Raw genomic sequence first — 55329 nt, 5'->3', positions numbered from 1 at the left:
GGGCCGGACGCGCGGGTGCAACGCAGCAATGACGACGGCGAGCCCTCCGGCACCGCGGGCGCGCCCATGTTGGCCGCGCTGCGCGGCGGCGCCGGGCTGACCGACGTGGTGGCCGTGGTGACCCGTTGGTTCGGTGGCACGCTGCTCGGCACGGGCGGCCTGGCCCGGGCGTATGCCGGAGCGGTGGAGGCCGCGATCGAGGGGGTGACTCCCGTCATACGACGGCAGCGGACGCTGCTCGACGTGCCCCTGTCGCACGCGCAGGCCGGCAAGGTCGAGGCTGAGCTGCGAACGCGCGGCATCGAGGTGCTCGATACCGACTACACCGGCTCCGGAGTGACCCTGCACCTTGCGGTCGCCGAGCCGGCCGCGGCCGACGCGTTGCTCGCCGCGCTGACCGGCGGCGCGGCACGAGCCCACCGCGTCGGCACTGTATGGCGGGACACCCGTGAGACATCCGCTGACGCGCGGGCGGCCGAGGATTAGGGTCGGTACATGGAGCGGCGCATTTTCGGCATCGAGAACGAATACGGCGTGACCTGCACCTTCGACGGTCAGCGCCGGCTCACCCCCGACGAGGTCGCCCGCTACCTCTTCCGCAAGGTCGTCTCGTGGGGCCGGTCGTCGAATGTGTTCCTGGGCAACGGTTCCCGGCTCTACCTCGATGTCGGTAGCCACCCCGAGTACGCCACACCCGAGTGCGACGACGTGCGCGAGGCAGTCATCCACGACAAGGCGGGCGAACGCATCATCGAAGGTCTCGTCGAGGAGGCGCAAGGCCGGCTCGCCGAGGAGGGCGTCGAGGGCAAGATCTACGTCTTCAAGAACAACACCGACTCGGCCGGCAACTCCTACGGCTGCCACGAGAACTACCTGATCGGACGCGCGGGCGAGTTCCAGAAGGTCAGCGACATCCTCATCCCCTTCCTGGTGAGCCGGCAGATCACCTGCGGCGCCGGCAAGATTGCGCTGCTCGGGCACAAGCCGACCTACTGCGTGAGCCAACGAGCCGACCACATCTGGGAAGGCGTAAGCAGCGCGACCACCAGATCCCGCCCGATCATCAACACCCGCGACGAGCCGCACGCCGACGCCGAGCGCTACCGGCGGCTGCACGTGATCGTCGGCGACAGCAACATGAGCGAGACCACCACCCTGCTCAAACTCGGCTCGGCGCACCTGGTGCTGCGGATGATCGAGGACGGAGTGGTGATGCGAGACCTCAGCCTCGAGAACCCGATTCGCGCGATCCGCGAAATCAGCCATGACATCGCCGGCCGTGCCCCGGTCAAGCTCGCCAACGGTCGCGAACTGTCCGCGCTGCAGATCCAGGCCGAATACTTCGAGAAGGCACAGCAGTACGTCGACGAGCGCGGCCTGACCGACGACCTCACCAAGCGCATCATGGACCTGTGGGGTCGCACTCTCACCGCTGTCGAGACCGGCAATTTGGGCCTGGTCGACACCGAGATCGACTGGGTGATCAAGCACAAGCTGCTCGACCAGTACGCCGCCAAACACGATCTGGCCCTGGACGATCCGCGGATGCTGCAGCTCGACCTGACCTACCACGACATCAACCGCCGGCGGGGACTGTTCTACCTGCTGCAGCGGCGCGGGCAGGCGGCCCGGGTCAGTTCGGACGTCGAGGTCTTCGAGGGCAAGACGTTCCCGCCGCAGACCACCCGGGCCAAGCTGCGCGGCGACTTCATCCGTGCCGCCCAGGCCAAGCGACGCGACTTCACCGTCGACTGGGTGCACCTGAAGCTCAACGACCAGGCGCAGCGCACGGTGCTGGTGAAGGACCCGTTCAGCGCCTCCGACCCGCGGGTGCAGCGGCTCATCGACGGGATGTGACCGCACCGGCGAACCGACCGGCCACGCGCAGCTTTTGTATGACGGTGCCCGCCATACAAAAGCGCCGTCCATCAGGACGGGCACACCACGCGCACAGCGCGGATGGTTATGGTGGCGCCGCAAGTTTCTCCCACAGCGACCGCTAAGAGGTTTTTCGACGTGCGCCGTATTCCCCTCCGCCTGCTCGCCGCAGGCACCCTGCCCGTGCTCGTTCTCGCCGGATGCGGCAGCAGCAGTTCGACGGGCAAGGCGGGCAACTCGGCGTCGACCCCGGCGGCCTCCGCATCGGGCTCAGGCTCGGGCTCGGCGTCGGCCTCGAAGCCGCCGGCCACCGTGGCGGACAAGGACGTCACGCCGATGAGCGCGATCAAGGTCGACACCAAGGACCCGAAGAAGCCGGCCGTGTCGCTGTCCAAGAAGCCGTTCCAGGTCAACAAGACCACCGTGAACGTGCTGAAGGAGGGCACCGGCCCCGCCGTGAAGGACGACCAGATCGCGTCGGTCGACTACACGGTCATGGACGGCAAGACGGGCAAGGCGCTCGCCAACACCTTCAGCGACCAGCCGGTGACCCTGGCGCTGAAGGACCCCGCGCAGTTCCCGGGTCTGGTGTCCGCCATCAAGGGCAAGAAGGTCGGCACGACCGAGACCGTCGCCATACCGCCGAAGGACGCGTTCGGTGACCAGGGCAACCCGCAGCTCGGAGTCGGCGCCGGCGACACCCTGGTCTTCTACATGAAGATCAACTCGGCCGTGACGCCGCTCAAGGAGGCGACCGGCAAGGCAGTGGCGCCGAAGTCCGGCATGCCGACGGTGAAGTGGGACGGCGCCGCCAAACCGGCCACGATCACGATGCCGAACGCCGACGCGCCCAAGAAGCTGGAATCGGCCAACCTGATCAACGGTGACGGCGCCGAGGTGAAGAAGGGCCAGACGGTCTACGCGCTCTACACCGGCGTGGTCTGGACCAAGGGCAAGGCCGGCAAGGTCTTCGACTCGACCGGCACCCGCGGCGGCCAGCCGACCGGGTTCCCGATCGGGGTCGGCAAGGTCATCCCGGGTTGGGACAAGACGCTGGTCGGCAAGAAGGTCGGTGACCGTGTCCTGATCGTCGTGCCGCCCGCCGAGGGCTATGGCTCCGCAGGCAGCCAGGATGGCAGCATCAAGGGCACCGACACGATCGTCTTCGCGGTCGACATCGTGGCCGCGATCTGACGCCACCCGTTACGACATACATCGTCCCTGCGAGCGAAAACCGAGGTATCCCAATGCCGTTCGATCCCAACACCACCAAACCCGAGATCGACTTCCCCGGGGACGAGGCCCCCACCGAGCTCGTCATCGAGGACATCTGGGAGGGCGACGGCCGCCAGGCCGAGGCCGGTGACCAGATCTCCGCGCATTACGTCGGTGTCGCGCACTCCACGGGCGAGGAGTTCGACGCGTCCTGGAACCGCGGCGCGCCGCTGGACTTCCAGGTCGGCGTCGGCCAGGTCATCCCGGGCTGGGACAAGGGCATCGTCGGGATGAAGGTCGGCGGCCGCCGCAAGCTGATCATCCCCTCCGACCTGGCGTATGGCGAGAGCGGTGCCGGCGGCGCGATCGGTCCGAACGAGACGCTTATTTTCGTGGTCGACCTCGTCAACGCGAACAAGCCGGGCGCCGGGAGTGCGTTCGGCATCCGCTGACGCCAGGCACCACAACCTGCGAGGCGCCGCCTCGACTCTGCGACTGTCGTCGCGAGTCGGGGCGGCGTTCGCGCGTTCGCGGCCGAGCACTCGGATAGCGTCATTCCCTATGGACGACCGGCACGCCACCGACGAGTTCGACGTCGGCATCAAACAGACCGCGGGCGGCGGGGAGAGCACCCTCACCGTGCTGATCGCCCTGGGCGCCAACGTGCTCGTGGCGATCGCGAAGTCGGTGGCCGCGGTCATCACGGCGTCGGCGTCACTGGTGGCCGAGGCCGCGCACTCGTGGGCGGACGCCGGCAACGAGGTCTTCCTCTTCATCGCCGACAAGCGGTCCCGTCGGCCGCCGGACAAGGCGCACCCGCTCGGCTACGGGCGGGCCGCCTATGTGTGGTCGCTCTTCGCCGCGCTCGGCCTGTTCGTCGCCGGCGCCGCGGTCTCGATCTGGCACGGCATCCAGGAGCTGATTCACCCCGAGCCGGCCAGTGACTTCCTGATCGGCTACATCGTGCTGGCGATCTCGTTCGTGCTGGAGGGCATCTCGTTCCTGCAATCGGTCCGGCAGGCGCGGGCGGAGGCCTCGGCATACGACCGGGAATTGCTGGAACACGTGCTCGCCACCTCAGACCCGACGCTGCGCGCGGTGTTCGCCGAGGACGCCGCCGCGCTGACCGGCCTGGTGATCGCCGGCGGCGCCCTCGGTCTGCATCAACTCACCGGTTCGTCGACGCCGGACTCGATCGGCTCGATCCTGGTGGGGCTGGTGCTGGGGGTGGTCGCGGTGATCCTGATCCAGCGCAACGTCGGCTTCCTGGTCGGCGAGCAGGTCAGCCCGCAGGTCCGGGCGGCCGCGTTGCGTGCCCTGCAGAGCGAGCCGGACGTCGCGAGCGTGAGCTACCTGCGACTGGAGTACGTCGGGCCGCGGCAGGTCTACCTGGTCGCCGACGTCGATCTGACCGGCGACCATGCCGAGCACGAGGTGGCCGCCGAGCTCGAAAGGCTCGAGCGACGGATCACCGCCTCCCGCGGCGTCGCGGGCGCGATCCTCAGCCTGTCCGCGCCGGATCAGCAGCCGCTCGTGGACTGAGCGCGGATCGTCCCCGTCGGATCGGCCGCGTCGTACATGCGTCCGCACGGATGAGATACCGTCGGGGCATGGCCCAGCCGTCACCTGCCGCCAAGACCGAGCGGCTGCTCAATCTGGTGATCTGTCTGCTCTACACGCGGCAACCGTTGTCGAAGGCGCGGATCCGCGACGCCGTCCCGCAGTATGGCGAAACGGCCTCCGACGAGGCATTCGACCGGATGTTCGAGCGCGACAAGGACGAGCTGCGCGAGCTCGGGATTCCGTTGCGGATCGAGCCGATTGACAGCTTCTTCGACGACGAGACCGGCTACCGCATCGACCGCCGCGAGTACGCCTTGCCCGAGATCGCGTTCGAGCCGGACGAACTCGCCGTGCTCGGGCTGGCCAGCCGCACCTGGCAGCAGGCCAGCCTGGCCGGCCCGGCGGCCACCGCACTGCGCAAGCTCGAAGCGGCCGAGGTCGAGCGTGACACCGAGTCGCTAGTCGGTCTGGAGCCGCGGGTGCGCACCAGCGAGCCGGCGTTCAATCCGGTCAAGGACGCGGCGCTGCGCCGGCAGGCGGTCTCGTTCACCTACCGCAAGGCCGGGGGAGAGGCCACCACCCGGCAGCTGCAACCGTGGACCGTCACCAACTGGCACGGCCGTTGGTACGTCACCGGATTCGACCTCGACCGGCAGGCACCGCGGGTGTTCCGGCTCAGCCGCATCGACGGCGCGGTGAAACGTCTCGGCAAGCCCGGCGCGTATGACGTGCCCGCCGACCACGACCCACTGACGATGATCGACGGGACGGACAGTCGCGAGACGATGACCGCGACCGTGCTGGTGCGCAATGGCGCCGGCAACACCCTCCGACGCCGCGCCCGGCAGCACACCGACGAGGATGGTGAATTCACCCGGCTGACAGTCGATTTCGGCGACACCGAAGTGCTGGCAGACGAGATCGCCGGCTTCGGCCCAGCTGCCCGCGCGGTCGAGCCGCCGGAGCTGGTCGAGGCTGTCCTGCGCCGGTTGCGCGGGTCGATCGAGCGGAACGGAGCAGCCTGATGGCTGCCCCCGAGAGCGCCACCGCCCGGCTCGCGCGGTTGCTGACGATGGTGCCGTGGCTGGTCAATCGCCAGGGCATCGACATCGCTCGCGCCGCCGCCGAGCTCGGGGTCTCCACCGATCAGGTCGAGGCCGACCTGGCGTTGCTCTTCGTGTGCGGCACTCCCGGTCACCTGCCGGATGACCTGATCGAGGCCGACTGGGACGGTGGACGGGTTTTCCTGCGCAATGCCGACACGATCGCCCGCCCGTTGCGCCTCGGGCTGGACGAGGCGACCGCCCTCATCGTCGGTCTGCGGGCCCTGGCTGCGGTGCCCGGGCTGGACGAACGCGACGCCGTTGACCGGGCACTGGCCAAACTGGTCGACGCCGCAGGCGACGCCAGCGAGGTCAGCGACCGGGTCAAGGTCGCCCTCGCCGCGGCCGTGCCGTCCGACACCCTCAGCACGGCCCGTGCCGCCGTGGCGGCCCATCGCCGGCTGCACCTGAGCTACGTCGTCGCGTCGCGTGACGAGACGACCGAGCGCGACGTGGACCCGATGCGGGTGGTGTCGCTCGACGGCAACTGGTATCTCGAGGGCTGGTGTCACCGGGCGCAGGACGTGCGGCTGTTCCGGCTCGACCGGGTCGCCTCGATCGAGACGCTCGACGTCGACGGCACCCCACCCACCGGAGCCCGCCCGCGCGACCTCGACACCGATCTGTTCACCGCCGGCCCGGACGACCTGCGCGCGACGTTGCAACTGCAGCCGGAGGCCGCCTGGGTGGTCGACTATTACCCGGTCGAGTCGGTCGAGCGGGCCGCCGACGGCACGCTCACCGCGTCGATCCGAGCCGCCGACCTGACCTGGCTTCGTCAGCTCGTATGGCGGCTCGGTGGCGCCGCGCGGGTGCTCGAGCCCGCCGAGCTGCGCGACGAGGTCGCCGCCGGGGCCGCGGCCGCGCTGGCGTCATACGACGCCTGATGTCGCGACGCCTGATGACACCCGACGCCTGATGCAGTGGTGGCAGTGGGTGCTGCTGTGGGCTGCCCTGGCGCTGCTCGGCACGGCATACGTCGGCTGGCGCCTCTGGCGGCTGTGGCCACCGCTGAAGGCCCTCGGCCGGGAGGCCGCCGACGCCCAGGACCGGCTCACCGAGATCGAGGCGCGGGTACGCGAACTCGAGGACCAATTGCGCTCGGTGGACGACCTGGCCGTGCTGCGTTCGCCGGCGGAACTTCGCGAGGAGTACGAGACGTTGCGCAGCCGACGACGCGCCGAACGCGACGCTCGGCGCAAAGCCCGCCGACCGGCGTGGACCGATCACGTAGAGTGGTGAATCGGTGCGAAGATAGGACCGAACGGGCTGAATGTCGCAGGCCCTCGAATTTGGGAGAGCTGGATATGTTTCGTGGAGCACTCGAGCCGTGGCACCTGCTGATCCTGGTGCTGATCGTGGTGATCCTCTTCGGCTGGAAGAAGCTTCCGGACGCCGCGCGCAGCCTGGGCCGGTCGGCCCGCATCCTCAAGAGCGAGATCAGCGACAACGACGAGGGCAAGAGCCAGGCATCCGGCCAGACGGTGCCCGGGCAGACCAGCCCGCAGCAAGGTGGCGTGCCCGGTGAGGCGCAGGTCCCCGGCGCCCAGGGCTACCCGCAGCAGCAGGGCCAGCAGCCTGGCTACCAGCAGCCGGCTCAGCCCGGATACCAGCAGAACCAGCCCGGGTACCAGCCGCAGCCCGGCCAGCCCGGATACCAGCCGCAGGCGCCGCAGCCGGGTCAGCCCGGTTACCAGCCGCAGCAGGCGGGGCAGCAGGCACCGGCCGGTTACCCACAGCAGAACGGCTACCCGCAGCAGGGCCAGCCGCAGGCCCAGGGCTACCCGCAGGGCGGACAGTCCGGCTCCGGTCACTAGAAGGCTGACGACGGATCGCTCCGTCCTCGTCATCACTTGTTCATCACTGCTGAACCACTACCGGTAGGACGACACCACCGATATGGCCCTGTTGCGTCGTAAGGATAATCCCGAAGCGCGGATGTCCCTCGGCGAGCACTTTCGCGAGTTCCGCCGCCGTGCAGTCATCGCCGCGATTGCGATCGTCATCGGAGCGATCCTCGGCTGGATTGTCTACGACACCAACCTCACCGTCGGCGGCTACCGGTTCGGCACCCTCGTGGACTTCATCCAGAAACCGCTGCAGAAGGTGCACGAGAAGCATCCCAACGCCGGCGATCTCAACTACAGCGCCAATGGTGTCTCCGAGGCCTTCAGCCTGAAGTTGAAGGTGTCGATCTGGTTCGGCTTCATCATCAGCAGCCCGGTGTGGCTCTGGCAGTTGTGGGGTTTCCTCGCGCCGGGTCTGACCAAGCGGGAGAAGCGCATCGCCCGCGGCTTCCTCGCCGTGTCGGTGCCGTTGTTCCTGCTCGGCTGCTGGGTGTCGACGTTCGCGCTGCCGAACGCCATCGAGTTCCTCTTGGGCAGCACGCCGTCCACCGCGCAGAGCGCCAACCTCACCGATGCGCAGAAGTACTACACCTTCATCATCAAGTTCATCCTGGTCTTCGGGCTGGCCTTCCTGCTGCCGGTGTTCCTGACCGGCCTGAACATGCTGCGCATCCTGCCCGGCCGCATCATGGTCAAGGGCTGGCGCGTCGCGGTCATGGCGATCGCGGTGTTCTCGGCGATCATGAGCCCGTCGCCGGACGCCTGGTCGATGCTGGCGCTGATGGTGCCGATGATCGTCCTCTACTTCGCGGCGATCCTGATCGCGATGTTTCTCGATCGCCGGCGCGCCGGGCGCGAGGAGAAGAACCGCGCGGACTGGCTGGACATCCCGGACGACCAGAAGTCCGCGCTCTGAGCAGCTTCGCCGATTAGCCTGCGCCCATGTCTGATTCAGCGCCCAGGACGGACGCCTCCGCCCGCACGGGCTTCGACTCCTCGCACGCGACCCGGTTCGCCGAGGAGTTCGACTTCCCGTTTGATGAGTTCCAGGTGCGCGGCATCGACGCCGTCCAGGCCGGCCGCAGTGTGCTGGTCGCCGCGCCGACCGGCGCCGGCAAGACGATCGTGGGGGAGTTCGCGGCATACCTGGCGCTGCAGACCGGGCGCAAAACCTTCTACACCACGCCGATCAAGGCGTTGTCCAACCAGAAATACAACGACCTGGTCGCCCGGCATGGCGCCGACAACGTCGGGCTGCTGACCGGCGACTCGTCGATCAACGGCGAAGCGCCGATCGTGGTGATGACCACCGAAGTGCTGCGCAACATGATCTACGCCGGCTCGGCGACCCTGGACCGGCTCGGTTTCGTGGTGATGGACGAGGTGCACTACCTCGCCGACCGGTTCCGTGGCGCTGTCTGGGAAGAGGTCATCGTCCAGCTCCCGCCGTCGGTGCAACTGGTGTCGCTGTCGGCGACGGTGAGCAACGCCGAGGAGTTCGGCGACTGGCTGCGCGAGGTGCGCGGCGACACCGACGTCATCGTCGAGGAGCACCGCCCGGTGCCGCTCTGGCAGCAGATGATGGTCGGCCCCCAGCTGTTCGACCTGTTCGTCGACGATGGCCGCGAGTCCGACCGTTTGCGGATCAATCCGCATCTGTTGCAACGGATTTCGCAGGTGGAGTCGTCGCGTCGCAACGACCGGCACGGCCGCCGCGAGGACGCCGGTGCCCCACGCGGTCGTCGTGGCCGCATCCGGGGTGGCGGCGACCGCGGACCGGTGCGGGCCGGGCGCCCGGGGCGTGGACCCAGCCGGCCGGAGGTCATCGAAGCCCTCGGCCGGGACGGACTGCTGCCGGCGATCAGCTTCATCTTCAGCCGGGCCGGCTGCGAGGCAGCCGTCTCCCAGCTGCTCGCCTGGGGCACCACGCTGATCAGCGACAAGGCCGGACGCCGCATCCGGCGGATGGTCGAGGAGCGGGTCGCCGACCTGCCCGAGGAGGACCTGGCGATCCTCGGTTACTACGACTTCGTCGAGGGCTTGTCCCGGGGCTTCGCGGCACACCACGCCGGGATGTTGCCGACCTTCCGGGAGATCGTCGAGGAACTGTTCACCGACGGGCAGATCAAGGCGGTCTTCGCCACCGAAACGCTCGCTCTCGGCATCAACATGCCCGCACGCAGCGTGGTCCTGGAACGCCTGGTGAAGTACAACGGCGAGACGCACGCCGACATCACCCCCGCCGAATTCACCCAGCTCACCGGGCGCGCCGGCCGGCGCGGCATCGACTTCGAAGGTCACGCGGTGGTGCTGTGGGCTCCCGGCGTCGACCCCGACGCGGTCGCGGGCCTGGCATCGACCCGGACGTACCCGCTGCGGTCGTCGTTCGTGCCGTCCTCGAACATGGCGGTCAACCTGGTTGCACAGGTCGGTCGCTGGCGGGCCCGGCAGATCCTGGAGCAGTCGTTCGCCCAGTTCCAGGCTGACCGGTCGGTCGTCGGCATCACCCGCTCCATCCGGCGCAACGACGAAGCGCTCGAGGGGTATGCCGAGGCAATGCGTTGCCACCTGGGCGATTTCGCCGAGTACGCCGCTCTGCGCCGGCAACTGTCGACGCTGGAGAAGTCGGCAGCGAAACGGCGCTCGGCCAGCAGGCGCGCCGCGGCGGCGGTGTCGCTCGGCGAACTCACACCGGGCGACGTCATCCAGGTGCCGGACGGCCGCCGCGCGGGATACGCCGTCGTCATACCCGGCCAGCGGGGACGTAGCAGTGGGGGTGACCCGACGATTCTCACGCTCGACGCGCAGGTGCGCAGGCTCGGCGAGACCGATGTCCGCGACGTGGTGGAGCCGGTCGGCAAGTTGTCGATCCCGAAGACGTTCAGCAGCCGCAGCCCACGTTCCCGGCGGGACCTGGCCTCCAGCCTGCGCAACAAGCTGCGGGCCGAGCCGCCGCCGAAGCCGGGCAAACTCGCCGACGAGGACGGCACCGACGAGTCGCTGCAGGCCGAGGTGGAGCAGTTGCGCGCCGCACTGCAACGCCATCCCTGCCACGACTGTCCCTACCGCGAACAGCACTCTCGCTGGGCCGAGCGCTGGTGGAAGCTGCGCCAAGAGACCGACGGTCTGCAGCGGCAGGTCGACAAGCGCACGCACACGGTCGCGCGCACCTTCGACCGCATCTGTGACCTGCTGGCCGAGCTCGGTTACCTGTCCGAGGACGGCAGCGAGGTGACCGAGCAGGGCAAGGTGTTGCAACGGATCTATGCCGAGAAGGACCTGCTGGCAGCCGAGTGCCTCCAGCACGACGTATGGCGCCGCCTCGACGCCCCGTCGCTGGCTGCGGTCGTGAGCTCGCTGATCTATGAGCCGCGTCGCGACAGTGGATCCGAGGCCCCGAAACTGCCGAACGACCAGGTGCGCGACGCGCTCACCGAGATGGGCCGGATCACCCACGACCTGCGCGAGTCGCAGAGCCGCCTCGGGCTGACACCGATGGGGGAGCCGGACCCGGGCATCGCCTGGACGATGCACCGGTGGGCCGCCGGCGGGCGGCTGGAGACGGTGCTGCGGGACAGCGACCTGTCCGCCGGTGACTTCGTCAGGCGGTGCAAGCAGGTCGTCGACCTGCTCGACCAGATCGCGGCCGCGGCCCAGCACGACAACCTGCGCAAGACCGCACGCACCGCGATCGACGGGGTACTGCGCGGCGTGGTCGCCGCCGACCGGCTCGACTGAGGCTGCGACGGATGGGCCGGCCCCGATCGGCTCGTCGCGGAATGTCCGCCTGTCGATGAAAACCGCCGCTGCGTGGCAGGATGCGGCCATGGCGTTTTCGGCGAAGCATCTGGCCCGGGGCGAGCAGATCGACATGGAGTTGCGCACGCACATCAAGGCGATCCTGCTGCCGTTGCTGTTGGGTTTGCTGATCATCGTCGCCGCCTTCGCGGCGTCGTTCTGGATCAGTAGCCAGGGCTGGTCGGACTGGGCCACGCTCGCGGTCTGGATCGTCGCACTGCTCCTACTGCTGGCCTTTGTGGTGGTGCCGATCCTGCGCTGGCGCACCACGATCTACGTGCTCACCAACCGTCGGCTGATCACCCGTCGCGGCATCCTCAGCAAGTCCGGCCGCGACATCCCGCTCTACCGGATCAACGACGTGTCCTACGAGAAGGGCCTGCTGGACCGCATCCTTGGCTGCGGCACGCTGATCATCAGTGACGCCAGCGAGCAGGCCGGGGTGCGGCTGCACGATGTGCCGAGGGTGGAGCAGGTCCAGGTGCGCGTCAACGAGTTGCTCTACCACCAGGATGACGGTGGTGACGACGACGGCACCTTCCCGCCGGGCGACCCGCGCTCCCAGCACGGCCCGCGCGGCTTCTGAGCTCTGAAGTTCCTTACAGCGCAGGCAGATTGAGCGCCTGGAGCAGGCGGGCCACGGGAGTGGTCAGGTCGTGCTCCGCAGTGAGCGCCTGCAGCGCCGCGACCTCCGCGACTGTGGTGGGCAAAGCCGTGTTGAGCGTCGGCGGGACCGGCGCGTTCTTCACCACCTCGACCACCGCGGGTGCGGCGTCCAGATAGTCGGCCGCCGCCTCCAGCCGGGTGCGTTGCGCGCCCTTGAGCGCCGGGTCTCCTGACTCGATTGCCGCACGCAACGCGACCAGGTCGCCATACCGGTTGATGAGCGTGGCCGCGGTCTTCTCGCCGATCCCGGCCACACCGGGCAGTCCGTCGCTGCTGTCCCCGCGCAGCACCGCCATGTCGGCGTAGGCGCCGCCCGTCGCGACGTTGTACTTGCGGTGCAGGAACGCCTGATCGACCACGTCCGGCTCGCGCACGCCGCCGCGGGCGGTGTAGAGGATCCGCACGCCTCGCTCGTCGTCGACCAGCTGGAACAGGTCGCGGTCACCGGTGACCACGTCGACCTGCGCGGAGCCGTGCGCCGCGACCGCGAGGGTGCCGATCACGTCGTCGGCTTCGTAGCCGTCGATGCCGAGTCGTGAAATCCCTACTGCGGCTAGGACATCCACGATCACCGGCACCTGCGGTGTCAGGTCGTCCGGTGACTCCTCGACGCCGTCGCTGCCATCCACCATCCGGTGGGTCTTGTATGACGGGATCGCATCCACCCGGAATTGCGGTCGCCAGTCGTTGTCCCAGCACGCGACGAGATCGGTCGGCCGATGGTCGTTCACCAGTGTCGCGATCATGTCGATGAACCCGCGAATCGCGTTGTTGGGCATGGCATCCGGCGTCTTCCGCCGATCGGGCACACCGTAGAACGCCCGGAAGTAGAGACTGGCCGAGTCCAGGAGCATGAGTCGCCGTTGCATGGGCCCATGGTGCTCCATCCGCGTGCACCCCAACCACTACAGTCACCGATATGGAGGAACTCGACCACCGGATAGTGCAGCTGTTGGCGCAGGACGGCCGACTGAGCTACACCGACCTGGGCAAGGCCACCGGCTTGTCGACTTCCGCTGTGCACCAACGAGTCCGGCGCCTGGAAGAGCGCGGGGTGCTGCGCGGCTACCGGGCCATCGTCGATCACGAGGCAGCCGGGATGCCGCTCACGGCGCTCATCTCGGTGACGCCGGTGGACCCGGCGGCCCCGGACGACATACCCGATCGGTTGCGTCACCTCACCGAGATCGACTCCTGCTTCTCGGTTGCGGGGGAGGAGAGCTACGTCCTCGAGGTCCGGGTGGGCACGCCGGGCGACCTCGAGCTGTTGCTGGCCCGGGTCCGGGCCGCAGCGAACGTGACGACTCGCACGACAGTCGTTCTCAGCACGCCGTGGGAGGACCGGTCGCCGCTCGCCGCGGGTGAATCCACCGCCTAGGCGAAGTCCTTCGCGATCGGGCCGATCACCGCATTGGTCAGGGCGACCAGGTCGGTCGGTGCGAGTTCGACGTCCAGGCCGCGCCGTCCGCCACTGACCAGGACGGTGTCCTGCCGTAGGGCGCTCACGTCAACGACGGTGCGCAGGCTGCGCTTCTGCCCGATGGGGCTGATCCCTCCCACGAGATAACCGGTGACCCTTGCCGCCACCTCAGGATCGGCGAGAACAGCTGTCTTACAACCGATTTCGCGGGCGAGCGCCTTGAGGTCGAGCTGTCCTGACACCGGCACGACAGCGACGATCAACCCCTTGTCCGCTGGGAGGTCGGTCTGCACCACGAGCGTCTTGAGGACGCGAGCCGGGTCCACCCCCAGCTCGGCCGCCGCCTCGGCGCCGAAGGACCGGGCCGCGGGGTCGTGCTCGTAGTGCCTTGGCTCGAAATGCACGCCCGCCGCGACCAGCGCGGCGACCGCCGGCGTGCCGGATGTCCCGGTCCGCGGTCGTTTGGCTGCCATGCACCCGCCCTACCGGCTCGCCCCGGCGTGTTGCCCGCGACACGCCGTGACATCCCGAATTCGTCGTGTCCGGGCACGCCCCGCTGACCTGCGGCGACGCGGATTTACGCAGGTCAGGCCGCTGTTGACAGTTATCGACATCTCGGTAAGTTCAGTTTTCAACGTCGCGACCGGAAGCGTCGCGGCGGCAGGCATACGGATGGGCCCCCTCGTCTAGTAGAAAACGTGCGCGGCAGGGGAGACCCACGTGTATTGGCCCCAACGACCAGGCGGGCCCATCTGTATGCCGCGGCTCACTCGGTCGCCACTCCCGTCACATCACGGTCACTTACTCTTGGTCCGTGATCCGACGACTGGCACTCGCCGTCGCCGCGGGCCTTTGCCTGTGGCTCTCGTTCCCCGGGCCCGCACTCTGGCCGCTCGCCATCGTGGGCGTGGCGTTGTTCGCGCTGGCCACCAAGGGCGCGCGGATGCGCACCGGTTTTCTGGTTGGCCTGGTCGGCGGCTTTGCCTGCTTCGGCCCGACCCTGCACTGGGCCGGCACCTATGTTGGTTCCTTCCCGTGGCTGGCGCTGGCGATCACCGAGTCGATCTACATCGCCCTCATGGCCGCCGCGTGCGCGCTCGTGCAGTCTGCCCGCCGCTGGCAGCGCTTGCCCAAGTGGTTGTCGCCGCCCGACGGGCCGCATATCCGTCCGTTCGCCATCGCGCTGTTGTGGGTGCTCCAGGAGGCCGTGCGCGGGTCGATGCCGTTCGGCGGCTTCCCGTGGGCACGACTGGCCTGGTCGCAGGCCAACTCGCCGCTGTCCCACCTGGCGTCCATCTTCGGTGCGCCCGGCCTTACTTTCGTGGTCGCGCTGCTTGGTGGGCTGCTCGCGCTGAGCGTCGACCGGGTCCGGCGCGGGGTGCCGGTAGCCGCCACCGTGCGCCGGCTGTGGCCGGTCGTCGCCGTGCTCGCGGTCATCGGGATCGCGGCGGCATACCCCACCCCGGGCGGCGGCCGGAAGGTGCGGGTGCTGGCGGTCCAGGGCAACGTGCCCACGGCGGGACTTGACTTCAATGCACAACGCCGCGCGGTGCTCGACAACCACGTGCGGGTCACCGACCAGGCCGCGGCCCAGATCAAGGCCGGCACGATGCCGGAACCGGCGCTGGTGATCTGGCCGGAGAATTCCTCCGACATCGACCCGACCCGCAACGCCGACGCCGGCACCGAGATCGTCCAGACCGTCAACCGCATCGGGCTGCCGGTGATCGTGGGCGCGGTGCTGCAGGAGCCGGCGCCGAAGACCAGCAACACCTCGTTGCTCTACCTGCCCGGCAAGGGCATCGTCGACCGCTACGTCAAACAACACCCGGTGCCCTTCGCGGAGTACATGCCCTACCGGTCGTTCTTCCGCACATTCACCAAGACCGTCGACCTGGCCGGCAATTTCACCGCCGGGACGAAAACCGGACTGTTCCGGGTGCCGACCAAGGCCGACGGCGTCGTCGGGGTCGCGCCGATCATCTGCTTCGAGGTCGCCTACGACTCGCTCACCCGCAACCCGGTCAAGGAGGGCGCGCAGATCCTGGCGGTGCAGACCAACAACGCGACGTTCGGGCGGACCGCGGAGTCCGAGCAGCAGCTGGCGATCTCGCGGATCCGGGCCATCGAGCTCGGCCGGTCGATCGTGCACGTCTCGACGGTCGGGGTGAGCGGGCTAATCACGCCGGACGGACAGGTGCACAACAAGACCGGCCAGTTCACACCCGCCGCGATGAACGGCGAACTCCCGCTGCGCACCGGGCAGACCCTCGCGACACGCGTCGGTGCGGTGCCCGAATGGCTCGCGAGCGCCGCGGCGTTGTTACTGTGCGGTGTTGCCATCGCCGGCAACCGATCAGCGCGCCGCCGCACCGTCTCGAGCCAGGAAGTCCACGAGGTTGTCTGAAGCCACCTCCCGCCCGCCGTTGGACAAGGTCCTGGTGCTCGTCCCGACATACAACGAACGCGAGAACCTGCCGCTCATCATCCGTCGCCTGCGCACGAACGTGCCGGATGCCGACCTCCTGGTGCTGGACGACAACTCGCCGGACGGCACCGGCCAGGTGGCCGACGAGCTCGCCGCCGCCGATGACCGGGTCAACGTGCTGCACCGCGCCGGCAAGGAAGGTCTCGGCAAGGCATATCTCGCCGGTTTCCGTTGGGGGCTGGACCGCGGTTACGACGCCCTGGTGGAGATCGACGCCGACGGGTCGCATCCGCCCGAGAGCCTGCCCGTGATGCTCGCAGCGGCCGCGGACGCCGACGTCGTCATCGGGTCGCGGTGGGTGCCCGGCGGGAAAATCGTCAACTGGCCGCTGCACCGCAAGGCGCTCAGTGTCGGTGGCAACCTCTACATCAAGACCCTGCTCGGGATGCCGATCAACGACGCCACCGCCGGCTACCGGGTCTACCGCGCCGATGCCCTCCGGGCGATGAGCCTGGACAATGTCGACTCCTACGGCTACTGCTTCCAGGCCGACCTCACCTGGCGCGCGGTACGCCGCGACATGCGTATCGTGGAACTTCCCATCACGTTCGTCGAACGGGAGATCGGACAGTCCAAGATGAACCCGGATATTGCCCGTGAGTCGCTGCGCAACATCACCCGGTGGGGAGTGCGTTACCGGCTCGGTCAGCTGCGGTCGCTCGCGGAACGTCCCGGGCGCGCCCGGCGTTCTTGACAGAACAATGACAACTCCTGTGCGCCGCCGCCCGTTCTGGGCGCGCCTGTTGATGGTCCTCGCCCTGCTGCTGCCGATTCTCGAGATCGTGGTGATCGTGCTCGTCTGGCACGTCATCGGCTGGTGGACGCTGCTGGCCTTGTTCGCCTGCTTCTGCGCCGGGGTGGTGGTGATCAAGCGAGCCTCCGCGGGAGCCGTCCGGGAAGTCCGCCAGGCGATGGCCACCGGCCGGCCGCCGGCCCGGGAAGTCGCCGACACGCCGCAGCTGGTGGTCGGCGGGGTGCTGCTGTTGATCCCCGGCTTCATCACCTCACTGATCGGGCTGATCCTGATCCTGCCCGGCATGCGATCGGTGTCCCGGCGGCTGCTGCAGCTGATGATCGGTCGTCGGCTGGTCGCCGGAGTTGGTATGCCGGGAGGCATCCCCGGCATGGGTGGCGCGGCTGGCATGGGCGGTTACGCCCCGCCGTCGGCCCGAACCCGCCAGGACGACCTGGACATCATCGACGGCGAGATCGTCGAGGACGACGACTCGCCGCGTCAGGTGCTGGAGGGCCGGATCATCGACGACGGCGACGAGCGCCGGCGGCGCGGTCGCTGACCTCACCGGCTGCTGGCCTCGCCGGTCGCTGATCTCACCGGCTGCTGGCCTCGCGTGGCGGCCCAGCGCAGCGCGGCCCCCGTCATACGGAGAGCAAAAGGCCGGTCGACCCTGCAGGGTCGACCGGCCTTTGGTTGGGCTACGAGGGAGATCAGGCGCTGCGCTTGCGGCGCGGCTTCTCGCCGCGCGACGCGCGCAGCAGGGTCAGCCGCTCCTCGAGCAACTCTTCGAGCTCAGGGATCGAGCGGCGTTCGAGCAGCATGTCCCAGTGGGTGCGCTGCGGCTTCACCGGCTTGCGCTGCGGCTCGGGACCGTCCTGCAGCTTCGCCTCGGCGCCGCACCGGCACTCCCAGAGGCCGGGGACCTCGGCCTCGACGGAGAACGGCAGCTCGCTCACGTGGCCCTCGGGGCACACGTAACGCACGATCTGTCGCTCGCTGAAGGCGATCCCGTCCTCAGTCTCCAGCGACAACGTGCTGAGGTTGGTTCCTCGCAACGAACGCTCTGCCATGGCCCATCACTTCTTCCTCGTCGGCTGCCGAGTGCGCTACGGAAATTGGGTCTTGCATCTCGGCGATCTGTGTGCTTCAACGGTCCATCGGGTCATCGTGTTCCCGCACCCGGAAGTGACTTCCGTCGGCCGGCACCACCGGCGATGCGCCGTCACCATGAATGACGTCCGAGCACCTCGGATGGTTGCCGTTCGTGCCTGTCAGTTTGCTGACAACGCACGAGCGCGGGTCGCGAGCCTGGCTCAGACCACCCGTGGCGGGGTGTTGCCGGCTGCGACGATGCCTTCGCGCACCCGTACGCCGCGCAATGCGATCGCACCGACACCGAAGAAGATGACCAACGCCACGATCGACAGACGGTAGTCGCGGAACCACTGATAGACCAAACCGAAGACGAGCGTGCCGAGCCAGCTGGTGCCGCGTTCCATCGCCTGGTAGAGGCTGAAGAACTCCGATTCGCGACCGGCCGGGATGAGTCCGCTGTAGAGCGAACGGGACAGGGACTGGCTGCCGCCGAGCACCAGCCCGATGGCGACCGCGACCAGCAGCCAGAGCACGAATTGCTTCTCGGGCAGGAAGCACGCGATGCAGACGACCGCGGTCCAGAGGAACAGGCTGGAGTAGATCATCCGCTGCGCACCGTGCCGGTAGGCGAGGCGGCCGAACGCGAGCGCGCCGAAGAACGCCACGAACTGCACGAGCAGGATCGTCACCACGAGCTGGCTCTCGCTGAAACCGAGTTGCTTACTGCCGTACAGACTGGCCACGGCGATCACGGTCTGCATGCCGTCGTTGTAGAACAGGTAGGCGAACAGGAACCGTTTGGTCTGCGGGTAGCTGCCCAGTGACGCGAACGTGGCGCGCAACTGGCGCACACTGCCCCGTATGACCGAGGACGTCGCCTCGACCCGGACTCCTTTCAGGTGGGCCAGCCCGCGCAGCGGGATGATCGCGAAGAATGCCCACCAGAGCCCGGCGACCAGGAAGCTGACCCGGACCGCGCCCTCCTTGTCGAGGCCGATCTTGTCGTAGAAGAGCAGTAGCACCAGCGTCGCGGCGAGAAGGGAACCACCACCGAGGTAGCCGTACGCCCAGCCCCGCGACGACACGTGGTCACGGTCGTCCGGGGGAGTGATCCGCACCATGATCGCGGAGTAGACGATCAGGGCGGCGCCGAGCGAGAGGTTGGCGGCGATCGCGAGGATCACGCCGAGTCCCCAGTTCGTGCCGCCGATGAAGACCATCGCGGATGCAGCAGTCGCGCCGGTGTAGGTGAACACGCCGAGCAGCCGGATCGGGTGCGCCGACCGGTCGGCGATAGCGCCGACGAAGATCAGGACGATCGCCGACAGCACGGTCGACAGGGTGAGGGTGTACGGCACCAACGAACCCGGCGCGATGCCCAGCCCGAGCACGTCGAGGTTGGCGTTGCAGGTGTCGCCGCTCGGCTGCCCCGGGCACGCCTTCTTGTTGGCAATCGAGGTCAGGTAGGGCGACAGCAACACCGCGGCCGTCACCGTGACGTATGACGCGGCGGCCCAGTCGTACCAGTACCAGCTCTTTTGCAGTCGCTGCTGCTCCGGGGTGGAGACTGGCGCGAAGTCGGGGCTGAGCGAGGTCACGCTGCACTTTCGCATACCGGCACCGGATTCGTCGGACGAGTACCTCAACTTCAATCACAGGGTGAGGCCGCCGTGCACCCTCCTGTCCGGGTCGTAGGCGGCGCGAACCCTGGCGAGCTTCGGCAGGTTCGCCGCGTAGTACCGCGACGGCGGTTGACCGTTCTCGAGGTAGTTCACGTAACCGCCGGCGGACCAGCGACCGACCGCGCGGTGCGCGGCACCGAGCCAGCTGTCCGCCGAGGCGTATCCGCCCGGGCCGCCGACCCCGACATACCACTGCAGCGACGCGAGGTGATCGCGCCAGGGGAACGCGGTCGCATCGGCGGCGGGATCACCGACGGCACCGGTGAGCGGGTCGAGCAGTGCGCTGCCGGTGCCGCCGGCGCGCGACCGGTCGGTCACGGCGCGCACGATGGCGCCCGCGGCGTCCGCCGTCAGGTCGGCGAAGACGTCCGAGCCTCCGACGAATCCCTGCCGGGCCGACGTCGTGCCACCGCCCAGGTAGACGGCGCTGTCGAGGTAGCTCAACTGTCGGTAGTTCTGCGCGACGGGCGCCACTCGCACTGCCGCACGGACCGCGCTTGCGGCGACGCGTTCGGCGCCGGCCTCGGTGACCCCGAGGATGCTGACGTGCAGGCGACCGTTGCCAAGGGCATCGATGTGCACGCCGGCCCACTGCGACCTCGGCGCGGAGGACACCCAGCGGGACCAGCCGGTGATCACCTTGGCCGCCGCGCCACCGCCGAAGGTGAGCGTGAAAATCCCCTTGCTGGTCGCCGCGTGCGTCGCGAAGCGCAGTGCGGTCACCACCCCGAGGTTTCCGCCACCGCCGCCGCGCAGCGCCCAGAATGCGGCCGGGAAGTGGGCGCGGTCCGCGGTCACCGACCGGCCGTCGGGCAGGGTCAGTGTCGCCGCGACCAGTCGGTCACTGGTGAGTCCGCGCGCCCGGGATTCCACCCCGAGGCCGCCACCCAGGGTGAGTCCACTCACACCGACCGTCGGGCAGGTGCCGGTCGGCAGCGCGCGGCCGTGCGCCGCCAGTTGCCGCTTGACGTCAAAGAGCCCCGCACCGGCACCCACCAGCACCGTGCCGCTCGAGGCGTCGTAGCGGACGCCGCGCAGCGGACGCAGGTCCAGCACCAGGGTGCTGGCCGCTGCGGATGCCCCGACATACGAATGGCCACCACTGCGGGCCGAGACCTGCATGCCGAATCGGGTGGTGAATGCCATCGCCTTGGCGATGTCGGCCGGTCGCTCCACGACCATCACCGCCGCCGGCGACGAGTCGTCGAATCGCCGGTCGAACAGCCGCTTTCCGCTGGTGTATGACGCGGTGCCCGGTAGGTACACCGGCCCGGTGACGGTGCGCGCGAACGCGATCCAGTCCTGCCTGGTCGGTGGCCCGCTGCTGCTGGTGGCCGACGCCGCGGCCGCGGACTTGTCGAAGGTTGCGGCAAGGCCGCTGGTTACGGTTGCGGTGGCTGCCATCAACGCGCCCCGTCGCGTGATCGTCTGCATACTGTGAAGACGTGTCGGCCAGGCAGGGGGTTGGCGCCGGGAGGGGACGAAATGAGCCAAGACGATAACGAATCAGCCTCGGACGGACGCACTTTCGGGCCGTATCGGCTCGGGGAGGTGCTGGGCCGTGGCGGCATGGGCGTCGTGTACTCCGCATACGACACCGTCCGCGAACGCACCGTCGCGCTGAAGTTGCTCCCGACCGACCTGGCGTCCGACGCGGCCTACCGCGAGCGATTTCGTCGGGAGGCGCGGCTGGCTGCCCGGCTCGGCGAGCCGCACATCATCCCGATCCACGACTTTGGCGAGATCGACGGTGTGCTCTTCATCGACATGCGACTGGTGCGTGGCCAAGAACTGCGCGAGGTGCTGAGCCGCGAAGGCCGGCTGACGCCGACGCGCGCGCTGGCATTGCTCGGGCAGGTCGCTGCCGCACTGGACGCGGCGCACGCCGACGGCCTTGTGCACCGGGACGTCAAGCCCGAAAACATCATCGTCACCGATGGAGATTTTGCCTATCTGGCGGACTTCGGGATCGCCGCGCGTCCCGACGAGACCCGGGTGACCGGCGACGGCAGCGCGTTGGGTTCGGTGCGTTACATGGCGCCGGAGCGCTTCGACGAGACGCCGGTGACCGCAAGCTCCGACGTCTACGCGCTGGGCTGCGTCCTCTACGAATGTCTTTCCGGCACAGCGCCGTTCGCGCATCGTGACTTGAGCAAACTGATCAGAGCGCACTTGTATGACGCCCCGCCGCGCCTGCCCGCTCGGCTACCCGACACCGACACGGCGGCGCTCGACAGCGTGCTGCGGCAGGCGCTTGCGAAGAACCCAGCGGATCGTCCGGCCACCGCCGGGGCCTTGGTGCGCGATGCCGCCGAGGCGCTGTCGGGAAGCGCTCGGTCCCACGTCCATCGAGAACTCTCTCGGCCGATGCCGACCGCGCACCGGGGGAGCCCGCCGGCGGTGCGTTCGCAGGCGCTGCCGGCCGTGCACTCACCGCCCGGAAATCGATCGCGCCCCGCAGCGCACCCGGTCCACCCCCCGCACACCGCGGCCGATGGCACTGCCCGGCAACGACGCCGGCCGAGTCGCCGGAGCGGCAGCGGGCGGTGGCTGTGGGGGACCGCGGCGATCGTGGTCGGTGCGACCGCCGTCGCCGGCACTCTGCTCTTCCACCCCTTCGATGGCGGCAGCGATCCGTCGTCGTCCGGGTCAGACCCGGTCGCCATCGCCGGTCAGCGGTCGGCGGACAGTCCTGCAGCAGCCAGCAAGGCCGTCAAACCCCTTCCGGTCAACGCCAATTGGGATCGGCAGGGGTTCACCGATCAACCCAGTGCGCGTTGCGAAGGCAGGGATCAGGCGCTGGCCGTTGGCAGCACGGCATACCCGAGCAGGACCGATCCGTCGGTGACCCATCATGCGAAATTCGCGATCTGCGACACGGGCGGAGACACTCAGCCCGACTATTACAAGGGCTGGGACGACAGCGCCGGCTCGACGGTGCTCCATGAAGTCAGTCGGGTCGGCGACGGCTGGTTGATGACCAAGAATCAGTCGGTCTACAGCATCACGCCGCAGATTTTCACGGTCACCACCGATGACGGCACGGTCTTCACCGAGCAGATCGTCACCTACTGGACGCCCGAGGTCTGATCGAGCAAACCTGCTGGGTTCATTTGGTTTCGGCCACCTGGTCCACCGGGTCGCAGCCGTCCGGACCGCAGACCGCGCCCTCGGCCGCCGGCATGACCAGCGGATGCGCGTCGGCCCACGCCTGGTTGAGTGCGTCGGTGAAGACTTCCGCGGGCTGGGCTCCGGAGACGCCGAACTTCTCGTCGATCACGTAGAACGGCACGCCCTGGATCCCGTAGGCGCGTGCCTGGGCGAAGTCGGCCTCGACCTCGGCGGCCAGCGTCTCGTCATCGAGTGCGGCGCGCACCTCGTCCGCGGCCAACCCGGCAGCCGTGCCGATCTCGGTCAGGCGGTCCGGATCGCCGATGTCGACGCCGCGCTCGAAGTGGGCCGAGAGGAGCGCTTCCTTGACCGCGTCGGCCACGCCGTGGCGGGCGGCCAGATGCAGCAGCCGGTGGGCTCGCAGGCTGTTGGCGACCACGAGCTTGTCGAAGTCGTAGTGCAGTCCGACCTCGGCGGCCTGTGCCTTGACGTGCGCGGTCATCTGCTCGACGCCGGCGCGCGGCATACCTTTGCGCTCCACGAGGTAGTCGACCTCGCTGCCGTCGAAATGCTCGGGCAAGGATGGGTCCAATTGGAAGCTGTGCCAGGCGATTTCGACGTCGTCAGCGTGGGCGAAGCTTTTCAGGCCCGCTTCGAAGCGACGCTTGCCGATGTAGCACCAGGGGCAGGCAATGTCAGACCAGATGTCCACCTTCATGGTGGTGAAACACCGGGCCAAACCTGGGCATTCCTCCGGCTCCGCCAGGCATCGGATGTTGTTAGGTTGATTTGGGCGGTTGTCAGATCGTCCGCAGGTTCCCCGATCGAGAGGTTCCACCAATGGCCGACAAGCCGGCAGTCGTACTCGTCCACGGTTTCTGGGGCGGCGCCGCCCACTGGGCCGGGGTCATCACCGAACTCAACAAGCGCGGCTACACCGACCTGCGCGCGGTCGAGAACCCGCTCACCTCCCTGGCCGACGACGCCGAACGCACCCGCAAGATGGTCGCCCAGATCGACGGACCGGTGCTGCTCGTGGGCCACTCCTACGGCGGTGCGGTGATCACCGAGGCCGGCAACCAGCCGAATGTCGTCGGCCTGGTGTATGTCGCTGCCTTCGCACCCGACGCGGGCGAGAGCCCGGGCGGGATCAGCGAGGAGCACCCGCCGGCGGCGATCGCAAACCTCGCGCCGGACTCGGACGGTTACCTCTGGGTCAAGCAGGACAAGTTCGGCGAGAGCTTCTGCCAGGACCTGCCGGCGGACCAGGCGCTCGTCATGGCAGTCACCCAGAAGGCACCGCTCGCGTCGACCTTCGGCGACAACGTCACCGAGCCGGCATGGAAGGCCAAGCCGACCTGGTATCAGGTGTCGACGCAGGACCGGATGATCGACCCGGACAACGAACGCCGGATGGCTCAGCGGATGAACCCGAAGAAGACCATCGAGCTCGACGCCAGCCACGCGTCGCTGGCGTCGCAGCCGGCCGCGATCGCCGACCTGATCGACGAGGCGGTTGCCGCGACCGCCGGCTGACCAAGGTTCCGCTTGTCGCACCTGCGGCATACGGTCGTGCGTATGCCGCAGGTGCATCACCTCAGCAAGGCCGACGCGCGCCGCATCGCGGTGCGCGCACAGCTGCTGAGCGCGCCGCGGCCGACCGACCTGCGGGCAGTCCTGGGCCACCTTTATGCGGTGCAGGTCGACCTGGTCAACGCGGTCGCGCCCAGCCCCGAGTTGGTCTGCTGGTCGCGGCTGGGCCCGGCATACCGGCCCGGGGAGCTGCACGACCTGGTCGCGTCCGGGGAGCTGATCGAGTTCGGCACCTTTGTGCGCCCGGCGGCGGACATCCGCCTGTTTCGTGCCGAGATGGCGCTTTGGCCGGGGCGAACGCCGTTGCGGGACTGGGAGATTGCCCACTCCGAGTGGTTCGAGGCCAACTTCCTGTGTCGTGACGACATCCTGGCGCAGCTTCGTGCCGACGGTCCGCATCCGGCCGCCGCGTTCGAGGACACCTGCGAGGTGCCGTGGCGCTCGACCGGCTGGACCAACAACCAGAACGTCGTGCGGATGCTCGACTTCATGGCGGCGCGCGGAGAGGTCGCGGTTGCCGGGCGTGATCGCAGCGGTGCGCGCGTCTGGGACCTCGCCGAACGCGTCTATCCCGAGACCGATGTCGTGCCCGACGCCGAAGCGGTGGCCGAGCGTGACCGGCGCCGGCTGACATCGCTCGGTATCGCCCGGGGCCGCGCCGCCGAGCTGCCGTCGGGTGAGCGCAATGACGCCGGCCGTGCGGGGGAGGAGGCCGTGGTCGAGGGGGTGCGCGGGCGATGGCGGGTCGACCCGGAGCAGCTGGGGCAGCCGTTCCGCGGACGAGCGGCGCTCCTCTCGCCGTTGGACCGGTTGATCTTCGACCGCAAGCGGATGACCGAGCTGTTCGACTTCGACTACCAGCTCGAGATGTACAAGCCGAAGGCCAAGCGCCGCTGGGGTTACTACGCGCTCCCCGTGCTGTATGGCGATCGGTTCGTCGGCAAGCTGGATGCGAAGGCCGATCTGGACCACGGGGTGCTGCGGATCAACGCACTGCACCGCGACGTCGACTTCACTGCCGCGATGACCTCGGCGGTCGATCGGGAGATCGCGTCGCTGGCCCGCTGGCTCGCACTCGACCTACATTGGGAGTCGCCATGACCCTCCCGATCCTGATGCACACCGCGATCGATGCCACCGACTGTCGTGGCCTCGCGGAGTTCTACCGCGAGTTCCTCGGTCTGCACTACCGACCGGGGGACGAGGCGCCCGCAACCGGCGACGACGACGCCGACTGGCTGGTGCTGCTCGACGCCGACGGCGGGCGGGTGTTCGCGATCCAGCAGGTGCCGCACCTCAACCGGCCGACCTGGCCGTCGCATGTGGTGCCGAAGCAGATGCACCACGACTTCCGGGTGTCGTCCCGGGAGGAGTTGGAGCGGCAGCGCGCGCGGGCCGAGGCTCTTGGTGCCACCCTGCGTTTCGACCGCAGCGACGACCCGGACGAGCCGCTTTACGTGCTGGTCGACCCGGCCGGGCACCCGTTCTGTCTGCTGGTGTCGGCGGGCTGAGACCGCTCGCTCAGCCGAGCACCGGCACTTGCGCAACGTATGACGGCAGCCCCTCCGGCACCGGCACGCGCCCGGTGCCGACCAAGACCGCCTGCTCGTCGGTCCACTCCGTCGGGAACGGGGTCGACAACAACGCATCCACGGTGCGCCGGCCGACCTCCAGCGCCGAGGCAGGCAGCGGGGCGTCGGTGGCGAGGTCGAGTTGGTGCACGACGTTTTCGACCGCCCAGACGGCGAGGTAGTCGCCGCCGGCGAATATCTCACTGTCCCAGCGGTATTGACCCGCCGGCAGGGCAGCAATCCCGCGCAGTAGGGGAGCGGCGAGATCGCGCAGCTGCCGGCGCGCGGAGTCCGGGCGTCCGTAGGCATCCGCGCGCCGGCGTTGCGCTATCAGCACCGCGATCGGGTCGTCGTCGCCATACCGAGCCCGGAAGGTGGGCCAGTAGCTCGCGGCGTCGACGGTCGGCGGGTCGTCGACCCGGTCGACCAGCCCGGTCAGCATCTCCTGACATCCGCCGACGACGTGGGTGAGCACATCGAGGCGGGACCAGCCGCGGCACCGCGACGCATCGAGCAGGTCCAGCTCGGGGATGGCAGCCGTGGCCGCCAGGAAAGACTCGATCGAGTCCACGCAGGCCGTGCGCGCCTCCTCCAGAGGGATCGTGAGGGGATCAGTGCTCACGGGCGCTCACCGGCCGAGGTGTCCGCGCGGGTGATCGCGTCGAGGTCCCGCTCGGCGTAGCGCAGGTGCTCCCACTCCTCGTCGAGGATGGTGTGCAGGCAGCTGAGCGTCGTCTCGGGATATTGCGGCGCCCAGGGGTTGGCGCGTTGGATGCGCAGCTCCTCCGGCGTGACCTGCGCGAGGTAGTCGGTGACCATCCCCACGCGGTCTGCCCGGGCGGCGAGCACCTCGTCATACGTTGGCTTTTCGGTGGTGAAGTAGGACGTGTCGTTGCCGTCCTCCGCGTAGCCGTCGTAGGGCAGGCCGATCGGGTGATAGCCGGGGTCGCGCCCCAGGATCGACCGGCCCAGCCACACGTCGGTCGCCATCACCAGATGACGCAGGGTCTGCGCGAAGGACCACTCCTCGTCGACCGAGACGTCAACCGTGCCGGGCGGCATTGCCGCCACCCGCTCGGCGGTGGCCGCCCAGGCGCGCTGGAGCACCGCCCAGGCGTCGCGCAGACCGTCGGGCGTGTCGGCATGCCGCTGCCCGCGCCCCGGGAACCGCTTGTCCAGCTCGGCACCGACATAGGGCAGCACGTCGATGCCGTTGACGAGGAACGGCTCGTCGCCGTCGAAGAGCCACGGCGAGTCGACCTCCATGCCGGCGACGATGACTCCGCGCATCGACGCCTCCGACAACTCGCAACTGCGGAAACGCGCACCGCGCAGGTTGGCGTCGCGGAAGCTCTTGACGGCAGGTGGGTCTTCCGGTGTCGAGGTCATGACGACAGCCTCCCACCGCGGTGTGACAACCCACAGTCTTTCCCGCTCGGCGAGCGAGTGCGACAGCGGGCGGTTAGCGTGCTGTCAACCGCACCGAGGGGAGACACGCATGGGTCTGCAGGCTCGCCCACTCTTCAGCTTTCCGGCCAACATCCAGGTCGGGCAGGACGCCGCGCGTACCGAGCTGGTGCGCACCGCGGAGGCCTCCGGCTTCGACCTGTTCTCGCTGCAGGACCATCCCTACAACGCCGGCCTGATCGAGGCGTATGCCGGCACCGCCTTCCTGCTCGGCGCCACGACGACGATCGGCGGCTACGTCGGCGTCACCAATCTGCCGCTGCGCCCGGCACCGATGCTGGCCCGCACGGCCGCCGCGCTGACCGCGCAGTCGGACGGCCGCTTCGCGCTCGGCCTGGGGTCGGGCGGGTTCTGGCAGCACATCCCGCGGATGGGCGTGCAGCAGCTGACACCGAAGCAGGCGGTCGACGCCTTCGAGGAGGCGATCGAGGTCGTCCGCGGCCTGACCGGCGGCCCCGCCGCCGCCATGGATTTCACCGGAAAGCATTACCGGGTAGGGCATCTCGCGCCGGCGACGGTGCCGACGCCGCCGATCTGGACCGGGGCGGGCGGGCCACGGACGCTCGCGATCACCGGCCGCCTGACCGATGGCTGGATCCCGCAGCAGGGCGCTGACTGGCTGACGTCGGCCTACCGTGACGGCAGGGCGCACATCGACGACGCGGCACGGGCCGCGGGACGCGACCCGGCCGACATCATCACCATCTTCAACTTCGGCGGCGCGCTCACCGATCGTGACCTGCCGAGCACCCGCTCGGACGACGGTCGCTGGGTCGGCGGATCGGCGCGTCAGTGGGTCGAAGCGCTGACCTCGGCGGTGCTGGAGCATGGGGCCGGCGGCTTCAATACCGGCATCACCGACGCCTCGGGCGCGCTCGGCACCGACCTGATCCGGCGCTTCGGCGCCGAAGTCATCGCACCGGTGCGTGTCGCCGTCGCATGAGCCAATTGCGCATCGGCTCCTACCTGCCGGGCCAGACCACCTCGCCGGAGAACACCGCGATCCGCGCCGCCCGTGCGGACGAGCGCGGATACTTCGACATCCAGGCGGTGCACGACGATCCGCACGGACCGGACCCGTGGGTTGCCGCGATGCAGATGCTGGCGGTCACGGCAAACAGTGCCGTGCTGGTCGACGACGTGGTGCTGACCGACCCCGAGTCGGCGCAGGTGCGTGGGTGGGTGCGTGCCGCCGCGACCGCCGCCGCGTATGGCGCAGGCCGTCTCCAGGTCGGTCTCCGGCCGGCGCCCGGCACGGCTCCGGACGACGCCGCACGCTGGGCACTCGACGTGCGCGATGCGGTGCACGCGCACTGGATCCGGGAGCCCGCCACGGGCTTCCTGGAGCGGGCGGTGCCGGCCGCGGTCGATGTCGACTTCAGTGCCGTCGGCGACGACGAGGCAGGACTGGCGGCGGGAGTGGCGCTGGGCGCGTGGGGCACCTCGACCCGCGACCGGGATGCGGCGTCGATCGCGTCGTCCGTCGCCGGTCTGGTCCAGCGAGCTCGCGCCGTCGGCGTGGATCCTGCGACGGTGCGTCGTCGCCTCGGTGTAGTGGGCGTCTTCTCCAGCCGGAGCGAGGGTTTCCTGCACGGGCCGCCTCGGCAGTGGGTGGCCGAATTGCTATCGCTGGTGCGGGAGTTCGACTTCGACACGGTGGTGGTCGATCCGGCCGCGTCGGATCGCTACAGCGCGATGCCCTTCATCGCCCAGGTCGCGCCCGCGCTCCGGGCAGCGACCGGGTGGTCGCGCCGTGCTGCGGTTGCGCCACCGGTGATCGAGCGCGTCGGCTCGTGGGGAGACGCGGGTGGGCTGCCGGTCGCCGAGCGGCCCGGCGCTCCGGCGATCGCGCCGCAGCGCTTCGTGCCGATGGGCGAGCAGAACGCGCGGTGGTTGCGCAGCCTGCACGAGCACCTGCGGGAGGCACTTGCCGACATCCGGGCCGCCGTCGCCGCGGTGATCGCGGGTTCCGCGGCTCCGGAGAGCGCCCGGGCGTCGGTCAACGATGCCGCGCGTGTCGTGGGCCGGGGTGACCTGGCGCACGAATGTGTCTTGTTCTCAAGGGAACTCGAGGGTCATCACGGCAGCGAGGACACCCACATGTTCCCGATGCTCCGTGCCGTCGAGCCGGCGGTCGCGCCGGTGACGGAGCGTCTGGCCGCGGAGCACCACGTCATCGCGGAGGCACTCGAGCACCTCGACCGGCTGCTGGTGCGGTTGATGCACGACGAGAGTGACGATGCTGTGCTTGGCGAAATCGCTGAGTTCGCAGCGGTTTTCGAGCAGCAACTCAACTCCCACCTCGCCTACGAGGAGGATCAGTTGAGCGACGCGATGCGGCTGGTGGAGCAGGTGCTCTAGGGCTCATGCAGCTGACCTGAGCGCCGACTTGCGCATTGACTGCCAGTTGACACCATGGGCGCATGCAGACTCCGGTGCCCGATTACCTCCAGCAGATCCTCGCCGAGTGTGGCTCGCCCAACACCGGCGCCACCGCCGACTACATCCCCGAGCTCGCCGACGCGGACCCGGAGATCCTCGGCGTCTGTCTCGCGACGACCGACGGAGTGCGGTATGACGCGGGTGACGCCGACGTGCCGGTGTCGATCCAGTCGATCTCCAAGCCCTTCGTCTATGCGCTCGCCATTGCCGAGTCGGGCCTGGACGCGGTCCTCAAGCGGGTCGGCGTGGAGCCGAGCGGTGAGGCGTTCAACGAGCTGTCGCTGGAGGCGAAGTCGGGCCGGCCACGCAATCCGATGATCAACGCCGGGGCCTTGACGACGCACGCGTTGATCGGCGGAGGCACCGCGTCGGTGGAGGAGCGGGTCGAGCTGGTGCGGCGCGGGCTGTCCGGCTTCGCCGGGCGCGACCTCAGCGTCGACGAGCAGGTCTACGCCTCGGAGCTCGACACGGCATACCGCAATCGCGCCATCGCCAACATGCTGCGCAACTACGACCTCATCGACATCGAACCCGAGGACGTGGTGCGCGGATACACCCGGCAGTGCGCGATCTCGGTGACCACCCGCGATCTCGCCGCGATGGCCGCGACGCTTGCGAACGGCGGTGTGCAGCCGATGACCGGGCAGCGGGTCGTCGAGCCGGCCGTCGTGCGTCAGGTGCTCAGCGTGATGATGAGCTGCGGGATGTATGACGCAGCCGGCGACTGGATGACGACCATCGGATTTCCAGCAAAGAGTGGCGTTTCCGGTGGGATCCTGGGCGTGCTGCCCGGTCAGATCGGGATCGCCACGCTGTCGCCGCGGCTCGACTCGCACGGCACCAGCGTGCGCGGAGTGCGGTTGTGCGGCCGGATGTCGAAGGACATGGGCATGCACATCATGGAGCCGCCGCAGCCCGCGCGCTCGGTGGTGCGGCGCGACCGGGTGCTGCGTGCGCCGAGCGGTCACCACGTGCGGGTGCTCAGCCTGCAGGGCACCATTCAGTTCAGCGCAGCAGAGCTCGTGCTGCGGATCGTGCAGGGCAAGCTCGACGGCATCCAGCGCCTGGTGCTGGACCTACGCCGAGTCGACTCGCTCAACGACGTCGCCGAGCGCATGATCGCCGAGCTCGTCCGCCGCGTCCAGCTCGACGGCATCGCGGTGACCGTGCTCGATCCGGAGGACCGACTGCCGAAGCCGGACGCCGGTCAGCCCGTGCCGGACTATTCGCCCGACCTGGCGCCGTTCGCCGACCACAAGCGGTTGCGCCGTCGTACCGCCGTCGAGCGGCAGAAGCGCTGATCGCATCGCCCGCTCGATCGGCGACCGACTGATCGCAAACTGGCTCATCGCGTACGTCGTGCCGCAGTGCGAATCGCACTGGAAACACGAAGAATACGTGCCTCTAGAGGGTTGTCCCGCGGTTCGTACACCTGTATGATAGAAGCATGTCCACGCACCCGCTGCTCCGGTCCCGCCGGGTGGCGCATGCGACCTCGGCGGAGCTGCTGGCGGCGGCGCACGAGCTTGTCGCGGCTGCATTCGACCGCGCCCGCGAGGGCACCGAGTCGTTGCGGACGGCGGCGCACGAGACCGGCTCGTGGCCGCTCTCGGAGACATTGACGGCAGAGATCGAGGTCGCGCAGCGAGTGCAGAACACCGCCTGGGCGGCGCAGTCGGCCCGCGTCGCCCAGCTGGCCGCCGTGGAGGCGGTCGTCGAAATGGGCACCGGCAGGGAGCGCGAGATCACCCATCCGATCGGCGGCTACCAGTCGGAGTGGCTGCCGGTCGACCTCGGCGTTCGTCTCGGCTGGTCCGACCACCAAGTGCAGGACCGCATCAACGACTCCGTCGCAGCCATCACCTGCACACCGCGGTTGTTCGCGCAGACCGCTGAAGGGATGCTCGACAGCCGAAAGCTCACGGCCGTCACCGATGTCGTGTCCGCGGCGCCGGAGCAGGCGATCGCCACGGTCGAGGACGCCCTCGTCATCCAGGACTCACCGACACTGACGTCCACCAAACTCGCCCGCAGGGCACGCCGGCTCCTGACCGACGCAGATCCGGTCGAGGCAGATCGCGTGGCCGCGGCGCGGCGGGCACGACGCATCGACGTGACGTGCGAAGAGCATTGGGAGCCGGGGCTTTCCACCATCCGTGCTGTCCTGCCGACACAGACTGCGGCGACTGTGATGGCCGCAGTGACCGAGCTCGCCCGACAGTGGCACCAGGACACCACAACCGACAAGGGCATGCACCAGTGCCGGGCCGACGCGTTCAGCGATCTGCTGCTGAGCAACGCGCAGGTGTCGACCCGGTTGACGTTCCAGGTCCCGGTCGCGGCCGACGGGGCCGCGCGGCCCGACCCGGCGGCCACCCGCATGACCGTCGTCGACGGCCCGAGTGTGGCCGAGCCGGAGAAGGCGTGGGGTGCGCCGACCGCCGACGAGACGCGCCTGCTCTTCGACCTGGCGTCGTCGAGCCCGACCGGAGTGTTGCCGCCCGGTGCACTGGCCGGTGGAGATGCCCGATGGGGCGTGCGGGAGATCCCCGGCAGCTATCCCGACGACGTGCCGGTCTGGGAGCTCGACCTCGACATACCGCCGCCCGACGACCCGGTGGAGTTCCCCGCCGTGCTCATTCACGCACCAGCCGAATCACGCGGTGGCCCACCAGGTTTCGCGCTGTGCACCGATCGCCGCGCGGCGTCGTCAAGCGCTGTACCGTCGAGCAGTGTGCCGTCGACCGGTGCGCGCCGGACCGGTCCGATCCGCGATGTGCTGGTGCCGGGCGTCGGCGTCATACCTGCCGGAGTGGTGTGCGGGCTGACCGGCGCATTGGGGACGACGGTGTCACGGGTGCTGGTCGACGCGCGTACCGGCACCACGGCCGAGACCAGCACGTCCGCCTATCGGCCGCACGCCGGGCTGGCCCGCTTCGTGCGCACCCGCGATCAGCATTGCCGGTTTCCGGGGTGCACACGGCCCGCCTGGTTGTGCGAGCTGGACCATGTCGTCCCGTGGCCGGCGGGGCCGACAAGCGCCGACAATCTCCAAGCTCTCTGCAAACACCACCATCGCGCAAAGCACGAAACCGCCTGGCGGGTAACGATGACGGCGGATGGCGGGTGCACCTGGGTCAGCCCGTCCGGCCGCCGCTACCTCACTCATCCCGGCGATTGACCGCGTTTCAGGGCCTGGGCCAGCTGACCGAGTCGGCGCGACTCGCGGCTGCGGCGTCGCGCACCGCGTCCGGAGCTGCCGCCCCGAAAGCCGTCATCGTGAGGATCTCCCAGTGCGTCGGCACGTCGAGCTCCGCGGTCAACGCGTCCTTGTCGAAGGCCCGGAACTGCCGACCGGCCAGGCCCATCGAATGCGCCTGGATCGTCATGTGCGCGACCGCCTGACCGAGGTCGTATGACGCGAACTCGCTGTATTGCCAGTCGGTTCCCTCGACATACACCTGGCAGAGATTGACCACGAGAAGGCTGGCCTGGGTGGCCCAGGGGAGGCAGCTTCCGGCCAGGTGTGGGATAACCGCCTCCCATCGCGCGGAGGTGCGCAGCATCGGGTGGAACGCCCAGGGCTGGGAGTTGCCCGCCGACGGCGCCCAGCGCGCGGCTTCCAGCAGCGCATCGGTCTCGTCGGTCGACAGGACACGGTCCGGGTCGAACTCGCGCGGGCTCCACCGCCGGCGCAGCACCGGCATCAACAGGTCCATGGCGTGACCCTATGGCGTGGGCGTGGGCCGTGCCCGGCCCGCTCGGTGGTGTCACTGCCGGTTACGTCGGCAGCGGCTCGGGCTCCGGCGGCGTCGGGAACGGCCCGGGCTCAAGCGGAGGCTGTGGCGGGTCCGGCGGTTGCGGCTCCTGCGGGGTCGGGGGCGCCGGCGGGGGATCGGGGGTCGGGAGAGTGGTCATCTCTTCACCGTGCGACGTCCGGCCCCGGACGTGAAGGGGAGCGGCGCATGAATGCGGCCCGTCTCACTATATGGTCATCGCATTCGTCTGGCGGTCGACGAATATTCGGGTGCGCCGGATTCGCGGCGCGAGTTGAATCGGGCGCATGGCGATCACGTTGGAGACCGCGACGGTCGACACGCTGGAGGAGACGGTCGACGCGCTGGCTTCGTGGCAGCGCGAGGGCAACCCGGTGCAGATCCACCCGGGGGACCTCGGCTGGAACCTCAGCCTCGGCACGGCGCAGATCCTCGACGGCCTGCGCCTGTGGCGGCGAGCCGGGCATCTCGTCGCAATCGGTATGGACGACGAGGACGTCATCCGGATGGGCCTTGCCCTGGACGTGGACGACGACCCGGATGTCGCCGAGCAGTTGGTCGCGGACCTGTCGGACCCGACGAGCGGCGTGCTCGCCGCGACTGGGGGAGCGGTCGAAGCACGGTTTGGGACGGCATTGCGCGGGCTGCTCACTGCGCGTGGCTGGCAGGCCGACGAACCGTGGACTCCGTTGTGCCGAAAGCTTTCCGGGCCGGTCGAGGATCACGGCCTGCACCTGCGGACGCTGGACGCCGAGCACGCGCCCGAGGATCTCGTGCGGGCCCGGGTCGAGGTGCACCGCGCGTCGTTCCCGAACGCCGGGTTGACCGTCGAGCGATGGCACCAGATGGCGTCCGCACCGCCCTACCGCAATGCGCGATGTCTCATCGGGTATGACGAGGGCGGCGTCGCGGTCGCCGCCACCACCGTTTGGTCGGCGGGCGAAGGCCGGCCGGGCCTGATCGAGCCACTCGGCGCGCACCGCGACTACCGGGGCCATGGTCACGGGCGGGCGATCGTCCTGGCGGCCGCCGCCACGCTGCAGGAGATGGGTGCGTCGAGCGTGCTGGTGTGCACGCCGAGCAAGAACACCGGCGGAGTCGCGGCATACGTCTCGGCCGGATTTGTGCAGCAGCCGGACGTGCCGGACTTCCGTCGTCCGAGCTGATCCGGTGGACGCCTGGGTCCTGGAGCAGCTGCGTCCCGACGAGTGGGTGGCGCACAGTGAGGTGCTGCACGGCGGCATCAGCACTGCCGTGCGGAAACTGAATATTGTTTCAGCCGAAGGAAGTTCGCGCGCGTTGGTGTTGCGGTTGTATGACGACCGGGTGTCCCGACCTCGAGCCGAGCGACTGCTGAGCGACGAGGCCAACACGCTTCGCCTTCTCGGCGGGACGGACATACCAGCCCCTGAGCTCGTCGCGGTTGACGCCACCGGTGCGCGCAGCGGACGGCCGGCGCTCCTGATGACCTGTCTGCCCGGGCGAACACGACTGGAAGACAACGGGATCGAGCTACGAGTCGTGCAACTCGCCCGACAGCTCGTGGACATTCACCGGCTGGATCCGGGGGAGTCGCTGCCGTTCTTCGAGACGCTGAGCACCCCGGAGAGCGCGGTCCTACCCACGGGTGCCGAGACGCGGTTGTGGTCGGCTGCGATCGACCTCATCCGTGCGCCGGCCCCGTCATACGAGGGGAGGATGCTGCATCGCGACTTCCAGCCCGGGAACGTGCTCTTCGACGATGCGCAGCGTCTCACCGGGGTCGTCGACTGGGCCGCCGCATGCTGGGGTCCGGCCGATCTCGAGGTTGCGCACTGCGCAACCAACCTCGCGCTGCTGCATGGGCCCGCGTGGGGATTGCGGTTTGTCGACGCGTACGAGCGAGCAGGCGGCGCCCTCGCCGCCGAGCCGGGTGCGCGGCGCTATTGGCTCGTGCGTGACGTGCTGGCCGCATCCGAGGAGTTGCGCGAGATCTCGACGCCCTGGCGGGAGCTGGGTCGCCCGGAGCTCACGCCATACGTGCTGGGGGAGCGACTGAGCGCATACCTTCGCTCGGTCGTGGTGCTTGAATGACACCATGGACCACGTCGTCACTGCCCGCCGGGAGATCCGGGCGACACCTGCAGACATCTTCGAGTTCATCGCCGACCCCGCACTCCAGCCGCGCTGGGACGGCAACGACAACCTCGCCGAAGCGCCCAGCGGACAACGGGTTTCGGCCGTCGGGGACGTCTTCGAGATGACGACCACCAAGGGGCAGGTGCGGGAGAATCACGTGGTGGAGTTCGACGAGGGGCGGCTCATCGCGTGGACCCCGGCCGAGCCCGGGCAGCAGCCGCCCGGGCATCTGTGGCGGTGGGAGCTGGAGCCGACGGCGTCGGGCACCACGGTGACACACACCTACGACTGGACCCGGCTGACCGACGAGAAGCGAATTGCCCGCGCCGAGTGGACGACGCCGGACAGGCTGCAGGCGTCGATCGACCGGCTCGCGGCTCTGGCCGAAGGTGACAACTAGGCCTCAGAGTTCTGCCCGCATCGCTGGGAAGTGAGTCTGGGTGAATCCGGCCGACTCGTAAATTCTTCGACCACCCTCCGTGGCCATGAGTTCGGCCCTGCCGACACCTGTCGTCCGCGCCCACGCGAGTGCGGCGTGAAAGGCCCGCTGCCCGTGGCCCTGCCCGCGATATTGCGGAAACGTGCACACATTGCTGATCAGCACATCGCGGCCGTCCGGGACGCTTGGCGAAGGGGCCGCATCACGGATCGCAGCCACCGCGCAGGCAACCACCGCCGATCCGATATCGACGACGAAAATGCCGTAGTCGTTGCTGCCGACCCGGTCGCCGAACCAGGCTCTGGCCCTCGACCTCCAATGCTCACCGCTGGAGTCCGCGCCCATCGCCTGGAACATCTCCGACCGCAATCTGACCAACGCATCGATATCGCGCGCGCTTGCTCTTCGGACGATCACACGTTCCTCAGTCACACGGAGCAATCTACGGTTGCCCGACCCACAAGGTCGCCGATCCCGCGCGGGTAACATCGGCCAGTGGCCGTCGTCGTTGTCCCGTATTCACCAGCTTGGCCCGGTGAGTTTGCCCGCGTCGCACAGGTCCTGCGGCAAACGCTGGACAGGGTGCCCACGGTGCGCATCGAGCACGTCGGCTCGACCTCGGTGCCGGGCCTCGCCGCGAAGCCGATCCTGGACATCGACATCATCGTCGACGGTGCGCACCTCAGCGCGGCAATCGATGCGCTGCAGGGGATTGGTTACGCCCACCGAGGTGATCTCGGCATCAGCGAACGCGAGGCCTTCCACTCGCCTGATGACGACCCGCGACGCAACGTATACGTATGTCGCACAGGGTCGTTGAGCGTGCGCAATCATCTCGCCGTCCGTGCGGTGCTCCGCGCACGGCCGGACCTGCGGGAGGAGTATGCGGCGGTGAAGCTGTCTCTCGCCGCGAATCCCGACATGGACATCGACACCTACATCGCACGCAAGTCAGCGGTACTGCAGAAAGTGCTTGAAATCTCGGATCTGACCGAGCGCGAGCGGCGGCAAATCCTGCTGGTCAACGACCCGTGACCTTCGGACGGAGTCCAGGCGGCGGTCGGAGAAGGGCCTGGCGAGAGATCGACTACGCCGAGTCGCTCGGCAATCCAGTTCGCTAAGGATCACGCCGGCGAGGGCGCGCCGTCTGCCACTTCCACCTTCACGCCGGGACGTTTCTGCAGGTCGCGCACCGTGTCCGAGAACTGCGCATCTCGTACTGTCACCAGGACGACGCTCTGCTTCGGATCTATCCCCACCGTGAAGATCGACCGATCCCTGGCCATCAGCTTTGAAACGTCATCGCGTATCACGCCAAGGTCCGTCATGCCGTACCTCACCAGTTTCGGCCGCAGCCCGTGGGCCCGGATCTTGGGCTCGGAACTCTTCACGGTCGTCAGGACCACGATCTCGTTGCCCTCGACATAGAAGCCATCGACGCCCGGAAGATCCTTCACTTCAGCGTAACGCGCCGGCGGATCATCGACGGGCGCAACATCTCCAGGCGAGCTGACCGTCATACCCTGCGATTGCCCTGCGGGCATTGAGGATTCACTCGGCGTGCCCTGCTGAGCTAAGCCACATCCGACGAGCGCAAACGCGGCCGATGCGCCGATGAAGACGCTCGAAACCCGATACGCGCACAACTGAGATCACCCGCCCCTTCTGAGTTCCAGCTTACGGCGGAGTTCGAGTCAAGCACCGGTCATCGCGAACACTGCGCGACATGATGGGGGATTCACCTCTCCATCTCAGCTCAGCGGCAGGAGTGACTTGGCTGCCTCGAGCCCGACGATGCTGATGTCGTCACGACGCCGTCCCTGCCAGACTTCGCGGGTCAGCCTCCAGCGCTGCAGTTGGGCCGGCTCACCCTGTCGGGTCGCCCAGTCGGTGCCGTTGGGCTCGTAGCCGAGCGAGCGCGACACCGCGTTGGAGGCGTCGTTGTCCAGGAACGCGTCGCTGGCGGCCTCTCTCGCGTCGAGTCCCTCGAAGGCGAGATGGAGGATGGCCTCCCGCATCTCGCGACCCAGGCCTTGCCCGCGTACGTCGGTCGACAACCACGAGAAGGTCGTGACGGTGCCGATGCTCTTGAAGTGCAACGCAGTGAGCGTCTGCTCTCCGACCGGTTGACCGTCGAGCACCACGATGAAGTAGAGGCGCCAGAAGTCGTCATCGACCTGCGCACGCCGCTGCCAGATGTTCCGCAGCCAACGGGTGACCCTGACGTCTGGATCGGTTTCATAGAAGGACATCGGATCGTCATACGGTGCGGGCCGCGCGTGAGTCTTGCCAGCGCGCACCACATCGGCGAGTTCATCGAGCAGATTGTCGGTCGCGCTGCGCAGCTGCAGTTTCGGTGTGTCGAGACCAAGATCCAGCAGGCGGTAGTTGCGCATGGCGGCGTCCTCCTTCTCGATGGCGTTGTTCTGCCGAGCAAAGCGAAACCATGCCTGGTCCGCATCCGATTTTCGCTGCCGTGCCGAATCGCCATGTGGAAAGCTGCGGCGTGTGGCGACTCGACTTCCGTTGGAGCGATCGCGCGATGAGCAGGCCGACGAAGATGCGTTCCTTGCGCTCTATGGGGAGTGGGCGCCACTGTCGCCGGCCGAACTCGCGGGCGAGGTGCGTGGCTTCACTCGGCCGTGGTGGGTCGTCGGGGGATGGGCGATCGAAGCCGCCACCGGTTTCCAGCGGGAGCACGAGGACACCGATATGTCGATCCTGGCGTGCGACGTGCCGGCGTTCGTCGAGTTCATGGCGGGGCGTTGGCACGTGTGGAACAACGTCGGTGGTGTGCTGCATCCGCTGGGGGAGCGCTGGCCGGACGTCGACGAACCGCGAAGTCAACTGTGGCTCCGGAAAAGCGCGAAAACCCCTTGGGTGCTTGATATTCCACTCACTCCGGACGAGAACGGCTTGTGGACCAACAAGTATCTATCCGGCCACACCACGGAGGTGGACCAACAAGTATCTATCCGGCCACACCACGGAGGTAGACGAGGTGACGTGGGTTGCCGAGGACGGGATCAGATACCTGCTGCCGGAGATCGTGCTGGTCTACAAGGCCCGGCTGCGTCGGCCGAAGGACGAACCGGACTTCGCTGCCACGCTGCCGACCCTGACCGAAGATCGTCGCGGCTGGATGCGGGACGCTCTGACGGCGGTAGTCCCCGGCCACCCCTGGATCGAGCAGCTGTGACCTCACGCCGGGAGGTGAGTCGGATGTCGCTGAAGCTGCGCCTCGCCCGCGGGTTGATCGCTGATGTTGTGCTCGTGGTCATCATCACGACAGTTGCGTGCGTGAAGGCTGGATCGACGGGCCGGGACCTAATGCAGGATTTCCTCGCGTATGCCGCGACGGCCTTCGCGGCCTGGCTCGGATATTGCGTCCTGGCAACGGTGTTCGCGCGCATGCTGCGGATCCCACCGGAGCTGCCCGCGGTCTACTGGTTGCTCTGGGTGGTCTCCTGGGTTCTGTTGTTGCTGCTCCTCATGGCTAGTTTCTCCACGTCGCTGGGCAGCGACGACCTCAGGACCTTGGCATTGGGGGCAATGCTCCTGGCGCTCTATGCGTCGACAATCGCCGGCATCTTCCACGCGATCGATGCCGCGCGGAACGTTCAGTAGCGACGTCCTCCGCCACGCACCAAGCGCTGGATGTCATCGGCGACTTTCGCGGCGGTCTCGTACACGAACCCGGCGCTTCGGCGCGTTGGCGGTGGTGTCGATGCGCAGAGCCGCCGCCATCGCGAGATCGAGCATGTTGTCACGCACGTCGTGGCGCGTCCTCCAACTGCGGTGATCCCAGGTCTCGCCGCTGAGATCGTCTCCCGCGTAGAGCAATTGGGCCAATGGCACACCTCGGAACTGAGCAACAGCCGCGATGGAAGCCGCCTCCATCTCCACCGTCATGCACCCTTCATCGCGACGAGCGGCAATCTTGCCCGGAGTCTCCCGGAAGACACCGTCCGTCGTCCAGGTGCGCCCCTCTACATACGTGACCCCATGCTCGTCCAGGACACCCCGGAGCAACGCCACCGCACCTGGATCCGCGTCCACGGCTCGACCCGGTGGCAGGTAGTGGTGGGACAAACCCTCGTCCCGCAACGCCGAGGTGACCAGGACGAGGTGCCCGACGGTGAGGTCCCGGCGCAGACTGCCCGCGCCGCCGCATGCGACGAAGGATCGACAGCCGAATGCGATCAGTTCCTCGAGCAGAGCACCGGCTGCGGTGCCGGACACCGGCATGGGCACCATGCCGAGACGCTGGCCGGCCACGTCGACCTCGAACAACGGATGAGGGCCGTCCTCCCAGCGGTTCTCGACGACTTGATGCCCGTCGAGCCGCGTGATGAGACGCCCGATCGCATCATGGAACCAGGACAGGACGCAGGCATGCGGCACATCGGTCGCGGATCGAAGCGCGCTCGGCTCGATAAAAGCCGCCCTGTTCTCGTCGAACTCCAGCAGCGGGCTTTCTGGTTGCCGGTCCTGATCCATGGCGTCACCCAAGCAGCATCGGATGTGAATGGCGACCCCGTATTCGGGGGAGTGCAGCACGAGGGCGAGGCTTGTGGTGAACAGCGGAGAAAACCCTACGGGTAGCCGCGGAACAGGTTTCAGTTAGCCGCCGAATGACGAGCCGGCTCGGCTGAGCGCCTGAGTTCGCGCCTGCCTCCGACAAGCGTTATCCAGCGCCGCAACGCCGTCCGGTACGCAGTGCTGTAGCTTCCAGCTGGCTGCGAGTCGACGAAGTCGGCGTGACTCAACAGGCTAATGCGTGTGTACAGCCTGCCGCTCGGAGTGAGGACGCACCAGAGCCTCGTTGAGGTGCCAAGGAACTTGAGTTGCAACCTGCGCTTGTCCGAACCAATTCGCAACCGCGACGTTGAATCAGTGAAACGCCCGGCCATCGTTCGCTTCCTCCGTCTGAGCCCGCACTGCAATAGCGCTCGAGGTCACCGTCGGCGTTCGGAGCCGGAGAGTAGGGGACGGTCACGAGCAAACTCGCCGATTCATGGTCGCAGGTGCCACCGACAGTGATTACTTGACATAATGTAGATTATCGGCGGTTGTTCAGTTGCCCAGCGTCCGAGCGACCACACGGCTCTCGGTGAGGAATCGTTGTGTCGCCGCTTGCCGTTGCCGAAACGAAACCCTCGACGCCTGACCCGCAGGTGCTCACGGTCTCAGTCGACCGGCACAGTCGGCCATTCTGCGGCGGACGTCCCCGTCGCCCGTCTCGCAGCGGCAGGGAATAGGGACGCAAACGTTTCCTGCAGCGCCTTTTCGCGGCTTTGCCCGAGCCGGTCGAGGTTGCGCAACGTCTCCTCGATCGTCTCTACCCCAGCCTGTGGATAGTCAGAGCCAAATACCAGGTGATCTTCGCCGACCATCGCGACGGCCGGGGTTATCGACGCGGGCCCTCCACCGATTGCCGTGTCCAAGTAGAGGTGAGCGAGTTGCTCTCGTAGTTGCGTTGCGGTGAGCTTGTGTGGATTTGCCACCCAGCTCTGCACTCCGAGCATCGTAATTCGGTCGGAGAGTGCCGGCAGCACGCCGCCGGCATGCGCCAGAATCATCGCCAGCCCCGGATGCCGCAGGAACAGCCCGCTGAAGATCGCGTCTAGCGCAGTGCGTGCTGTGTCGACCGGATACTCGAAGAGAGGACCTGGACGGCCCAGTCCAACCATGTCGAACGCCGGGGGCAGTGTGGGATGAACGAACACCGGTAGGCCGCGTCGCTCCAACTCAGCGAAAACAGGCTCGAAGCGCGGATCGCCCAGGTAGCAGCCGTCGTAGTTGCTCGCGATCGCAAACCCGTCGGCCGCCAGCTCTTCGTCGGCTTGAACGACTTCTGCAAGAGCGCTGTCGGTGTCTGCCAGGGGCAATGCGGCCAGCAGGCCGAAGCGGTCAGGACGCTTTGCGACGATCTCCGCGGCTTGGCCGTTCCAGTCATGCGCCTCAGACGGACTCAACGCACCGGGTATGGAGAGCAGTTGGAGGGCGATGTCGTGTGCGTCCATGAATTGCAACGCGCCTTCGACACTCCAGCCGGCTCCAGGGACGCGGCCCGCGAAACCTTCCTTGACAATCAATTCATGTGTCATGCGTTCAGCGCGCGCGCCGGTGCAGGCAACGACCGCATGTGCGTGAACGTCGAGTTTTCCCATGGTTCGTTCCTCGTCCTGGCGGTTCGGTCTGGGCTCACGACTTGCCGGGCGCGACGATTCGGCCCTCGACCTCGAGGAGCTCTCGGCCGTCGGCCTCGTACCCGATGGCGGGCTGTACTAGGGCGTGCTGGGCACGACAACGGAGTCTCGCCAGACACATTGCAGCGGGTTAACTTCGGCGAAGCTAACCGCCCCGGGTCGTCAATCGATGTGGCCGATCAGTACGTCTAGCGACCTACTTTCCTGTGCCGCATACAACCCAACTATTAATCGTTCCGTTCCGCTCAAGCGGTCCGACCCCCCCCCGTGGCTATATGCAATGTTCAATATATCGCCACAGATGTGCGTCCTCAGGGGCTGCGGCTGCCGGCTCAGTTGATGATCTCCGCGTTGCTCTCGTGCAGCGCCGCGAGCCGCTCCCGCCATACCTGCAGCGCCTCGGGGGTGAGGCGAGGCCAGTCGTCCACCTCGCGCACGATGCGCAGCGGTTCAGTGCTGCGGTATGACCGCGTCGGGTTGCCGGGAAACTTCCGGTCGGTGACGTTCGGGTCGTTCTCGAACTCCCCCGTCGGCTCGACCTCGTAGACATGCGGATGCCACGAATCATCATGCATGGCAGCGATTTCGGCGGCCAAGCCGGCGCCGTCCGGCAATGCGGTGAAGTAGATGTGGTTCATCACAACCTCGGGCCGGTAGTTCGATCGGTGCCCTGCGGTCAGCAGCTCGCCGGCCTGCAGCGCGGCCCGCGTGCCATGAAAGAACGGACCCTCGTCCAATACGTCGCTCACGGCAGCCAAATATATGGCGCACGGCAAACCACCACCGGCGCCCGAATCGGAGCACACTGACGAAATCCCCACCAAAGGAGCCCGTCATGCACGTCTGGAAGTCCCTCACCGCGGTCAGTGCCATCGCCCTGGCCACCGCAATCTCACCGGCAGCCACTGCCGCGGCTCCCGCCACGAAGCCGGCCATCCCGACCGCGCCGACCAGCGGCGCGTGCGCGTTCACCCCTTTGGCGGACCAGACGTACTCAACCTTCGTCGGACTCCCCCCAGATCCGAAAACTGCTAACACACAAGGCAATTCGACACTGACGCTGAAGACCAACCGCGGCGACATCCCGCTGGTGCTCGACCGTTCTGCGGCGCCATGCGCAGTCCGGAGTATGACGTTCCTCGCGCACCAGAAGTACTACGACGGCACCAAATGCCACCGGCTCACGGCATACCAGACACCGCCATACGCCCTGTCGGTGTTGCAATGCGGTGATCCCCTCGGCACCGGCTGGGGCGACCCCGGCTACTCGTTCAAGGACGAGCTCGGCTCGGCCAACGCGCTGCCCAACTGGCCCGGCTTCCCCGACGGCAGCCGCAAGGTCTACCCACGCGGCACGCTCGCGATGGCCAACGGCGGCCCGGACACCAACGGCAGCCAATTCTTTCTCGTGTATGCCGATTCGCGACTCCGCCCCGACTACACCGTCTTCGGCCACGTCACACCCGAGGGCATGAAGGTGCTCGACCAGGTCGCCGCCGGCGGCATCGACCCCGGCGCGGACGGCACGCCGGAAGACGGCTCCCCCAAGCTGACCACGATCATCGAACGAGCCAAGAGCGGCCGGTGATCAGCCCACCACCGCGTGCGCCGCACCCGCGCAGGCGCACGCGGACAGCACGCTCACGAACGTGCCGATGATGAATCGCTCCGCAACCGCTGGTTGTTCGCCTGATTTTAGTTCGGGGTAGCGACCCAGCCCCTTGACGGCGAGCACGATCGCAATGGACTCCGGCCAGCCCGCGACCAATCCTGCAAAGATCGCCACGCGCTCAAGCGCGCCGATCCACATGCCGCCGCGCAGGATCGACCCGGCATCCTGCAACGAGTGTGTCGCGTCCTCGGCGCCACTCGCCTCAACGAGACGGAAGACGCCGATGGTCGCGACCGCTCCGAGCACGACCGCGGCAAGACCGAACCCGGCGACGACGAGTGCATCCAGCATGGCGTCGAACCTAACCGTCCGCACCGACGACGTCGTCGAGGCGGCTCCGAGCCGCCTCGAGAAGTATGACCGCCAGGCGGCGACCCGCCGCGCCTTCCTCCCGCCCCGCAGCGCGCAGCCGCTGGCTCAGCGCGGACGGCGTAATGCCGAGCGCAGCTGCGGCCGTCTGCTGATCGGTGGCGTCCCGCACCACGGCGACCGCCTCCCACCCGGCGGTCGTGCGCCGGCGCCACAACGTGCGCAGCAGCCACAACGCCGCCTGCAGTTGGTCCACTTCGCGCACGCCCGACACGGCTGCATCCACACATAGGTCCTGCGGTGCGGATCGCGAAGCCGTGAGCGCGCGCCGGGCCGCGACGAAGGCCGGGCCGTTCGCCGTGCGTACGTCCCTCGGGACCGGCGCATCCACGGAGCCGAGACCGACGCCGATGCGCCACTCCCCTACGCGCGACAACGTCTCCACCACCTCGATGGCCTGCTCCGAACTCACGATCAGTCCCTGGATCTCGTCGCCCGCCTGTTGCGCGAACGCTCGCGCCCCGCGCCCGTGCACGACCGGCCGCAGCTGCTCGAGGGTCTCTGCCACCGGTGCGACGCCACGGCGGCTGCCGATCTGGTCCGCGGTGATCACGACGAGAGACTTCATGACTTAGAATGTAGCAAATTCCCTTCATGATGCCTATTGAAGACACGAACCTTGATGCCGCGAGTCGGCGCGAGCCCGCTCAGTGCCGATCGTCGTAGGCTGGGTCGATGGACCCGGTTTCGGCCGCGTTCGCGGCCATGCCTCGGGAGCTGTTCCTGCCCAGTGCGGTGCGCGGTCGAGCGTCGTACGACGGACCATTGCAGATCGGGCACGGCCAGACCAACTCTCAGCCCCGCACCGTGGCGGACATGCTCCGACTGCTCGAGGTGCGACCCGGCCAGCGGGTGCTCGACGTCGGGTCGGGATCCGGGTGGACCACCGCGCTGCTGGCTCACCTGACCGGCGTCACCGGCCGGGTGCGAGGTGTCGAGCGCATCCCCGAGCTCGTCACCACCGGATCGGCCGCTCTCGAACGGACACGACAGCCCTGGGCGACGATCGAGGCTGCCACGGACGGGGTGCTCGGACTCCCCCGGGATGCGCCCTTCGACCGCATCCTGGTGTCGGCGGGAGCTGCGACGTTGCCGGAAACTCTTGTGGATCAACTTGATTCGCAAGGCGTGCTCGTCATCCCGGTCGACAGCGTCATGCTGCGCGTCACGCGTTCGGCAAGCGGCGAGATCGCGCGCAGTGAGCACGGCCGCTACTCCTTCGTGCCGCTGATCGACTGAGGACGGCCGGCACATCAGCACCACGGGCATATCGGCCGCCATCCGGGCGTTCCACCAAGCGTGACGGAGGTTCTCGACGCGCTGGTCATCGGCGCCGGCCAGGCGGGGCTGTCCGCGTCCCACCATCTCAAGCGGCTGGGCATCGACCACGTCGTGCTCGACGCCGATGCCGGCCCCGGAGGGGCGTGGCAGCACCGGTGGGACTCGTTGACGATGCTGGACGTGCATGGCGTCGCCGACCTGCCGGACGCACCGGCGCCGGGTGGCTCCGCGGACCGCGCCAATGTCGTCATACCGTCGTGGTTTGCCGAATACGAGCAGCACCAACGCCTTCCGGTGATCCGGCCGGTCCGGGTCGACGCGGTGCGCGACGATCCGGATGACCCGGCACTCCTGCAGATCAGCTCCGGTGATCGGGTATGGCGCAGCCGTACGCTGATCAACGCGACCGGCACCTGGAGTCGGCCCTTCATCCCCCGCTACCCCGGTCAGGCGTCCTTCGCCGGGGAACAGTGGCACACCGCCGACTACCCGGGCCGGCAGCACCTCGCGGGGCGACGCGTCGTCGTGGTCGGCGGCGGGGCCTCCGCCATACAGTTCCTGGGCGAGCTCGCGCCGGTCGCCGACACGATCTGGGTGACCCGTCGCCCGCCGGTATGGCGCACCGAGGGCTTCTCACCGGAAGCCGGACTCGACGCCGTCACGGCTGTCGCCGAGCGAGTGACGCAGGGACTCCCGCCGGCAAGTGTCGTCAGCGTGACTGGCCTTGCCCTCCGTCCGCAGGAACAAGAGGCGGCCCGTCTCGGTGCATATGAACGGCGCGCGATGTTCGAACGCATCGAGCCGAACGGAATCCGTTGGGCTGACGGTACATTCGAGAAGGTCGACGTCATCCTGTGGGCCACCGGCTTCCGACCGGCAGTCACACATCTCGCACCCCTGCACTTGCGGTCACCGCTCGGTGGCATCGCCCTGGAGATGCCGGCACACGGCGGACCGCAGGCCGCCACGACGGCCGCACTCGACGCGCGCGTCCAGCTGGTCGGTTACGGCCCGTCGGCGAGCACGATCGGCGGCAACCGTGCCGGCCGAGCGGCCGCGACCGCGGTGCGGCGTTACCTGCGCGGTGCGCGGGACGAGTCGGCCGGGCTGATCGCCTGACCCGCGTCGATCCAGTAACCCCGGGTCTCGCCAACCGGATGCCACGCCCTACTTCTTCACGTATGACGAAAGATGCTGCCCGGTCAGGGTTTTCGCCTGTGCGACGAGCTTCTCCGGGATGCCCTCGAACACCACCTGGCCACCGTCATGGCCCGCCCCAGGTCCGAGATCGACGATCCAATCCGCGTGCGCCATCACCGCCTGATGGTGCTCGATGACGATGACCGACTTGCCCGAGTCGACCAGCCGGTCGAGCAGGTCGAGCAACTGCTCGACATCGGCCAGGTGCAGTCCGGTGGTCGGCTCGTCGAGCACGTAGATGTCGCCCTTGTCACCCAACTGGCTGGCCAGCTTCAGGCGCTGCCGCTCTCCGCCGGACAGAGTGGTCAGCGGCTGGCCGAGGGTGACATAGCCGAGCCCGACGTCGACCAGTCGTTCCGCGATCCTGTGCGCGGCCGGCAGCCGTCCGTCACCGTCCCCGAAGAAGCGCTCCGCCTCCTCCGCCGACATGGCGAGCACTTGGCTGATGTCCTTGCCCCCGAAGGTGTAGTCGAGCACCGCGGGCTGGAACCGTTTGCCGTCGCACACCTCACACGGCGTGGCCACGCCGGCCATCATCGCCAAGTCGGTGTAGACGACGCCTGCCCCCTTGCAGTTGGGGCACGCTCCTTCCGAGTTTGCACTGAACAGAGCAGGTTTTACTCCGTTCTCCTTGGCGAAGGCCTTCCGGATCGGCTCCAGCAGCCCGGTGTAGGTTGCCGGGTTGCTGCGTCGCGACCCGCGGATCGCCGACTGGTCGATCGTCACCACGCCGTCCTGCGACGACACCGAGCCGTTGATCAGCGAGCTCTTGCCCGACCCGGCCACACCGGTGATCACGCACAACACCCCGAGCGGGATGTCGACGTCCACCGAGCGCAGATTGTGCGCGTCGGCGCCACGCACCTCGAGCGCACCGGTCGGCTCGCGCACCGCGTCCTTGAGAGCCGACCGGTCGTCCAGGTGTCGACCGGTCAGGGTATCGCTCGCGCGCAGACCATCGACCGTGCCCTCGAAGACCACGTGGCCACCGTCACCGCCCGCACCCGGACCGAGATCCACGACATGATCGGCGATCGCGATCGCCTCGGGCTTGTGCTCGACGACGAGCACCGTGTTTCCCTTGTCCCGCAACTGGATCAGGAGCTCGTTCATCCGCTGGATGTCATGCGGGTGCAGCCCGATGGTTGGCTCGTCGAAGACGTAGGTGACATCGGTGAGCGACGACCCGAGATGCCGGATCATCTTGGTGCGCTGTGCCTCTCCCCCGGACAGCGTGCCCGACGGCCGGTCCAGGCTCAGGTAACCCAGGCCCACCTGCACGAAGGAGTCGAGCGTCTCACGCAGCGCCTCGAGCAGCGGCGCCACCGACGAGTCGTCGAGGGTTCGCACCCATTCGGCAAGGTCGCTGATCTGCATCGCCGCGGCGTCGGCGATGTTGATGCCCTTGATCTTCGAGGAGCGCGCTTCTGGGTTGAGGCGTGTGCCGTCGCACTCCGGACAGGTGGTGAAAGTTATTGCCTTGTCGACGAATGCGCGAATGTGCGGCTGCATCGACTCGCGGTCCTTGCTGAGCATCGATTTCTGGATCTTGGGGATCAGGCCCTCATAGGTGAGGTTGATGCCGTCGACCTTGATCTTCGTCGGCTCCTTGTGCAGCAGGCCGTCGAGCTCCCGCTTGGTGAACTTCTTGATCGGCTTGTCGGGGTCGAAGAATCCGCTGCCGCGCAGGATGCGTCCCTGCCAGCCGTCCATGCTGTAACCCGGGATCTTCAGCGCGCCGTCGTTGAGCGAGAGATTCTCGTCATACAGCGCCGTCAGGTCGAAGTCGGTCACGCTGCCGCGCCCTTCGCAGCGTGGGCACATGCCGCCCTGGATGCTGAACTCGCGCCGCTCCTTGACCGTGCGGCCGGCCTTCTCGACGGTCAGCGCACCGGCACCACTGACTGATGCAATGTTGAAGGAGAAGGCACGGGAAGATCCGATGTAGGGCTTTCCCAGTCGGGAGAAGAGGATTCGCAGCATCGCCAACGCATCGGTGGCGGTGCCGACGGTCGATCGAGGGTCGGACCCCATGCGCTCCTGGTCGACGATGATCGCCGTGGTCAGACCAGAGAGTACGTCGACGTCCGGCCGGGCGAGGGTGGGCATGAAGCCCTGGACGAACGCGCTGTACGTCTCGTTGATCAGCCGCTGCGACTCGGCGGCGATCGTGCCGAACACCAAGGAGCTCTTACCGGAGCCCGAAACACCCGTGAAGACCGTCAGCCGGCGCTTGGGCAGCTCGACGTCGACTTCCTTCAGGTTGTTCTCCCGGGCACCGTGCACCCGGATCACATCGTGGCTGTCGGCCGTTGGACGGTTGGCGGACACGGACTTGGCTGCTGTGGACTTGGCGGTCTTCGTCGGGCTCACGTGCCCGATCGTGCCATCGATCGCAGCGAACGACCACGCCGACGAGCGGCGATGAGTAAGGATGCGGACATGCCCCAACCACGACGGGAACTCGCCGCCACCTTCCAGCATGCCGGCGTCGCAGCGGCATACCGCGGACGTCCGCCCTATCCCGACGAGGCGATCGAGCTGCTGACGGATCTGGTGGAGCGGCCGGCCCGGGTGCTCGACATCGGCGCCGGCGAAGGCTCATTGGCCAGGCCGTTGGCTCCCCGCGTCGACGAGATCGTCGCGGTCGAGCTGTATGACGCCATGGTCTCTGCCGGCCGGACTCTTCCCGGAGGCGATGCGGCCAACCTGCACTGGGTCGTCGAACCCGTCGAAACCTTCACCGACACAGGTACTTTCGGTCTCGCCGTCGCAGGAGCGAGTCTGCACTGGTTCGACCTGCTGACCCTCCACCGCCGCCTGGCCGACTTGCTGGCACCGGGTGCGGTGCTCGCCGTCTGTGACCGCTGGGCCCGGTCGCCGCAGATCTCCGCCGGCCTCGCAGAGATCGTCCCGCGCTACTCGCGAGCCCCCGAATACGACGCCAGCTACTCCGCGACCGGCGACCTGGCAGCCCGCGGCCTCTGGCAGCAACACGGGTCTCGCACCACCAAGCCGGTCCCCTTCAGACAGAGTGTGTCCGACTTCATCGAGGGACTGCACTCGACCTCCACGCTGGCCCGGGAACTCATGACCGGCGATGAAGCCGACGCCTTCGACACCGATGTCCACCGCATCGCCGACCCGCTCGTAGATGACGACGGACTGCTCACCCTCCAGCTGACCAGCAGTGTCGTGTGGGGCGAACTCAGCGGGATTTCTTGACGATTCGCTTACCTTCGCTCACCCCACCCGTCGCCGAGTCGCGAGTAACGTCGAACGCACGTTCAAGGTCGGGTCTCCCCGGCCGCTTGAGGGAGGAATGCATGCGAACACGAATCGTCGTCGGCGCTCTGGCCGCCACCACCGCTCTGGCCCTGGGGGCGTCCGGCAGTGCGCAGGCCGCAGGTGCGATCGGCGCACCCGGAGCGGGAGACCCGTATTACCCGATGGACGGCAACGGCGGTTATGACGTCCAGCACTACGCCGTCGGCGTCAACTTCACCCCCGCCACCAAGATGCTGTATGGCGACACCACCGTGCGGGCGACGACGACGCAGAAACTGAAGCAATTCAACCTGGATTTGTATGGTTTGCAGGTTGACTCGGTGACAGTGAACGGTAAGAAGGCCTTCTGGACCCGCTCGGGCGTACATGAACTGGTGATCACCCCCGGCACACCGCTGGCCAAGAAGCAACAGTTCAACGTGCGGGTGAAGTATCACGGTGTGCCGATCGAGAGCTCGGGGCTGGACGACAACTCCGGTTGGCACACCTCGGTGACGGGAGGAGCCTTCGCCGCCAACGAGCCGCACTCGGCCGCCGGCTGGTACCCGGTCAACGACACCACCCGGGACAAGGCGACCTTCACGCTCAAGGCGACGGTGCCGAGCGAGTACAGCGTGATCAGCAACGGCATCGAGCAGCCGGCCAGGAAGGCCGGAGCCAACACCACCTACACCTGGGTCGAGAAGGACCCGATCATCGGCTACTTGACGACCATCGCGATCGACAAGTTCACCTACCTCAAGCAGAAGCGCAAGGACGGCACCCCGCTGGTGTCCGCGTTCGCGCCGGGCGCGGAGGACAAGATGGCCGACGAGAAGCGGCTGCCGGAGGTGCTCGACCTGCTCGAGCGCTACTTCGGCCCCTACCCGCAGTCGGCCGGTGGCGGGATCTTCGTCGCCGACCAGATCGGCTTCTCCCTGGAGACCCAGACGCGCCCGACCTATGCTGCGTGGGCCGACCTCGACACGATCGTGCACGAGCAGAGTCATCAGTGGTGGGGCGACACCATGTCCGTCGACACCTGGCGCGACGTCTGCATGAACGAGTGCTTCGCGTCATACGGCACCTGGCTGTGGGCGCAGGACAAGGATGGCGAGAACCTCGACACCGAATACTCCAAGGAGATGGCCGGGTTCGCCGACAGCACCCGATTCTGGTCAAATCCATTGTGGGACATGGGTGCCGGCAACGAGTTCAGCAACTCCTACACGCGCGGTCCGCTCTTCCTGCAGGCGCTGCGCCGCTACATCGGGGACGCTGCCTTCATCACCGTGCTGCGCAACTACACCCAGCTGCACAAGGGCGGCAACACCTCCATGCAAGAGTTCGAGCGGTATGTCGGCAAGGTCGCCAAGAAGGACGTGACGGACTTCTTCCAGGCATGGGTCTACGGGCGCAGCAAGCCCGACGACAAGTACATCTGGTTCGGTCCGTTCCAGAAGCCGGCGGCCAAGCAGGCGAAGGCGACTCCGCTGTTCGCCCCGGACAAGCGCTAGGTCGACAATGGGGCCGTGCAATGCGACTACTTCGACGCGGGCGCCTGCCGGTCGTGCTCCCTCATGGGGCAGCCGTATGACGCGCAGGTCGGCGACCTACAGTCCGCGGTAGCAGACGCACTGCACGACTTCGTCGCCACCGACCACTGGCTGACCCCCTTCCGCGGACCCGAGTCGCACTTCCGCAACAAGGCCAAGCTGGTGGTCGGTGGCACCCGCACGTCACCGACCTTCGGCATCCTCGACCACGCCGGCCGCGGCGTCGATCTAGGTGACTGCGGCCTGTACGAGCCCGGCCTGCACCGGACCATCGAGCACGTCGCCGCGTTCGTTGCCGAGGTCGGGCTCACGCCATACGACGTGCCGCGGCGCAGCGGGGAGCTGAAACACCTTCTGATCACACACTCCCCAGCCGGGGAGTCGATGGTGCGCTTCGTCCTCCGCTCCCCCGGCCAACTTCCTAAACTGCAGCGCGCAGTCCCCGAGCTCATCGACGCTGTACCCGGCGTGCGGGTGGTCACCGCCAACCTGCTGCCCGAACACAAGGCAGCGCTGGAGGGCGACACCGAGCTCACCCTCACCGAGCAGCAGAGCCTTGCCATGCCGGTCAACGACCGCACCCTGCACCTGCGGCCCGGGAGCTTCTTCCAGACCAACACCGCGGTTGCGGCGGGCCTCTACCGGCAAGTGGGCACGTGGGCGGAACGGCTGTCCCCCACCAGCGTCGCCGACCTGTTCTGCGGCGTGGGCGGCTTTGCGCTGCACGCTGCCGGCACGCCGCGCTCCCACCCGGAGCTGGTCCGCGGAGTGGAGTCATCAGCCGATGCCGTCGAGTCGGCCCGGTCCAGTGCTGCACAGCTACCTGAGCGAGACTCGCTGGGACACATCGAGTTCCACGTGGGTGATGCTCACCGCGAGCTGATGTCCGGGCAGGGGTCGACCGATCTGGTCATCGTGAATCCGCCGCGACGCGGCATCGGCGCCCTTGCCGCCGAACTGGAAAGGTCCTCGGTGCCACACGTGATCTACTCCAGTTGCAACGCCACCTCGCTCGCGAAGGATCTCGCGGGGATGCCGTCATACCGGGTGCAAGAAGCGCGGTTGTTCGACATGTTTCCGCAGACCCGCCATCACGAGGTGCTCGTCCGACTGGAGCGCGTGAAAGGCTGAGGCATGGCAACCGACACCACATTCGACGTCGCCGTCATCGGATTGGGTCCTGGCGGTGAACACCTCGCGGGAGAGCTGGCCACCCGCGGCCTGCGGGTGCTCGCCCTCGACGAGCGCCTGGTCGGCGGCGAATGTCCCTACTACGGCTGCATCCCATCCAAAATGATGCTGCGCGCGGCGGACTCGCTCTCCGAGGCACGCCGCACCGCCGAACTCGCCGGATCCGTGGGCGAGATCGAGCCCGACTGGTCGCTCGTGGCCCGCCGCATCCGGGATGAGGCAACCGACGACTGGGACGACCAGGTCGCGGTCGACCGGCTGACCGGCAAGGGCGCAACTGTCATCAAGGCGCGCGGCCGGATCGAGGGACCGGGCAGGGTGTCCGCCGACGGCGTCACCTACGACATCGAGCGGGCGATCGTGCTCAACACCGGCACCGCACCCGCAGTTCCCCCGATCGAGGGACTCACTGACGTTCCTTACTGGACCAATCGCGACTTCATGCGACTGGAGCGGCTGCCGAGCTCGCTGATCGTGCTCGGTGGCGGCGCGATCGGTTGCGAAATGGCCCAGGTTGCAGCACGTTTCGGCACCACAACGACAATCGTTGAAGGGTCGCCACGACTGAGTGGCCGGGACGAGCCGGAGGTCTCCGACCAGCTCGCGCAGGTCTTCGCCGAGGACGGCATCGACGTGAGGCTCGGGGCGGCAGTGCAGTCGGTCCGTGGTGACGACGAGTCGGTCACGGTGACTCTCGACGACGGCACCGAAGTCACCGCCGAGCGCATCCTCGTGGCGACCGGGCGGAGCCTCAACATCGCCGACATCGGGCTGGACGCCGTGGGTGTGACGGCCGAGCGGTCTGTCCCGGTGGACGAACGATGCCGCGTCACCGACGGCGTGTGGGCCATCGGCGACATCACCGGTCACGGACAGTTCACCCACGTCTCGATGTACGAAGCGGCGATCGCATTGCGCGACATCGCCGGGGAGGACGGCCCGCCCGCCGACTACCGCGCGCTCCCCCACGTGACCTTCACCGAGCCGGAGGTCGCCGGCGTCGGTATGACGGAGGCGGACGCCCGAAAGGCGTTGTCGCGCGTCGCAGTCGGGTCTACACCGGTGCCGGAGACCACCCGCGGCTGGATCGACGAGTTCGCCAATCAGGGCTTCATCAAAGTGGTTTCGGATGCTGAGCGCGGCGTGCTGGTCGGTGCGACCGTGATGGGGCCGCACGCCGGCGAGGTGATCGGCTGGCTCGCCGTCGCCGTGCACGGTGAGGTGCCGGTCGACAAGCTGCGCGCGATGATCTACGCCTACCCGACGATCCATCGCGGCATCGAGGTCGCGCTCGGCAATCTCGCCGAGGACTGACGGCTCAGCTCGCGCAGACCCCGGAGTCCGGCGAGCACTTGGCGGTTTCGGTCCGCAGCACAGCTCGCTGCACGGGGCGAGCCTCGTCATACTTTGCGGTGCCCTTCGCCGTCGCGGCGACGAAGATCGACCGCCGGTCGGCGGTGCACGTTGCCCGCTCCGCGAGCCCGTCCCGCTCCAGTCGGGTCACCAACCGGGACAGCGCCGACTGCGACAGATGCACGTGCTCGGCAAGGTCGGCCATCCGGACACTGCACTCGTCGGCAGTCGCCAGCTGCTCCAACACGTCGAATTCGCTTGAGCTGATCTCACATTCGGCCTGCAGTGCCCGGTCGAGCGCACAGGTGAGTCGCGCATAGTCGCCCATCAACTGATGCCAGTGGGCGGCCAACTCGTCATCCGTGCGCGCACTCATGAGCGGGATCTTATCACATGCACACGCATTAAATCCATGCGCAAATTATGTAGACACATTTAATGCAGGTGCATACGCTCGTCTCTCGTGACCACGACTCTCACCCCACCCACGTCACCCGCACCCCCCGTTACGTCCGACAGCGGTTGGTCGAGCCGCATCTGGCTGTTGCTCGTCGTGCTGTGCGGGGCACTCTTCCTCGACGGCCTTGATATCTCGATGGTCGGCGTCGCCCTTCCGTCCATCAAGACCGCTCTGGGCATGGACCCGTCGACCCTGCAATGGATCGTTTCGGCATACGTGCTCGGCTACGGCGGCCTGTTGCTGCTCGGCGGCCGCGCGTCCGACCTGCTCGGTCGACGCCGCGTCTTCCTCGCCGCGGTGCTCGTCTTCGGTGTCGCCTCAGTCATCAGCGCCGTTATCAGCATCGAACAGCTGCTGATCGCAATGCGATTCGTCAAGGGCATCGCCGCGGCCTTCACTGTCCCCGCGGGACTGTCGATCATCACCACAACCTTCGCCGAGGGGCGTGCGCGCAACAAGGCGTTCTCGATCTACACCGTGTGCGGAGCCTCCGGCTTCTCACTCGGGCTTGTCTTCGGCGGGCTGCTCACCGAAGTGTCTTGGCGCGCGACCCTGCTCTTCCCCGGCCCGATCGCCTTGGCATTGTTCGCAGTCGGTTGGCGGGTCCTGCCCCGCGTAGCCGCCGAACGACGCTTCCGGATGGCCGAGTTCGACGTCTTCGGTGCGGTCGCATCAACGCTGTCCGTGCTGATCCTGGTCTACACCGTCGTGCGAGCCCCAGAGACCGGCTGGGCCTCGGTGCAGACGCTCGGCCTGTTCG

General features: G+C 68.0%; 57 protein-coding genes (2 of these 57 only partly in view). 38 read left to right on the top strand and 19 right to left on the bottom strand.

The window, feature by feature from the left end:
- The 12 genes from N2M23_RS14860 to N2M23_RS14805 form a co-directional block, all read left to right on the top strand.
- On the top strand, positions 1 to 486 hold the 3' portion of the coding sequence (locus N2M23_RS14860; RefSeq protein WP_265446516.1) for an IMPACT family protein. The gene continues 183 nt to the left of window position 1, outside the view; 486 of the gene's 669 nt are visible here — the last part of the coding sequence; its start codon lies beyond the left edge, outside the window; its stop codon occupies positions 484 to 486.
- A 9-nt stretch (positions 487 to 495) separates the two neighbouring features.
- On the top strand, positions 496 to 1857 hold the full coding sequence (gene pafA, locus N2M23_RS14855; protein WP_265446515.1) for a Pup--protein ligase: 1362 nt from the start codon (positions 496 to 498) through the stop codon (positions 1855 to 1857).
- Between the two features lie 159 nt (positions 1858 to 2016).
- Positions 2017 to 3072 (top strand): FKBP-type peptidyl-prolyl cis-trans isomerase, encoded by a 1056-nt coding sequence (locus tag N2M23_RS14850; RefSeq protein ID WP_265446514.1) that lies wholly within the window; start codon positions 2017 to 2019, stop codon positions 3070 to 3072.
- Positions 3073 to 3125: 53 nt separating this feature from the next.
- A complete protein-coding gene (locus tag N2M23_RS14845; protein ID WP_265446513.1) occupies positions 3126 to 3545 on the top strand; it encodes an FKBP-type peptidyl-prolyl cis-trans isomerase in 420 nt (139 codons plus the stop codon).
- A gap of 109 nt (positions 3546 to 3654) precedes the next feature.
- Entirely contained in the window at positions 3655 to 4635 is a 981-nt protein-coding gene (locus tag N2M23_RS14840; protein WP_265446512.1) for a cation diffusion facilitator family transporter, read from the top strand.
- A gap of 68 nt (positions 4636 to 4703) precedes the next feature.
- Positions 4704 to 5681: a helix-turn-helix transcriptional regulator gene (locus N2M23_RS14835; protein WP_265446511.1), complete on the top strand. Its 978-nt coding sequence runs from the start codon at positions 4704 to 4706 to the stop codon at positions 5679 to 5681.
- Positions 5681 to 6646 (top strand): helix-turn-helix transcriptional regulator, encoded by a 966-nt coding sequence (locus N2M23_RS14830; protein ID WP_265446510.1) that lies wholly within the window; start codon positions 5681 to 5683, stop codon positions 6644 to 6646. The genes N2M23_RS14835 and N2M23_RS14830 overlap by 1 nt, the downstream gene beginning before the upstream one ends.
- A 31-nt stretch (positions 6647 to 6677) precedes the next feature.
- Positions 6678 to 7001, top strand: coding sequence for a hypothetical protein (locus tag N2M23_RS14825; RefSeq protein ID WP_265446508.1), 324 nt, complete (start codon positions 6678 to 6680; stop codon positions 6999 to 7001).
- A 65-nt stretch (positions 7002 to 7066) separates the two neighbouring features.
- Positions 7067 to 7576: a Sec-independent protein translocase subunit TatA gene (gene tatA / locus N2M23_RS14820; RefSeq protein WP_265446506.1), complete on the top strand. Its 510-nt coding sequence runs from the start codon at positions 7067 to 7069 to the stop codon at positions 7574 to 7576.
- A 121-nt stretch (positions 7577 to 7697) separates the two neighbouring features.
- A complete protein-coding gene (gene tatC / locus N2M23_RS14815; protein ID WP_265446505.1) occupies positions 7698 to 8522 on the top strand; it encodes a twin-arginine translocase subunit TatC in 825 nt (274 codons plus the stop codon).
- Between the two features lie 26 nt (positions 8523 to 8548).
- A complete protein-coding gene (locus N2M23_RS14810; protein ID WP_265446504.1) occupies positions 8549 to 11344 on the top strand; it encodes a DEAD/DEAH box helicase in 2796 nt (931 codons plus the stop codon).
- Between the two features lie 88 nt (positions 11345 to 11432).
- Positions 11433 to 11990, top strand: coding sequence for a PH domain-containing protein (locus tag N2M23_RS14805; protein ID WP_265446502.1), 558 nt, complete (start codon positions 11433 to 11435; stop codon positions 11988 to 11990).
- 13 nt (positions 11991 to 12003) lie between these two features.
- On the opposite strand, the gene N2M23_RS14800 is transcribed toward N2M23_RS14805, so the two are convergent.
- A complete protein-coding gene (locus N2M23_RS14800; RefSeq protein WP_265446500.1) occupies positions 12004 to 12939 on the bottom strand; it encodes a 5'-3' exonuclease in 936 nt (311 codons plus the stop codon).
- 50 nt (positions 12940 to 12989) lie between these two features.
- On the opposite strand from N2M23_RS14800, the gene N2M23_RS14795 reads away from it, so the two are divergent.
- Positions 12990 to 13448, top strand: coding sequence for an Lrp/AsnC family transcriptional regulator (locus N2M23_RS14795; RefSeq protein WP_265446499.1), 459 nt, complete (start codon positions 12990 to 12992; stop codon positions 13446 to 13448).
- Here N2M23_RS14795 and ybaK read toward each other — a convergent pair.
- On the bottom strand, positions 13445 to 13963 hold the full coding sequence (ybaK, locus tag N2M23_RS14790) for a Cys-tRNA(Pro) deacylase (protein WP_265446498.1): 519 nt from the start codon (positions 13961 to 13963) through the stop codon (positions 13445 to 13447). The genes N2M23_RS14795 and ybaK overlap by 4 nt on opposite strands.
- 341 nt (positions 13964 to 14304) lie before the next feature.
- Between ybaK and lnt the strand changes: the two genes are divergently transcribed.
- From lnt to N2M23_RS14775, 3 genes are read left to right on the top strand one after another with little or no spacing between them, the layout of a single operon-like run.
- Positions 14305 to 15897: an apolipoprotein N-acyltransferase gene (gene lnt, locus N2M23_RS14785; RefSeq protein WP_265446497.1), complete on the top strand. Its 1593-nt coding sequence runs from the start codon at positions 14305 to 14307 to the stop codon at positions 15895 to 15897.
- A complete protein-coding gene (locus N2M23_RS14780; protein WP_265446495.1) occupies positions 15890 to 16672 on the top strand; it encodes a polyprenol monophosphomannose synthase in 783 nt (260 codons plus the stop codon). Before lnt ends, N2M23_RS14780 begins: the two co-directional genes overlap by 8 nt.
- A gap of 7 nt (positions 16673 to 16679) precedes the next feature.
- Complete coding sequence (locus N2M23_RS14775) at positions 16680 to 17273, top strand: FxsA family protein (RefSeq protein ID WP_265446494.1); 594 nt, start codon at positions 16680 to 16682, stop codon at positions 17271 to 17273.
- 151 nt (positions 17274 to 17424) lie between these two features.
- Here the strand turns inward: N2M23_RS14775 and N2M23_RS14770 are convergent, their stop codons facing one another.
- From N2M23_RS14770 to N2M23_RS14760, 3 genes are all read right to left on the bottom strand, one after another.
- The gene (locus N2M23_RS14770) at positions 17425 to 17784 is read right to left on the bottom strand and encodes an RNA polymerase-binding protein RbpA (protein WP_265446493.1); all 360 of its coding nucleotides are present in this window, start codon (positions 17782 to 17784) and stop codon (positions 17425 to 17427) included.
- Between the two features lie 243 nt (positions 17785 to 18027).
- Positions 18028 to 19407 carry an MFS transporter gene (locus N2M23_RS14765; protein WP_265446492.1) on the bottom strand — a complete coding sequence of 460 codons (1380 nt, stop codon included), beginning with the start codon at positions 19405 to 19407 and terminating at the stop codon, positions 18028 to 18030.
- A gap of 54 nt (positions 19408 to 19461) precedes the next feature.
- Entirely contained in the window at positions 19462 to 20895 is a 1434-nt protein-coding gene (locus N2M23_RS14760) for an FAD-dependent oxidoreductase (protein ID WP_265446491.1), read from the bottom strand.
- An 81-nt stretch (positions 20896 to 20976) separates the two neighbouring features.
- Here N2M23_RS14760 and N2M23_RS14755 point away from each other — a divergent pair, with 81 nt between their 5' ends.
- A complete protein-coding gene (locus tag N2M23_RS14755) occupies positions 20977 to 22581 on the top strand; it encodes a serine/threonine-protein kinase (RefSeq protein ID WP_265446490.1) in 1605 nt (534 codons plus the stop codon).
- Positions 22582 to 22600: 19 nt separating this feature from the next.
- Here N2M23_RS14755 and N2M23_RS14750 read toward each other — a convergent pair whose 3' ends face one another.
- A complete protein-coding gene (locus N2M23_RS14750; protein WP_265446488.1) occupies positions 22601 to 23320 on the bottom strand; it encodes a DsbA family oxidoreductase in 720 nt (239 codons plus the stop codon).
- Positions 23321 to 23442: 122 nt separating this feature from the next.
- Here N2M23_RS14750 and N2M23_RS14745 point away from each other — a divergent pair, with 122 nt between their 5' ends.
- The 3 genes from N2M23_RS14745 to N2M23_RS14735 are packed head-to-tail and all read left to right on the top strand — an operon-like array spanning position 23443 to position 25706.
- Positions 23443 to 24138, top strand: coding sequence for an alpha/beta hydrolase (locus N2M23_RS14745; protein WP_265446486.1), 696 nt, complete (start codon positions 23443 to 23445; stop codon positions 24136 to 24138).
- A 42-nt stretch (positions 24139 to 24180) separates the two neighbouring features.
- Positions 24181 to 25296: a DNA glycosylase AlkZ-like family protein gene (locus tag N2M23_RS14740; RefSeq protein WP_265446485.1), complete on the top strand. Its 1116-nt coding sequence runs from the start codon at positions 24181 to 24183 to the stop codon at positions 25294 to 25296.
- Entirely contained in the window at positions 25293 to 25706 is a 414-nt protein-coding gene (locus N2M23_RS14735; protein WP_265446483.1) for a VOC family protein, read from the top strand. Before N2M23_RS14740 ends, N2M23_RS14735 begins: the two co-directional genes overlap by 4 nt.
- A 10-nt stretch (positions 25707 to 25716) precedes the next feature.
- Here the strand turns inward: N2M23_RS14735 and N2M23_RS14730 are convergent, their stop codons facing one another.
- Both N2M23_RS14730 and N2M23_RS14725 read right to left on the bottom strand, forming a co-directional pair.
- The gene (locus N2M23_RS14730) at positions 25717 to 26388 is read right to left on the bottom strand and encodes a maleylpyruvate isomerase N-terminal domain-containing protein (protein ID WP_265446482.1); all 672 of its coding nucleotides are present in this window, start codon (positions 26386 to 26388) and stop codon (positions 25717 to 25719) included.
- Positions 26385 to 27155, bottom strand: a complete 771-nt coding sequence (locus N2M23_RS14725; protein WP_265446480.1) for a DinB family protein — start codon at positions 27153 to 27155, stop codon at positions 26385 to 26387. Before N2M23_RS14725 ends, N2M23_RS14730 begins: the two co-directional genes overlap by 4 nt.
- A 109-nt stretch (positions 27156 to 27264) precedes the next feature.
- Between N2M23_RS14725 and N2M23_RS14720 the strand changes: the two genes are divergently transcribed.
- The 4 genes from N2M23_RS14720 to N2M23_RS14705 all read left to right on the top strand — a co-directional run bounded on the left by N2M23_RS14720 (position 27265) and on the right by N2M23_RS14705 (position 32856).
- Positions 27265 to 28176 (top strand): LLM class flavin-dependent oxidoreductase, encoded by a 912-nt coding sequence (locus N2M23_RS14720; RefSeq protein ID WP_265446479.1) that lies wholly within the window; start codon positions 27265 to 27267, stop codon positions 28174 to 28176.
- Positions 28173 to 29594, top strand: a complete 1422-nt coding sequence (locus tag N2M23_RS14715; RefSeq protein ID WP_265446478.1) for a hemerythrin domain-containing protein — start codon at positions 28173 to 28175, stop codon at positions 29592 to 29594. Before N2M23_RS14720 ends, N2M23_RS14715 begins: the two co-directional genes overlap by 4 nt.
- A gap of 62 nt (positions 29595 to 29656) precedes the next feature.
- Entirely contained in the window at positions 29657 to 30976 is a 1320-nt protein-coding gene (locus tag N2M23_RS14710; RefSeq protein WP_265446476.1) for a glutaminase, read from the top strand.
- A gap of 146 nt (positions 30977 to 31122) precedes the next feature.
- Positions 31123 to 32856, top strand: a complete 1734-nt coding sequence (locus N2M23_RS14705; protein ID WP_265446474.1) for an HNH endonuclease signature motif containing protein — start codon at positions 31123 to 31125, stop codon at positions 32854 to 32856.
- A gap of 7 nt (positions 32857 to 32863) precedes the next feature.
- Here N2M23_RS14705 and N2M23_RS14700 read toward each other — a convergent pair whose 3' ends face one another.
- Entirely contained in the window at positions 32864 to 33394 is a 531-nt protein-coding gene (locus tag N2M23_RS14700) for a nitroreductase family protein (protein ID WP_265446473.1), read from the bottom strand.
- A gap of 344 nt (positions 33395 to 33738) precedes the next feature.
- On the opposite strand from N2M23_RS14700, the gene N2M23_RS14695 reads away from it, so the two are divergent.
- Genes N2M23_RS14695 through N2M23_RS14685 form a run of 3 tightly spaced genes read left to right on the top strand, consistent with a single transcriptional unit; the run spans position 33739 to position 35969 of the window.
- Complete coding sequence (locus N2M23_RS14695) at positions 33739 to 34617, top strand: GNAT family N-acetyltransferase (RefSeq protein ID WP_265446472.1); 879 nt, start codon at positions 33739 to 33741, stop codon at positions 34615 to 34617.
- 4 nt (positions 34618 to 34621) lie between these two features.
- Positions 34622 to 35524, top strand: coding sequence for a phosphotransferase family protein (locus N2M23_RS14690; RefSeq protein WP_265446471.1), 903 nt, complete (start codon positions 34622 to 34624; stop codon positions 35522 to 35524).
- A 4-nt stretch (positions 35525 to 35528) separates the two neighbouring features.
- The gene (locus N2M23_RS14685; protein ID WP_265446470.1) at positions 35529 to 35969 is read left to right on the top strand and encodes an SRPBCC family protein; all 441 of its coding nucleotides are present in this window, start codon (positions 35529 to 35531) and stop codon (positions 35967 to 35969) included.
- A 3-nt stretch (positions 35970 to 35972) separates the two neighbouring features.
- Here N2M23_RS14685 and N2M23_RS14680 read toward each other — a convergent pair whose 3' ends face one another.
- Positions 35973 to 36440, bottom strand: a complete 468-nt coding sequence (locus tag N2M23_RS14680) for a GNAT family N-acetyltransferase (protein ID WP_265446469.1) — start codon at positions 36438 to 36440, stop codon at positions 35973 to 35975.
- Positions 36441 to 36503: 63 nt separating this feature from the next.
- Here N2M23_RS14680 and N2M23_RS14675 point away from each other — a divergent pair, with 63 nt between their 5' ends.
- Complete coding sequence (locus N2M23_RS14675; RefSeq protein WP_265446467.1) at positions 36504 to 37043, top strand: GrpB family protein; 540 nt, start codon at positions 36504 to 36506, stop codon at positions 37041 to 37043.
- A gap of 89 nt (positions 37044 to 37132) precedes the next feature.
- Here N2M23_RS14675 and N2M23_RS14670 read toward each other — a convergent pair whose 3' ends face one another.
- Positions 37133 to 37528, bottom strand: a complete 396-nt coding sequence (locus N2M23_RS14670; protein WP_265446465.1) for a hypothetical protein — start codon at positions 37526 to 37528, stop codon at positions 37133 to 37135.
- Between the two features lie 231 nt (positions 37529 to 37759).
- Positions 37760 to 38404, bottom strand: a complete 645-nt coding sequence (locus tag N2M23_RS14665) for a GNAT family N-acetyltransferase (protein WP_265446464.1) — start codon at positions 38402 to 38404, stop codon at positions 37760 to 37762.
- A 605-nt stretch (positions 38405 to 39009) separates the two neighbouring features.
- Between N2M23_RS14665 and N2M23_RS14660 the strand changes: the two genes are divergently transcribed.
- Both N2M23_RS14660 and N2M23_RS14655 read left to right on the top strand, forming a co-directional pair.
- Entirely contained in the window at positions 39010 to 39207 is a 198-nt protein-coding gene (locus tag N2M23_RS14660; protein WP_265446463.1) for a hypothetical protein, read from the top strand.
- 23 nt (positions 39208 to 39230) lie between these two features.
- A complete protein-coding gene (locus N2M23_RS14655; RefSeq protein WP_265446461.1) occupies positions 39231 to 39635 on the top strand; it encodes a hypothetical protein in 405 nt (134 codons plus the stop codon).
- A gap of 33 nt (positions 39636 to 39668) precedes the next feature.
- Here the strand turns inward: N2M23_RS14655 and N2M23_RS14650 are convergent, their stop codons facing one another.
- From N2M23_RS14650 to arr, 3 genes are all read right to left on the bottom strand, one after another.
- The gene (locus N2M23_RS14650; RefSeq protein ID WP_265446459.1) at positions 39669 to 40508 is read right to left on the bottom strand and encodes a nucleoside phosphorylase; all 840 of its coding nucleotides are present in this window, start codon (positions 40506 to 40508) and stop codon (positions 39669 to 39671) included.
- A 689-nt stretch (positions 40509 to 41197) separates the two neighbouring features.
- Positions 41198 to 42181: an amidohydrolase family protein gene (locus N2M23_RS14645; protein ID WP_265446457.1), complete on the bottom strand. Its 984-nt coding sequence runs from the start codon at positions 42179 to 42181 to the stop codon at positions 41198 to 41200.
- Between the two features lie 371 nt (positions 42182 to 42552).
- Positions 42553 to 42969, bottom strand: coding sequence for an NAD(+)--rifampin ADP-ribosyltransferase (arr, locus tag N2M23_RS14640; RefSeq protein WP_265446455.1), 417 nt, complete (start codon positions 42967 to 42969; stop codon positions 42553 to 42555).
- Between the two features lie 86 nt (positions 42970 to 43055).
- Here arr and N2M23_RS14635 point away from each other — a divergent pair, with 86 nt between their 5' ends.
- Positions 43056 to 43808, top strand: coding sequence for a peptidylprolyl isomerase (locus tag N2M23_RS14635; RefSeq protein ID WP_265446453.1), 753 nt, complete (start codon positions 43056 to 43058; stop codon positions 43806 to 43808).
- Here N2M23_RS14635 and N2M23_RS14630 read toward each other — a convergent pair whose 3' ends face one another.
- Both N2M23_RS14630 and N2M23_RS14625 read right to left on the bottom strand, forming a co-directional pair.
- Positions 43809 to 44183 carry a hypothetical protein gene (locus N2M23_RS14630; RefSeq protein ID WP_265446452.1) on the bottom strand — a complete coding sequence of 125 codons (375 nt, stop codon included), beginning with the start codon at positions 44181 to 44183 and terminating at the stop codon, positions 43809 to 43811.
- Positions 44184 to 44193: 10 nt separating this feature from the next.
- Entirely contained in the window at positions 44194 to 44829 is a 636-nt protein-coding gene (locus N2M23_RS14625; RefSeq protein WP_265446450.1) for a SatD family protein, read from the bottom strand.
- Between the two features lie 107 nt (positions 44830 to 44936).
- Between N2M23_RS14625 and N2M23_RS14620 the strand changes: the two genes are divergently transcribed.
- A complete protein-coding gene (locus N2M23_RS14620; RefSeq protein ID WP_265446449.1) occupies positions 44937 to 45500 on the top strand; it encodes a protein-L-isoaspartate O-methyltransferase family protein in 564 nt (187 codons plus the stop codon).
- A gap of 60 nt (positions 45501 to 45560) precedes the next feature.
- A complete protein-coding gene (locus tag N2M23_RS14615) occupies positions 45561 to 46661 on the top strand; it encodes an NAD(P)-binding domain-containing protein (RefSeq protein WP_265446447.1) in 1101 nt (366 codons plus the stop codon).
- 48 nt (positions 46662 to 46709) lie between these two features.
- On the opposite strand, the gene N2M23_RS14610 is transcribed toward N2M23_RS14615, so the two are convergent.
- Positions 46710 to 49073, bottom strand: a complete 2364-nt coding sequence (locus N2M23_RS14610; RefSeq protein ID WP_265446978.1) for an ATP-binding cassette domain-containing protein — start codon at positions 49071 to 49073, stop codon at positions 46710 to 46712.
- 111 nt (positions 49074 to 49184) lie between these two features.
- Here N2M23_RS14610 and N2M23_RS14605 point away from each other — a divergent pair, with 111 nt between their 5' ends.
- The 4 genes from N2M23_RS14605 (at position 49185) to N2M23_RS14590 (ending at position 54070) form a co-directional block, all read left to right on the top strand.
- Complete coding sequence (locus tag N2M23_RS14605; RefSeq protein WP_265446445.1) at positions 49185 to 49967, top strand: class I SAM-dependent methyltransferase; 783 nt, start codon at positions 49185 to 49187, stop codon at positions 49965 to 49967.
- 101 nt (positions 49968 to 50068) lie between these two features.
- A complete protein-coding gene (locus N2M23_RS14600) occupies positions 50069 to 51526 on the top strand; it encodes a M1 family metallopeptidase (RefSeq protein WP_265446443.1) in 1458 nt (485 codons plus the stop codon).
- Between the two features lie 15 nt (positions 51527 to 51541).
- Complete coding sequence (locus N2M23_RS14595) at positions 51542 to 52696, top strand: methyltransferase domain-containing protein (RefSeq protein ID WP_265446440.1); 1155 nt, start codon at positions 51542 to 51544, stop codon at positions 52694 to 52696.
- A gap of 3 nt (positions 52697 to 52699) precedes the next feature.
- A complete protein-coding gene (locus tag N2M23_RS14590; RefSeq protein ID WP_265446439.1) occupies positions 52700 to 54070 on the top strand; it encodes a dihydrolipoyl dehydrogenase family protein in 1371 nt (456 codons plus the stop codon).
- 4 nt (positions 54071 to 54074) lie between these two features.
- Here the strand turns inward: N2M23_RS14590 and N2M23_RS14585 are convergent, their stop codons facing one another.
- A complete protein-coding gene (locus N2M23_RS14585; RefSeq protein ID WP_265446437.1) occupies positions 54075 to 54485 on the bottom strand; it encodes a MarR family winged helix-turn-helix transcriptional regulator in 411 nt (136 codons plus the stop codon).
- A gap of 87 nt (positions 54486 to 54572) precedes the next feature.
- Between N2M23_RS14585 and N2M23_RS14580 the strand changes: the two genes are divergently transcribed.
- On the top strand, positions 54573 to 55329 hold the 5' portion of the coding sequence (locus tag N2M23_RS14580) for an MFS transporter (RefSeq protein WP_265446435.1). The gene runs 722 nt beyond the window's last position; 757 of the gene's 1479 nt are visible here — the first part of the coding sequence; the start codon lies at positions 54573 to 54575; its stop codon lies off the right edge, out of view.

This window comes from Flexivirga meconopsidis (assembly GCF_026162425.1).
Classification (GTDB): domain Bacteria; phylum Actinomycetota; class Actinomycetes; order Actinomycetales; family Dermatophilaceae; genus Flexivirga; species Flexivirga meconopsidis.
This window is presented reverse-complemented; position numbering and strand designations above follow the sequence as displayed.

Excerpts from the sequence above, each read along its gene's own strand:
- N2M23_RS14745 (WP_265446486.1), top strand. The coding sequence starts at position 23,443 with ATGGCCGACAAGCCGGCAGTCGTACTCGTCCACGGTTTCTGGGGCGGC.
- N2M23_RS14670 (WP_265446465.1), bottom strand. The coding sequence starts at position 37,528 with ATGACGGTCAGCTCGCCTGGAGATGTTGCGCCCGTCGATGATCCGCCG.
- N2M23_RS14585 (WP_265446437.1), bottom strand. The coding sequence starts at position 54,485 with ATGAGTGCGCGCACGGATGACGAGTTGGCCGCCCACTGGCATCAGTTG.
- N2M23_RS14630 (WP_265446452.1), bottom strand. The coding sequence starts at position 44,183 with ATGCTGGATGCACTCGTCGTCGCCGGGTTCGGTCTTGCCGCGGTCGTG.
- N2M23_RS14755 (WP_265446490.1), top strand. The coding sequence starts at position 20,977 with ATGAGCCAAGACGATAACGAATCAGCCTCGGACGGACGCACTTTCGGG.
- N2M23_RS14700 (WP_265446473.1), bottom strand. The coding sequence starts at position 33,394 with ATGGACCTGTTGATGCCGGTGCTGCGCCGGCGGTGGAGCCCGCGCGAG.
- N2M23_RS14840 (WP_265446512.1), top strand. The coding sequence starts at position 3,655 with ATGGACGACCGGCACGCCACCGACGAGTTCGACGTCGGCATCAAACAG.
- pafA (WP_265446515.1), top strand. The coding sequence starts at position 496 with ATGGAGCGGCGCATTTTCGGCATCGAGAACGAATACGGCGTGACCTGC.
- N2M23_RS14775 (WP_265446494.1), top strand. The coding sequence starts at position 16,680 with ATGACAACTCCTGTGCGCCGCCGCCCGTTCTGGGCGCGCCTGTTGATG.
- N2M23_RS14590 (WP_265446439.1), top strand. The coding sequence starts at position 52,700 with ATGGCAACCGACACCACATTCGACGTCGCCGTCATCGGATTGGGTCCT.
- N2M23_RS14760 (WP_265446491.1), bottom strand. The coding sequence starts at position 20,895 with ATGGCAGCCACCGCAACCGTAACCAGCGGCCTTGCCGCAACCTTCGAC.
- N2M23_RS14835 (WP_265446511.1), top strand. The coding sequence starts at position 4,704 with ATGGCCCAGCCGTCACCTGCCGCCAAGACCGAGCGGCTGCTCAATCTG.
- N2M23_RS14845 (WP_265446513.1), top strand. The coding sequence starts at position 3,126 with ATGCCGTTCGATCCCAACACCACCAAACCCGAGATCGACTTCCCCGGG.
- tatA (WP_265446506.1), top strand. The coding sequence starts at position 7,067 with ATGTTTCGTGGAGCACTCGAGCCGTGGCACCTGCTGATCCTGGTGCTG.
- ybaK (WP_265446498.1), bottom strand. The coding sequence starts at position 13,963 with ATGGCAGCCAAACGACCGCGGACCGGGACATCCGGCACGCCGGCGGTC.
- N2M23_RS14770 (WP_265446493.1), bottom strand. The coding sequence starts at position 17,784 with ATGGCAGAGCGTTCGTTGCGAGGAACCAACCTCAGCACGTTGTCGCTG.
- N2M23_RS14750 (WP_265446488.1), bottom strand. The coding sequence starts at position 23,320 with ATGAAGGTGGACATCTGGTCTGACATTGCCTGCCCCTGGTGCTACATC.
- N2M23_RS14620 (WP_265446449.1), top strand. The coding sequence starts at position 44,937 with ATGGACCCGGTTTCGGCCGCGTTCGCGGCCATGCCTCGGGAGCTGTTC.
- N2M23_RS14710 (WP_265446476.1), top strand. The coding sequence starts at position 29,657 with ATGCAGACTCCGGTGCCCGATTACCTCCAGCAGATCCTCGCCGAGTGT.
- N2M23_RS14715 (WP_265446478.1), top strand. The coding sequence starts at position 28,173 with ATGAGCCAATTGCGCATCGGCTCCTACCTGCCGGGCCAGACCACCTCG.
- N2M23_RS14685 (WP_265446470.1), top strand. The coding sequence starts at position 35,529 with ATGGACCACGTCGTCACTGCCCGCCGGGAGATCCGGGCGACACCTGCA.
- N2M23_RS14805 (WP_265446502.1), top strand. The coding sequence starts at position 11,433 with ATGGCGTTTTCGGCGAAGCATCTGGCCCGGGGCGAGCAGATCGACATG.
- N2M23_RS14825 (WP_265446508.1), top strand. The coding sequence starts at position 6,678 with ATGCAGTGGTGGCAGTGGGTGCTGCTGTGGGCTGCCCTGGCGCTGCTC.
- N2M23_RS14705 (WP_265446474.1), top strand. The coding sequence starts at position 31,123 with ATGTCCACGCACCCGCTGCTCCGGTCCCGCCGGGTGGCGCATGCGACC.
- N2M23_RS14665 (WP_265446464.1), bottom strand. The coding sequence starts at position 38,404 with ATGCGCAACTACCGCCTGCTGGATCTTGGTCTCGACACACCGAAACTG.
- N2M23_RS14645 (WP_265446457.1), bottom strand. The coding sequence starts at position 42,181 with ATGGGAAAACTCGACGTTCACGCACATGCGGTCGTTGCCTGCACCGGC.
- N2M23_RS14725 (WP_265446480.1), bottom strand. The coding sequence starts at position 27,155 with ATGACCTCGACACCGGAAGACCCACCTGCCGTCAAGAGCTTCCGCGAC.
- N2M23_RS14650 (WP_265446459.1), bottom strand. The coding sequence starts at position 40,508 with ATGGATCAGGACCGGCAACCAGAAAGCCCGCTGCTGGAGTTCGACGAG.
- N2M23_RS14720 (WP_265446479.1), top strand. The coding sequence starts at position 27,265 with ATGGGTCTGCAGGCTCGCCCACTCTTCAGCTTTCCGGCCAACATCCAG.
- N2M23_RS14695 (WP_265446472.1), top strand. The coding sequence starts at position 33,739 with ATGGCGATCACGTTGGAGACCGCGACGGTCGACACGCTGGAGGAGACG.
- N2M23_RS14600 (WP_265446443.1), top strand. The coding sequence starts at position 50,069 with ATGCGAACACGAATCGTCGTCGGCGCTCTGGCCGCCACCACCGCTCTG.
- N2M23_RS14800 (WP_265446500.1), bottom strand. The coding sequence starts at position 12,939 with ATGCAACGGCGACTCATGCTCCTGGACTCGGCCAGTCTCTACTTCCGG.
- tatC (WP_265446505.1), top strand. The coding sequence starts at position 7,698 with ATGTCCCTCGGCGAGCACTTTCGCGAGTTCCGCCGCCGTGCAGTCATC.
- N2M23_RS14655 (WP_265446461.1), top strand. The coding sequence starts at position 39,231 with ATGTCGCTGAAGCTGCGCCTCGCCCGCGGGTTGATCGCTGATGTTGTG.
- N2M23_RS14625 (WP_265446450.1), bottom strand. The coding sequence starts at position 44,829 with ATGAAGTCTCTCGTCGTGATCACCGCGGACCAGATCGGCAGCCGCCGT.
- N2M23_RS14830 (WP_265446510.1), top strand. The coding sequence starts at position 5,681 with ATGGCTGCCCCCGAGAGCGCCACCGCCCGGCTCGCGCGGTTGCTGACG.
- N2M23_RS14810 (WP_265446504.1), top strand. The coding sequence starts at position 8,549 with ATGTCTGATTCAGCGCCCAGGACGGACGCCTCCGCCCGCACGGGCTTC.
- N2M23_RS14795 (WP_265446499.1), top strand. The coding sequence starts at position 12,990 with ATGGAGGAACTCGACCACCGGATAGTGCAGCTGTTGGCGCAGGACGGC.
- N2M23_RS14740 (WP_265446485.1), top strand. The coding sequence starts at position 24,181 with ATGCCGCAGGTGCATCACCTCAGCAAGGCCGACGCGCGCCGCATCGCG.
- N2M23_RS14735 (WP_265446483.1), top strand. The coding sequence starts at position 25,293 with ATGACCCTCCCGATCCTGATGCACACCGCGATCGATGCCACCGACTGT.
- N2M23_RS14605 (WP_265446445.1), top strand. The coding sequence starts at position 49,185 with ATGCCCCAACCACGACGGGAACTCGCCGCCACCTTCCAGCATGCCGGC.
- N2M23_RS14635 (WP_265446453.1), top strand. The coding sequence starts at position 43,056 with ATGCACGTCTGGAAGTCCCTCACCGCGGTCAGTGCCATCGCCCTGGCC.